The organism is Oceanobacillus bengalensis (assembly GCF_003628445.1).
GTDB classification, from domain to species: domain Bacteria; phylum Bacillota; class Bacilli; order Bacillales; family Amphibacillaceae; genus Oceanobacillus; species Oceanobacillus bengalensis.
In genome coordinates, this window is sequence record NZ_RBZO01000009.1 from 57,672 (window position 1) to 115,342 (window position 57,671).

General features: G+C 35.8%; 58 protein-coding genes (1 of these 58 only partly in view). 14 read left to right on the top strand and 44 right to left on the bottom strand.

Going from position 1 to position 57,671, the window contains the following annotated elements:
* The 8 genes from D8M05_RS07455 to D8M05_RS20900 all read right to left on the bottom strand — a co-directional run.
* Nucleotides 1–545: the 5' end (the start) of a UDP-N-acetylmuramoyl-L-alanyl-D-glutamate--2,6-diaminopimelate ligase gene (locus tag D8M05_RS07455; protein WP_121130230.1), read on the bottom strand. The gene continues 928 nt to the left of window position 1, outside the view; only the first 545 of its 1,473 coding nucleotides appear in the window; its start codon is at nucleotides 543–545; its stop codon lies off the left edge, out of view.
* Nucleotides 546–673: 128 nt separating this feature from the next.
* On the bottom strand, nucleotides 674–2,623 hold the full coding sequence (locus D8M05_RS07460; protein ID WP_121130232.1) for a stage V sporulation protein D: 1,950 nt from the start codon (nucleotides 2,621–2,623) through the stop codon (nucleotides 674–676).
* A 109-nt stretch (nucleotides 2,624–2,732) separates the two neighbouring features.
* Complete coding sequence (locus D8M05_RS07465) at nucleotides 2,733–4,946, bottom strand: penicillin-binding protein (RefSeq protein WP_121130234.1); 2,214 nt, start codon at nucleotides 4,944–4,946, stop codon at nucleotides 2,733–2,735.
* A 12-nt stretch (nucleotides 4,947–4,958) separates the two neighbouring features.
* Complete coding sequence (ftsL, locus tag D8M05_RS07470) at nucleotides 4,959–5,330, bottom strand: cell division protein FtsL (protein ID WP_121130236.1); 372 nt, start codon at nucleotides 5,328–5,330, stop codon at nucleotides 4,959–4,961.
* Nucleotides 5,330–6,307, bottom strand: a complete 978-nt coding sequence (gene rsmH, locus D8M05_RS07475; protein WP_183072731.1) for a 16S rRNA (cytosine(1402)-N(4))-methyltransferase RsmH — start codon at nucleotides 6,305–6,307, stop codon at nucleotides 5,330–5,332. The genes ftsL and rsmH overlap by 1 nt, the downstream gene beginning before the upstream one ends.
* Before the next feature lie 46 nt (nucleotides 6,308–6,353).
* Complete coding sequence (gene mraZ / locus D8M05_RS07480) at nucleotides 6,354–6,785, bottom strand: division/cell wall cluster transcriptional repressor MraZ (RefSeq protein ID WP_121130403.1); 432 nt, start codon at nucleotides 6,783–6,785, stop codon at nucleotides 6,354–6,356.
* Nucleotides 6,786–7,538: 753 nt separating this feature from the next.
* Nucleotides 7,539–9,155, bottom strand: coding sequence for a bacillithiol biosynthesis cysteine-adding enzyme BshC (gene bshC, locus D8M05_RS07485; RefSeq protein WP_121130240.1), 1,617 nt, complete (start codon nucleotides 9,153–9,155; stop codon nucleotides 7,539–7,541).
* An 87-nt stretch (nucleotides 9,156–9,242) separates the two neighbouring features.
* Complete coding sequence (locus D8M05_RS20900) at nucleotides 9,243–9,629, bottom strand: DUF3397 domain-containing protein (RefSeq protein WP_121130242.1); 387 nt, start codon at nucleotides 9,627–9,629, stop codon at nucleotides 9,243–9,245.
* Nucleotides 9,630–9,866: 237 nt separating this feature from the next.
* On the opposite strand from D8M05_RS20900, the gene D8M05_RS07495 reads away from it, so the two are divergent.
* Nucleotides 9,867–10,349: an N-acetyltransferase gene (locus D8M05_RS07495; RefSeq protein ID WP_121130244.1), complete on the top strand. Its 483-nt coding sequence runs from the start codon at nucleotides 9,867–9,869 to the stop codon at nucleotides 10,347–10,349.
* Nucleotides 10,350–10,406: 57 nt separating this feature from the next.
* Here D8M05_RS07495 and D8M05_RS07500 read toward each other — a convergent pair whose 3' ends face one another.
* The 5 genes from D8M05_RS07500 to D8M05_RS07520 all read right to left on the bottom strand — a co-directional run bounded on the left by D8M05_RS07500 (nucleotide 10,407) and on the right by D8M05_RS07520 (nucleotide 12,988).
* Nucleotides 10,407–10,883: an RsfA family transcriptional regulator gene (locus D8M05_RS07500; protein WP_121130246.1), complete on the bottom strand. Its 477-nt coding sequence runs from the start codon at nucleotides 10,881–10,883 to the stop codon at nucleotides 10,407–10,409.
* A gap of 68 nt (nucleotides 10,884–10,951) precedes the next feature.
* Nucleotides 10,952–11,704, bottom strand: coding sequence for an enoyl-CoA hydratase/isomerase family protein (locus D8M05_RS07505; protein ID WP_121130248.1), 753 nt, complete (start codon nucleotides 11,702–11,704; stop codon nucleotides 10,952–10,954).
* A gap of 26 nt (nucleotides 11,705–11,730) precedes the next feature.
* On the bottom strand, nucleotides 11,731–12,072 hold the full coding sequence (locus D8M05_RS07510; protein ID WP_121130250.1) for a hypothetical protein: 342 nt from the start codon (nucleotides 12,070–12,072) through the stop codon (nucleotides 11,731–11,733).
* A 186-nt stretch (nucleotides 12,073–12,258) separates the two neighbouring features.
* Nucleotides 12,259–12,432 carry a 50S ribosomal protein L32 gene (gene rpmF, locus D8M05_RS07515; protein WP_121130252.1) on the bottom strand — a complete coding sequence of 58 codons (174 nt, stop codon included), beginning with the start codon at nucleotides 12,430–12,432 and terminating at the stop codon, nucleotides 12,259–12,261.
* 28 nt (nucleotides 12,433–12,460) lie between these two features.
* Nucleotides 12,461–12,988, bottom strand: a complete 528-nt coding sequence (locus D8M05_RS07520; protein ID WP_121130254.1) for a YceD family protein — start codon at nucleotides 12,986–12,988, stop codon at nucleotides 12,461–12,463.
* A 205-nt stretch (nucleotides 12,989–13,193) separates the two neighbouring features.
* Here D8M05_RS07520 and D8M05_RS07525 point away from each other — a divergent pair, with 205 nt between their 5' ends.
* A complete protein-coding gene (locus tag D8M05_RS07525; RefSeq protein WP_121130256.1) occupies nucleotides 13,194–14,411 on the top strand; it encodes a nucleotidyltransferase in 1,218 nt (405 codons plus the stop codon).
* Between the two features lie 108 nt (nucleotides 14,412–14,519).
* On the opposite strand, the gene D8M05_RS07530 is transcribed toward D8M05_RS07525, so the two are convergent.
* Nucleotides 14,520–15,536, bottom strand: coding sequence for a SepM family pheromone-processing serine protease (locus D8M05_RS07530; RefSeq protein WP_121130405.1), 1,017 nt, complete (start codon nucleotides 15,534–15,536; stop codon nucleotides 14,520–14,522).
* Between the two features lie 366 nt (nucleotides 15,537–15,902).
* On the opposite strand from D8M05_RS07530, the gene ylbJ reads away from it, so the two are divergent.
* A complete protein-coding gene (gene ylbJ / locus D8M05_RS07535) occupies nucleotides 15,903–17,105 on the top strand; it encodes a sporulation integral membrane protein YlbJ (protein WP_121130258.1) in 1,203 nt (400 codons plus the stop codon).
* Between the two features lie 623 nt (nucleotides 17,106–17,728).
* Here the strand turns inward: ylbJ and coaD are convergent.
* From coaD to D8M05_RS07570, 7 genes are all read right to left on the bottom strand, one after another.
* Nucleotides 17,729–18,214: a pantetheine-phosphate adenylyltransferase gene (coaD, locus tag D8M05_RS07540; RefSeq protein ID WP_121130260.1), complete on the bottom strand. Its 486-nt coding sequence runs from the start codon at nucleotides 18,212–18,214 to the stop codon at nucleotides 17,729–17,731.
* Between the two features lie 15 nt (nucleotides 18,215–18,229).
* A complete protein-coding gene (rsmD, locus tag D8M05_RS07545) occupies nucleotides 18,230–18,784 on the bottom strand; it encodes a 16S rRNA (guanine(966)-N(2))-methyltransferase RsmD (protein WP_121130262.1) in 555 nt (184 codons plus the stop codon).
* Between the two features lie 313 nt (nucleotides 18,785–19,097).
* Nucleotides 19,098–19,373, bottom strand: coding sequence for a YlbG family protein (locus D8M05_RS07550; protein WP_121130264.1), 276 nt, complete (start codon nucleotides 19,371–19,373; stop codon nucleotides 19,098–19,100).
* Nucleotides 19,374–19,499: 126 nt separating this feature from the next.
* Nucleotides 19,500–19,937, bottom strand: coding sequence for a YlbF/YmcA family competence regulator (locus D8M05_RS07555; RefSeq protein WP_121130266.1), 438 nt, complete (start codon nucleotides 19,935–19,937; stop codon nucleotides 19,500–19,502).
* A gap of 57 nt (nucleotides 19,938–19,994) precedes the next feature.
* Nucleotides 19,995–20,228 carry a YlbE-like family protein gene (locus tag D8M05_RS07560; protein ID WP_121130268.1) on the bottom strand — a complete coding sequence of 78 codons (234 nt, stop codon included), beginning with the start codon at nucleotides 20,226–20,228 and terminating at the stop codon, nucleotides 19,995–19,997.
* Nucleotides 20,229–20,239: 11 nt separating this feature from the next.
* A complete protein-coding gene (gene ylbD / locus D8M05_RS07565) occupies nucleotides 20,240–20,635 on the bottom strand; it encodes a YlbD family protein (protein ID WP_121130270.1) in 396 nt (131 codons plus the stop codon).
* A 128-nt stretch (nucleotides 20,636–20,763) separates the two neighbouring features.
* On the bottom strand, nucleotides 20,764–21,828 hold the full coding sequence (locus D8M05_RS07570) for a CAP domain-containing protein (protein ID WP_121130272.1): 1,065 nt from the start codon (nucleotides 21,826–21,828) through the stop codon (nucleotides 20,764–20,766).
* 212 nt (nucleotides 21,829–22,040) lie between these two features.
* Here D8M05_RS07570 and D8M05_RS07575 point away from each other — a divergent pair, with 212 nt between their 5' ends.
* On the top strand, nucleotides 22,041–22,406 hold the full coding sequence (locus D8M05_RS07575) for a YugN family protein (protein ID WP_121130274.1): 366 nt from the start codon (nucleotides 22,041–22,043) through the stop codon (nucleotides 22,404–22,406).
* Between the two features lie 42 nt (nucleotides 22,407–22,448).
* Here the strand turns inward: D8M05_RS07575 and D8M05_RS07580 are convergent, their stop codons facing one another.
* The 7 genes from D8M05_RS07580 to cyoE all read right to left on the bottom strand — a co-directional run bounded on the left by D8M05_RS07580 (nucleotide 22,449) and on the right by cyoE (nucleotide 28,953).
* Nucleotides 22,449–22,904 (bottom strand): DUF420 domain-containing protein, encoded by a 456-nt coding sequence (locus D8M05_RS07580; protein ID WP_121130276.1) that lies wholly within the window; start codon nucleotides 22,902–22,904, stop codon nucleotides 22,449–22,451.
* 44 nt (nucleotides 22,905–22,948) lie between these two features.
* Nucleotides 22,949–23,854 (bottom strand): cytochrome c oxidase assembly factor CtaG, encoded by a 906-nt coding sequence (gene ctaG / locus D8M05_RS07585; RefSeq protein WP_121130278.1) that lies wholly within the window; start codon nucleotides 23,852–23,854, stop codon nucleotides 22,949–22,951.
* A 171-nt stretch (nucleotides 23,855–24,025) separates the two neighbouring features.
* Nucleotides 24,026–24,346 carry a cytochrome c oxidase subunit IVB gene (ctaF, locus tag D8M05_RS07590; RefSeq protein ID WP_121130280.1) on the bottom strand — a complete coding sequence of 107 codons (321 nt, stop codon included), beginning with the start codon at nucleotides 24,344–24,346 and terminating at the stop codon, nucleotides 24,026–24,028.
* 3 nt (nucleotides 24,347–24,349) lie between these two features.
* On the bottom strand, nucleotides 24,350–24,973 hold the full coding sequence (locus tag D8M05_RS07595; RefSeq protein WP_121130282.1) for a cytochrome (ubi)quinol oxidase subunit III: 624 nt from the start codon (nucleotides 24,971–24,973) through the stop codon (nucleotides 24,350–24,352).
* Between the two features lies 1 nt (nucleotide 24,974).
* Nucleotides 24,975–26,831 carry a cytochrome c oxidase subunit I gene (gene ctaD, locus D8M05_RS07600; RefSeq protein ID WP_121130284.1) on the bottom strand — a complete coding sequence of 619 codons (1,857 nt, stop codon included), beginning with the start codon at nucleotides 26,829–26,831 and terminating at the stop codon, nucleotides 24,975–24,977.
* A gap of 56 nt (nucleotides 26,832–26,887) precedes the next feature.
* Nucleotides 26,888–27,940, bottom strand: a complete 1,053-nt coding sequence (gene coxB, locus D8M05_RS07605) for a cytochrome c oxidase subunit II (RefSeq protein WP_121130286.1) — start codon at nucleotides 27,938–27,940, stop codon at nucleotides 26,888–26,890.
* Between the two features lie 71 nt (nucleotides 27,941–28,011).
* The gene (cyoE, locus tag D8M05_RS07610) at nucleotides 28,012–28,953 is read right to left on the bottom strand and encodes a heme o synthase (RefSeq protein ID WP_121130288.1); all 942 of its coding nucleotides are present in this window, start codon (nucleotides 28,951–28,953) and stop codon (nucleotides 28,012–28,014) included.
* 432 nt (nucleotides 28,954–29,385) lie between these two features.
* Here cyoE and D8M05_RS07615 point away from each other — a divergent pair, with 432 nt between their 5' ends.
* On the top strand, nucleotides 29,386–30,351 hold the full coding sequence (locus D8M05_RS07615) for a COX15/CtaA family protein (protein ID WP_121130290.1): 966 nt from the start codon (nucleotides 29,386–29,388) through the stop codon (nucleotides 30,349–30,351).
* Between the two features lie 44 nt (nucleotides 30,352–30,395).
* Here the strand turns inward: D8M05_RS07615 and pyc are convergent, their stop codons facing one another.
* From pyc to D8M05_RS07630, 3 genes are all read right to left on the bottom strand, one after another.
* A complete protein-coding gene (gene pyc / locus D8M05_RS07620; protein ID WP_121130292.1) occupies nucleotides 30,396–33,836 on the bottom strand; it encodes a pyruvate carboxylase in 3,441 nt (1,146 codons plus the stop codon).
* A 38-nt stretch (nucleotides 33,837–33,874) separates the two neighbouring features.
* Complete coding sequence (ftsW, locus tag D8M05_RS07625; RefSeq protein ID WP_121130294.1) at nucleotides 33,875–34,999, bottom strand: putative lipid II flippase FtsW; 1,125 nt, start codon at nucleotides 34,997–34,999, stop codon at nucleotides 33,875–33,877.
* A gap of 203 nt (nucleotides 35,000–35,202) precedes the next feature.
* Nucleotides 35,203–35,484, bottom strand: coding sequence for an Fpa/YlaN family protein (locus D8M05_RS07630; RefSeq protein WP_121130296.1), 282 nt, complete (start codon nucleotides 35,482–35,484; stop codon nucleotides 35,203–35,205).
* Nucleotides 35,485–35,694: 210 nt separating this feature from the next.
* Here D8M05_RS07630 and D8M05_RS07635 point away from each other — a divergent pair, with 210 nt between their 5' ends.
* From D8M05_RS07635 to D8M05_RS07645, 3 genes are all read left to right on the top strand, one after another.
* Nucleotides 35,695–36,189, top strand: a complete 495-nt coding sequence (locus D8M05_RS07635) for a hypothetical protein (protein WP_342772246.1) — start codon at nucleotides 35,695–35,697, stop codon at nucleotides 36,187–36,189.
* Nucleotides 36,190–36,753: 564 nt separating this feature from the next.
* The gene (locus D8M05_RS07640; RefSeq protein ID WP_121130298.1) at nucleotides 36,754–37,344 is read left to right on the top strand and encodes a YhcN/YlaJ family sporulation lipoprotein; all 591 of its coding nucleotides are present in this window, start codon (nucleotides 36,754–36,756) and stop codon (nucleotides 37,342–37,344) included.
* A 105-nt stretch (nucleotides 37,345–37,449) separates the two neighbouring features.
* Nucleotides 37,450–37,653, top strand: a complete 204-nt coding sequence (locus D8M05_RS07645) for a YlaI family protein (RefSeq protein WP_121130300.1) — start codon at nucleotides 37,450–37,452, stop codon at nucleotides 37,651–37,653.
* Nucleotides 37,654–37,696: 43 nt separating this feature from the next.
* Here the strand turns inward: D8M05_RS07645 and D8M05_RS07650 are convergent, their stop codons facing one another.
* A complete protein-coding gene (locus tag D8M05_RS07650; protein WP_121130302.1) occupies nucleotides 37,697–38,005 on the bottom strand; it encodes a YlaH-like family protein in 309 nt (102 codons plus the stop codon).
* A gap of 135 nt (nucleotides 38,006–38,140) precedes the next feature.
* Here D8M05_RS07650 and D8M05_RS07655 point away from each other — a divergent pair, with 135 nt between their 5' ends.
* Nucleotides 38,141–38,320, top strand: a complete 180-nt coding sequence (locus tag D8M05_RS07655; protein ID WP_121130304.1) for a DUF5325 family protein — start codon at nucleotides 38,141–38,143, stop codon at nucleotides 38,318–38,320.
* Here the strand turns inward: D8M05_RS07655 and D8M05_RS07660 are convergent.
* Both D8M05_RS07660 and D8M05_RS07665 read right to left on the bottom strand, forming a co-directional pair.
* The gene (locus tag D8M05_RS07660) at nucleotides 38,317–39,135 is read right to left on the bottom strand and encodes an inositol monophosphatase family protein (RefSeq protein WP_121130306.1); all 819 of its coding nucleotides are present in this window, start codon (nucleotides 39,133–39,135) and stop codon (nucleotides 38,317–38,319) included. The two genes, D8M05_RS07655 and D8M05_RS07660, sit on opposite strands and share 4 nt — an antisense overlap.
* A 227-nt stretch (nucleotides 39,136–39,362) precedes the next feature.
* Nucleotides 39,363–39,548 (bottom strand): hypothetical protein, encoded by a 186-nt coding sequence (locus tag D8M05_RS07665; protein WP_342772247.1) that lies wholly within the window; start codon nucleotides 39,546–39,548, stop codon nucleotides 39,363–39,365.
* Between the two features lie 257 nt (nucleotides 39,549–39,805).
* On the opposite strand from D8M05_RS07665, the gene D8M05_RS07670 reads away from it, so the two are divergent.
* Nucleotides 39,806–40,423 carry a YktB family protein gene (locus tag D8M05_RS07670; RefSeq protein ID WP_121130310.1) on the top strand — a complete coding sequence of 206 codons (618 nt, stop codon included), beginning with the start codon at nucleotides 39,806–39,808 and terminating at the stop codon, nucleotides 40,421–40,423.
* A 50-nt stretch (nucleotides 40,424–40,473) separates the two neighbouring features.
* Here the strand turns inward: D8M05_RS07670 and D8M05_RS07675 are convergent, their stop codons facing one another.
* On the bottom strand, nucleotides 40,474–41,430 hold the full coding sequence (locus D8M05_RS07675; RefSeq protein ID WP_121130312.1) for an NAD(P)H-dependent flavin oxidoreductase: 957 nt from the start codon (nucleotides 41,428–41,430) through the stop codon (nucleotides 40,474–40,476).
* 122 nt (nucleotides 41,431–41,552) lie between these two features.
* Nucleotides 41,553–41,657 (bottom strand): GapA-binding peptide SR1P, encoded by a 105-nt coding sequence (locus D8M05_RS07680; RefSeq protein ID WP_121130314.1) that lies wholly within the window; start codon nucleotides 41,655–41,657, stop codon nucleotides 41,553–41,555.
* A 315-nt stretch (nucleotides 41,658–41,972) separates the two neighbouring features.
* Here D8M05_RS07680 and D8M05_RS07685 point away from each other — a divergent pair, with 315 nt between their 5' ends.
* The gene (locus tag D8M05_RS07685) at nucleotides 41,973–43,499 is read left to right on the top strand and encodes a glycine betaine uptake BCCT transporter (protein WP_121130316.1); all 1,527 of its coding nucleotides are present in this window, start codon (nucleotides 41,973–41,975) and stop codon (nucleotides 43,497–43,499) included.
* A gap of 57 nt (nucleotides 43,500–43,556) precedes the next feature.
* Here the strand turns inward: D8M05_RS07685 and lpdA are convergent, their stop codons facing one another.
* From lpdA to D8M05_RS07710, 5 genes are all read right to left on the bottom strand, one after another.
* Nucleotides 43,557–44,963 (bottom strand): dihydrolipoyl dehydrogenase, encoded by a 1,407-nt coding sequence (gene lpdA / locus D8M05_RS07690; protein ID WP_121130317.1) that lies wholly within the window; start codon nucleotides 44,961–44,963, stop codon nucleotides 43,557–43,559.
* A 3-nt stretch (nucleotides 44,964–44,966) separates the two neighbouring features.
* Entirely contained in the window at nucleotides 44,967–46,226 is a 1,260-nt protein-coding gene (locus tag D8M05_RS07695; RefSeq protein WP_121130319.1) for a dihydrolipoamide acetyltransferase family protein, read from the bottom strand.
* Between the two features lie 15 nt (nucleotides 46,227–46,241).
* Entirely contained in the window at nucleotides 46,242–47,219 is a 978-nt protein-coding gene (locus D8M05_RS07700; protein WP_121130321.1) for an alpha-ketoacid dehydrogenase subunit beta, read from the bottom strand.
* Between the two features lie 3 nt (nucleotides 47,220–47,222).
* Nucleotides 47,223–48,305, bottom strand: a complete 1,083-nt coding sequence (gene pdhA / locus D8M05_RS07705; protein ID WP_121130323.1) for a pyruvate dehydrogenase (acetyl-transferring) E1 component subunit alpha — start codon at nucleotides 48,303–48,305, stop codon at nucleotides 47,223–47,225.
* A gap of 473 nt (nucleotides 48,306–48,778) precedes the next feature.
* A complete protein-coding gene (locus D8M05_RS07710; protein WP_121130325.1) occupies nucleotides 48,779–49,438 on the bottom strand; it encodes a YkyA family protein in 660 nt (219 codons plus the stop codon).
* A gap of 190 nt (nucleotides 49,439–49,628) precedes the next feature.
* On the opposite strand from D8M05_RS07710, the gene def reads away from it, so the two are divergent.
* From def to rnjA, 3 genes are all read left to right on the top strand, one after another.
* Nucleotides 49,629–50,180: a peptide deformylase gene (gene def, locus D8M05_RS07715; protein WP_121130327.1), complete on the top strand. Its 552-nt coding sequence runs from the start codon at nucleotides 49,629–49,631 to the stop codon at nucleotides 50,178–50,180.
* 469 nt (nucleotides 50,181–50,649) lie between these two features.
* A complete protein-coding gene (locus D8M05_RS07720) occupies nucleotides 50,650–50,859 on the top strand; it encodes a DNA-dependent RNA polymerase subunit epsilon (protein WP_121130329.1) in 210 nt (69 codons plus the stop codon).
* Between the two features lie 3 nt (nucleotides 50,860–50,862).
* Entirely contained in the window at nucleotides 50,863–52,530 is a 1,668-nt protein-coding gene (gene rnjA / locus D8M05_RS07725; RefSeq protein ID WP_121130331.1) for a ribonuclease J1, read from the top strand.
* Nucleotides 52,531–52,588: 58 nt separating this feature from the next.
* Here rnjA and D8M05_RS07730 read toward each other — a convergent pair whose 3' ends face one another.
* From D8M05_RS07730 to D8M05_RS07740, 3 genes are all read right to left on the bottom strand, one after another.
* Nucleotides 52,589–53,257, bottom strand: coding sequence for a potassium channel family protein (locus D8M05_RS07730; protein WP_121130333.1), 669 nt, complete (start codon nucleotides 53,255–53,257; stop codon nucleotides 52,589–52,591).
* A 664-nt stretch (nucleotides 53,258–53,921) separates the two neighbouring features.
* The gene (locus D8M05_RS07735; RefSeq protein WP_121130335.1) at nucleotides 53,922–55,760 is read right to left on the bottom strand and encodes an ABC transporter ATP-binding protein; all 1,839 of its coding nucleotides are present in this window, start codon (nucleotides 55,758–55,760) and stop codon (nucleotides 53,922–53,924) included.
* 18 nt (nucleotides 55,761–55,778) lie between these two features.
* The gene (locus D8M05_RS07740; protein ID WP_121130337.1) at nucleotides 55,779–57,527 is read right to left on the bottom strand and encodes an ABC transporter ATP-binding protein; all 1,749 of its coding nucleotides are present in this window, start codon (nucleotides 57,525–57,527) and stop codon (nucleotides 55,779–55,781) included.
* Nucleotides 57,528–57,671: the final 144 nt, after the last annotated feature.

Below are 57,671 nucleotides of genomic sequence, written 5' to 3' on the forward strand. Positions count from 1 at the left end.
AGTGCATGGGAAGAAACTTCCATCATCACTAACTCAACATCAGCATCTGCCATCTTCCTAAATGACTTTTGTAAATCAAGCGCATTTGGTGTTGTATTTTCGACTTGTTGTATTTCATCACCTATCTTCATTTGAATGGTTCCAATAACACCTGTCTTTTTACCGTATTTCCTGAAGATTTCTTCCAATAAAAAGGTTACAGTTGTTTTACCATTTGTACCTGTTACACCTATTATAGAAAGTTCCTTTGTTGGAAAGTTATAAAATCTCACTGCAAGCATTGCTAAAGCTCTCGTCGTATCCTGAACCTTAATTAAAGGAACCGTTGTCTTGATATATTTTTCAGAAATGATTGCTACTGCTCCATTTTTTTCTGCGTCCGATACATATTGATGACCATCGGTTGTGAATCCAGAAATACAAACAAACACGTCACCCTTTTTAACTTTTCTTGAGTCCATTTCTATACCACTTACCACAATATCCTGAATATTGGTCGTTACATCATGATAGGCTATGCTCATAAGTAATTCTTGTAATTTCATGTTAAAACATCCTTTATATATCTTGATGTTTAACATAATATGTAAATACGCACAATTTGGGTACCATTCAAGAAGAGGGTAAGATTACTACCCTCTTTTATAAGATGCTAATCTATTATACCAAATATTTATTCAGAGTCATTATTGTTTTCTTCATCATCATCTAAATATATTCGAATCGTGGATCCTTGTTCAATTTTCGTTCCTGGACTTGGCGCCTGATCGATAATTGTATCCCCTGAGCCACTTGCTTCAATGGATAGATTAATCATCATCTCAGCTAAATCTCCTTTCGATAGACCAACCAAATCAGGTATTTCTACTGTAGGTTGTTCTGGCCATTGAAATTCCTTATCCATGCCATCTGCACGAGGTTCTACCCCCATTGCTCGTAAGCTATCCCCAATAACAGTTCCAACAATCGGAGCTGCAACAACCCCACCAAATTGTACCGTATCTTTTGGATTGTCTACAGCAACATACACAACAATTTCCGGATCATCCGCTGGTGCAAAACCGATAAAGGAAACAATATAATTATTTTCTAAATAACCACCGTTTGGTCCAACCTTTTGTGCTGTTCCTGTTTTCCCACCAACACGGTATCCATCCACATAAGCAGGCCTACCTGATCCCTTAGCAACAACACTTTCTAACGCATGACGAATTTCCTCTGAGGTAGATTTAGAGATTACCCTTTCTTTAAGAACAGGTTCTTTTTTCTCGACAACAGTATCGGTTTGTGGGTCAATCCATTCCTCGGCTATATAAGGTTCGTATAAATATCCTCCGTTAATCGCTGCAGAAACAGCCATTACTTGTTGAATCGGTGTCACGGATACCCCTTGACCAAATGATGTCGTAGCTAATTCAACTGGACCAACATTTTCAGGTTTAAATAATATCCCACTTGCTTCTCCCTGTAAATCAATTCCTGTTTGTTCCCCAAAACCGAATGCATCAACATAGGAAAATAACTTTTCCGTGCCTAATTGTTGCCCTAGGTTAACAAAACCAGGGTTACACGAATTTTGAACTACTTCTAAATAACTTTGATGTCCATGACCTCCACTCTTCCAGCAATGGATGGTTGCACCTTCCACTTTTATCGAACCACTGTCATGAAATTCGTCTTCTTCTAAATCGACTAAATCTTCTTCTAAAGCAGCAGCTAGTGTTATGATTTTAAAGGTTGAACCAGGCTCATACGTACTCCAGATAGGCAAATTCCGATTAAAGACCGATTGATCAACTTCCTGGTAATTTTCCGGATTAAAATTCGGCCTGGAAGACATTCCTAATATTCCGCCTGTCTTCGGATTTACAGCGATTGCTAAAGCTGAATCAGGATTATATTTTGAAACGGCCAAATCTAGTTCTCTCTCAATAATGGTTTGCACCTTCAAATTAATCGTAGTTTGTAAATGTAATCCATCAGTTGGGGCACTATATACATCTGCTAGTGTCTCAAGACGTCCACCCTTCGCATCAGAAAAGAAAGATAAACTCCCTTCTTCGCCACTTAGTTTATCGTCATAATAGCTTTCAAGTCCCATTAACCCTTGATTATCAATACCAGCGAAGCCTAATACATGTGACAGGTCATCACCAAATGGATAATGACGCTTCGAATCCTTCGCGAGATATACCCCATCTAAATTAAGAGACCTAATTGCAGATTCCTGCTCTTCAGAAATCTTTATTCCTTCTGGTCGAATATTAACACTTGATGCTGATTTTGTTATAATTTCCATTACTTCCTCTGATGACATCCCTAATACTTCTGCCAATTTATTGGCCGTATCATCCGGTGACGTAATTTGTCTTGGAACGATAACAATGGATGGAGCAGTAACATTTTCCGCTAACGCTTCACCATTTGAATCAAGTATTAATCCTCTTTCAGGTTGGAACTTAATATCCCTAGTCCACAGGTCATTCGCTTGTCCAACTAACTGGTCTCCCAGAAAGAACTGCACATACCCTAATCGTGCACAGATTATCACAAAGATAATGATTGCAAAAAGAAAAACAGTAACCATTCGTTTTCTAACCGTTACAGTTGATACGCGTTTCATGTTCATCCCCTTTTCATAGGTAGGCTTGTATCAACTATATGATGATTAAAAACGTAATAGAACACTGTTATCTTTTGAAGGTTTGTTATTCTACTTTTTTAGATTTTGTTTAAGATTCCTCTTCTACCTGTTCTTCTTTTACTTCCTCTTCTAGGTTAGGGGGTTCGAGTTCTACACCTAAGTAGTCATCTGCCTGTACTGGGGTGCCTTCCGCTATACTCTGGGTCACAACAAAACCATTCCCAAATAGTTCTAACCTTAATTCCAGTAAATCACCTAAAATCGTTATATCACGCATTGACCAATTTTTAACATTTGGCATTGTTGGATCATCTGTTATTAGGATAATCCGTTCTTGAGGAATTACACGGTCTCCCCCATCTACATTCGCATTTACAATCTTTTCTCCATTACCAACCACCGTTACGATCAATCCATTTTCTTTCAGGTTATCCGCAGTTTTTGCTGAATTCTCACCAATTATTTTTGGAAGCTCGATCAATTTAGACTGTTGGTCTTCCTCTTTATCTGGATCTATATTCAAGTAATGAAGGCTGTTTTCCATTACGTTCTTAAAGATAAATGATACTGGATCAGAACCAACCTCAGAATTTTCTAGTTCTGGTTGTTTAACCGATACATACATAACGAGCTTGGGGTCATCTATCGGAGCCATCCCGATAAAAGAAAACACATAATTTTCTCTCCCTTTAAGATATCCTCCTCCATCGGGGTTAGGAATCTCCGCAGTACCTGTCTTTCCACCTACGATATAATCATCAAGCTGATATTTTTTTCCAGAACCTTTTTCACTGTTCACAACCAGATCAAGTAGTTCTAAGACCTCGGTTGCCGTTGCTTCTGATATTGGTTGTCCTGCTACTTTCGTTGAATTCTCCTCCAATACTTCACCAGTAGTAGAGTCAACAATTTTTTGGATAACATATGGCTTGACCATCTCTCCACCATTTGCTATAGCTGTTGAAGCTTTTAATAGTTGAATAGGGGTAAAGGTAGAACCTTGACCAAAGGATGCTGTAATTTTCTCTAGTGGCCAATTGTATAAGATTTTCCCTGTTACTTCACCTGGTAAATCTATTTCTGACTCCTTATCTAGGTCAAAGGCATGCAAATACTCTAAAAACTTGTCTGTCCCTAATTTCTCCCAAACAAGTTTGGCTGCAGCAACATTTGAAGAACGAGCAAAACCTTCATCGTAGGGAATAACTCCCCAACCTTCTCCAGAATTATAATCACGAATCGCTTGTAGGGCTTCATTAGCCTTGTAACTTCCAGACTGGTACCCTTCATCTCCGTTATAGACACCTTCTTCAATCGCCGCTGCCCAAGTGATTATTTTCATTGTTGATCCTAATTCAAACGGAGTAGAAATTACATCATTATACCAATTTTCAACATTTGCCGGGTTATTTGAATTATAACTAGGACGATTACCCATTGCTAAAATTTCACCCGTTTTTGGATTCATTACAACTGCTGAAATGCGTTCCGGATTATATTCTTCATCAACTTGTGTCAAAACATCTTCAACAAGGGTTTGAATTTTTTGATCGATAGTTAAATAAACATCGTCCCCATCACGTGGTTCCTTTATGATTTCATTTGGATCCAATAAGCGTTTATTATACTTATCCCGTTGATAAGAAATATAACCATCTTCCCCTTTTAGAATAGCATCCATTTCTTTTTCGATGCCTGCAATTCCAATAATGTCTTCCGTTACTTCACCATCTTCTTCCATTTCTGATTCTCTAGCAAAACCAATAATTTGTGAAGCGAACATAGCATTCGGGTAGTATCTTAAGGATTCTTCTTCAAAATTTATACCAGGGAGCTTTAGTTCAAGTATTTCATCCCTGGTTTGCTGAGAAAGATTCTTTCCAGCATTTCCAAATTCAACTTGAAATCTATTATCCTCTATTCCATTCTGAATAGAGGATAATATTTCACTAGATTCCATTTCTAAAATAGGCGCTAAGGTTTCTGCCGTTTTAACAGGGTCGACGACATGTTTTGGATTATCTGGATCTACTGTATATTCTTCGTTTAGAATTGCATATAGTCGGTAAACTGGCATATCGTATGCAAGTGTCATTCCATTGTTATCAAAAATCTTCCCACGTTCTGCATCAATCGTATACGATGCTGTACGCTTTTGTTCCGCAAATTCATTCAGCGAAACACCCTGGATTTCAGCTGTTGCCTGAATATACATAAACCTTCCAGCAAGGACAACAAATACAAGTGAAAAAACGATAATTAATATTCCAGACATCAAGTGGGTTGTCTTATTTCTTCGCATGACAATCCCCCCCTAGTTATTAAATGTTTCTGCTTGTTTTACTTCCGTATCCTGAATTTTTAATCCTTTCTCCTTAGCCACTGCTAATATTCTCTCTGGACGACTTAATTCTTTCTGCTCAAAAACGAGTTCTTCGTTAATTACTGTTTGTGTTTTCACATGTTGTTCTAACACTTGTAAATCTCTGTTTAGCGTATCTGTTGTGGAAGAATAAGAAACCAAGAATATGCCCGCAATAATAAATACGGCAATGAATATGGTGTAAACAAGTTTTTCTCCTCTCGTTATCCAACCTTTTCTTTTCACTTTTGCGTGTTGTTTTTGATCAGTCTTTGGTGATTGTTTTGGTAACTGTTGCCAACTACGGGCATGTTCTGCACTCATTATTTTTTCCACCCTTCTTTATAGATAAATTCCGCGTCCCATTGGTTAACCTTTTCTACAATTCGTAATTTCGCTGACCTTGACCTACGATTTTCTTCTAACTCATTTTCACTAGCTATAATTGGTTTTCTTGAAATTAATTTAAACGGTGCCTCAAAGCCTTTAGGTATGATTGGCAGATTTTTCGGAGTTTCCTTATCTGTGCTCCACTTCTTAAATGCTTGTTTACACAAACGATCTTCTAGTGAATGGAACGTAATTACTACCACTCTCCCATTCATACTGACAACACGGGCTGCTTGATGGAGTGCTTCATTAAATGCCTCTAATTCATCATTTACAGCAATACGTAATGCTTGAAAAATCCGTTTGGCAGGGTGCCCACCCTTTCTTCTTGCTGGGGCAGGAATTGCTTCTTTTATTATTTCTACCAATTCATGCGTTGTTTCTATTTCCTTCGTTTTCCGATATGCCTCAATTTTGCGGGCAATTTGTTTTGAAAACTTTTCTTCACCATATTTAAAGAAAATTGCAACTAAATCATTATATGGCCAATGATTAACAATTTCAAAAGCAGTTAAGTCACCGGTTTGGTCCATCCGCATATCAAGTTTCGCATCATGTTGATAACTGAAACCTCTTTCACCTCTATCTAACTGGGGCGAGGAAACACCAAGGTCAAATAGGATCCCATCAATATGGTCTATATTGTTTTCTTGCAATTTTTCTGCTAAATATCTGAAATTAGAATGAATGAATAATACATTATTCTTATATCCTTCTAATCGTTTCTTGGCTGCATCTAATGCATCAAGGTCTTGGTCAAAAGCAACTAATAATCCATCCTCATTTAATCTTGATGCAATTACTTCTGAATGACCTCCAGCCCCTAATGTACAGTCTACATACGTACCATTAGGCTTAATAGCTAGTCCATTAATTGTTTCTTCTTTTAAAACACTATAATGTTTAAACATAATAACACCCACTTCATTTATTCTAGAGCTTAGAGGACATCGTATTTTAGATATCAAAGTCCAACAGATTTTCTGCTATTTCAGCAAATGATTCTTCTGATTCCTCTACATAAGATTGCCAACTTTCATTTGCCCATATTTCAATTCTTTCTGATACCCCTATTATGACGCATTCCTTATCTAATCCGGCATAGTCCCTCAGTGGTTGGGGAATATTTATTCTTCCCTGTTTGTCCACTTCGCATTCTACTGCTCCTGAGAAAAAGAAACGTGTGAAAGCTCTAGCATCCTTTTTTGTTAGTGGGAGTTTCTTTAATTTATTTTCTAGTATTTTCCACTCTTCCTTTGGATAAGTGAATAAACATTTATCAAGTCCACGGGTAACAACAAAAGCTTCTCCCAGTTCATCACGAAACTTGGATGGGACAATAATTCTTCCTTTCGGATCAATATTGTGCTTAAATTCACCCATGAACATATAGTACGCCCCACTTTCATATTTTTTATAATACCACATCCCCCCACTATTCACCACCAAATTATCAAAAATATTCCAGACATAGACTAGCTAACGAAAAAATCGCCAGATTAAACATGTAAAAAAGGCTATCAACATAGGGTTGATAGCCTTTTTTACATTTATATTTCAAGGTGGTGGTAGAAAGTGGTGAGTATTAGTGAAACAACTTAGAAATGGGCTCTTTTAATATGTTCATTGCTATTAATAGATTGTTGATTTCTTTAATTCAGAGTTTTCCTAAATACACCGTTCCGGAAAGACACTTCGCTTTCCACGGGCGGCTGGTGAGCCTCCTCCGTGCTAGCGCACTACGCAGTCTCACCTAGGCCTATCCTTCCGTAGGAGTCTTCGTGTCTTTCCTCCACTAAGCTCCTGCTCTACTTGATTTCCACTAAAAAAACGATGCTTTGGGAGGAAAAACTGCCCAGAACGTAATTTTATGTTCGATAGCTTTAATAACATCTAGAGCACTCAATATAGCGTAGGCAGAATGCGTAGACTCCTGCGGGAACAGCACGTGTCCGAAGACCCCACAGGAAGTGTTCTTCTTCCGAGGAGGGCTGAGGCCGTGCCCTAAGGTCCGCGAAGCATTCTGCCGCAGCGAATTACAGCACATAGCATTAATAAGTGTAAGCGAGAGCTAAACAATACTGAATTAAGTTAGTCTAAACTTTACATCTATTACGCAGTAACCATCCTTGTGCATAAAGCTTAAAGACATATAATATAGTGTTCATTTTCAAACGAGAGTGATGTTTCAATTATCTCACGAATAAATTCAACACCATATTTATTCATATAAAACAACGGGTTCCACGTACGTTCCTGTAAACCATCTGGATGAAGCATGAGATGAATTGTATCTATTTCATGCAATTCCTTAGAAAACTTGTCTTCCAGCCCTTTCATTATTCGACCCTCTAAAAATTCAACATCTCTGAATAAGTATTGTAAATTCTTTTCGGCTAAAGCACCAAGATCAGAACGAATATCTGTAGCAATGTCTTTAAGTGGTTTATGCGCCATTTCAATCGACTGTTTTAACGTGTTTGCCAATTCATGAATTGGTGGATTACTTTTTGATTTTAACCAATTATCCTTATATTCATGCATACCATTATTAACAGCGTATGATTCATCGATTCCGAATTTAGCTAACAATTTTTCTAATCTACTTTCAATAAAGGTAAAAGATAACCGCGGCAATACCGGAGGCATTTTAATCCCCATCGCATGAAATGAAGATTTCAAAGTAGCCCAATAAGCGATTTCTCCTGCTCCTCCAATAAAGGTTAAAGAAGGAAATAGCATTTCCTGCATAATTGGTCTAGTAACAACATTGTTGCTAAGCTTTTCTGGTTGATGCTTCGCTATAGCAATCATTTCCTCTGTAGTAAATACCACTTCATCTTGCTTTCCTACCCAATCTCCAGACTCATTACATGTAAGCAAAATCCGTTCATTCTCTTTATGATAAAAGAGATTTCCACTGTTTATGTCAGCTTCAAGAGCAACTTGATAACCTTCTTGTCTTAATTTTTCTAGTGTATCGTATACTCCGCTACTAAGTTTTGATTGGTTCTCAATCATCTGCACAAAGTAAGGTTCTTCTATCTTTCGTACAAGTGGATGAGCTGAATCGATTAGTACTAACCCATCATCATTAAACAATTGGAAGATAATCCGGGCAAAGAAATCAGTATACGTATTTGATTTATTAAAGCAGTCCATCATCATCTCATACAAATCTTTCGTATATTCGGTTTCATGCAGTCCAGCAAAAACTCGATACATCCACTGTCTAACCTCTTCTTTATCCATTGGAAAATCAGAAACAGAATACTTCCCTTCTAGTCTTTGACCCACTTTAATTTTCTTCATTTTCGATTTATTCGGTATAAATATATGATTAATTTCGTCAAAATCATGATCTTCTCCAGCAATCCAAAAAACAGGTATAACTGGAATGCCTAATTCTTCTTCTTGTTGTTTTGCAAATTGAATAATTGATATAACCTTATTTATCGTATACATCGGACCTGTTAGCAGCCCTGCTTGTTGACCTCCGATGACTACAACACTATCGGTCTTTTTTAAACGTTTTATATTATGTAACGTTGAACTTGGAGCATCCCAATTTTCATTAATCGTGTGCAGTACATCCGTTATTAGCTCGCGAGGAAAGACACGGTCACCCAAATCGCGGACCCTTTGTTCAAAGTTTTCAAATGGAAGATAATCAAAAAAATCAACTATCCGTTTGTCATTGTTTCGATAATCGTTTATTAACTTACTTTGGTTTGTTAACTTAATAGGGTCAATCCGCATAAAATTCATGCTCCTTCTATTCATAATTGTCCATATTGTATTGTACATAAATACAACCTATATTTCATCCATTCCGACTCAGCGAGCTTAAGTAATGCTCACTATTTGTTGGATAAGCCCTATCAATAGAAGACAAATATACAAAAACAGAAAAACCAAAAAGGTAACACGCACGAGTACTTTTAGAGCTTTCGCAAGCTTGATGTCCGTATGTAATTTCCATTGTAAAAAAAGAATAATCATAAGTACTGTTAATAAGAATATAAATAAATAGCTGAAAATACCTATATCAAAGATAACCCTGAAGAGAATGACTATAGCTACAAAAAATAAAGGGTAGGTCCAATTTACCGCTACATGTACTGATTTTTGTTTTGATTTCCCCCGTTTTACAGAAAGCCAAAAAACTATGAATGTAGCTATGATTGGTATCGTAATAAAAAAAGCAAAAATATAAATAAGAACATTAACCATACAACGCTTCTTCCCATCACTTTTATTTACTTTTCACTTGTAAGACTTGGCTATACACATACAATATCTATTTTAACAGATAGAAAAGAATTTGACCCATATTACATTAATATTCCCATACTTTCTTTTATTTAAAAAACGGCATTTCTATACTATAATAGTAATATAGGTTATTTACACGAAAGAATAGTATCTATAACTTACAGTGGAGAAGTAAAAACAGAGAGGGGTTTTCAAGTGTACGGAATTAAAGTAGAAAGATTACTAATTAATTATAAGACACTCGAAATGTTTAAGCGTTTTCGGGAGTATGGACACCAAGAATTAAGCATGATGGAAGATTTGGAGAATAAGATTGTTGAGAACAATAGCAGGTCTCCATTTTATGGAATTTACTTTGGAAATAATCTAGTGGCAAGAATGAGTTTATATGAAATAAATAAATCGTATGATCATTACTTTGATCCACCACAGGACTATTTAGCATTATGGAAACTAGAAGTCTTACCTGATTATCAAGGAAAAGGCTATGGCAAAGCACTTGTTGACTTTGCCAAGAGCAAGCATTTACCGATAAAAACAAATCCAAGAATTAATTCTCAAGGCTTTTGGGAGAAAATGGGATTTCAAAAAGCACATTATGATATGGAAAGAGATTTAGGGGAGAACCCATTAATTTGGTTACCTGAAGGGGTAAATGAAAAAGAACTAGAAAAATAGAATTACAGCATAAAAGACATGAATGACTTTCTCATTCATGTCTTTTACGTTTTCATCTTATTTATTAGACTTGACCCACCCCCACAGTTTCCCCATTTCTTCCCAGGCATGGTCATAACGAACGATCTCTTCTTTTAATTTGGCATTTTCCTTTGTTAGTTGATCAATTGCCTTATTATGATCTTCCATACTTACACTATTTTCAACTTGAAATTTTTCCTTCATCTTTTCTAAAAGTATGATTGCTGATTCAATCGTATCTTTTTCCTGATAGTCAGATTTCACAATACTCCATACATCTTTCCTTGTCCCTAGTTTTCGTTCTTCTTTCGCTAATTGTATTGCATCGTGATACTGTTTACGTATCGTTGCATTCCATCTAAATCCACATGCTGCTGGTGTACGTGATAACTCGCTTGCAACCTCTTTAAAGGCCTCTAGTTGCGTTTTACCTTCTCTAATATAACGAAGTACAGTCTCAGCCAAAATAATATCTTCATCCTTTGTCCAAGCATCTTGACGTGTTTCGTTCATAACACCCCTCCTTATATCTTTGCTATAAAATGTATGCAAAAAATAGGAGTACTAGAATAATTGTTTACTTATTTACGGGATAAAAATTTTTCTACTACCATTTTGTGTTCAACCGAACCCCATATATTTGCAGTGTTTTTTACTTCTTGGGTCATTTTTTCCAACAAATCATTTCTTTTCATTTTTTTATTATATTGTTCTTTTAGTAGGAGCATTTGTTTATAAGATTTGTTCAAATATGATTTTAATAGTTTGTCCCGAACGCAGAACAAATCTTGTGGAATTACATGATGGATCCAACCTATTTCCCTTAACCTTTCCGCTTTTAACATGAAACCCTCCAATAACCACTGCAACGCAAAATCGGGATTTACCTTTTCATATAGTAACGTACCACCACCCCAACCAGGAAGGATACCAAGATTGGATTGTACAAAACCGAATGAAGTACCTTCCTTTGCAATTCGAATATCACAGGCGGTTGCAATTTCACATCCTCCACCAATTGCATCGCCATTTAACAAGCAAATTACAGGTACAGGAAACGTAGCAATTTTATAGTTTACTTGTTTCATTGGATCGAGTCTCTGAAACGCTTCAATTGGTGATAAGTTTCCATGAAGGTACGTTAAGTCCCCTCCAGCACAAAACATTTCCTCTCCAGCGGAAGTGATAATCAAAAACGTAACCCTATCTATTTTTGCCTGTTCCACATATGTATCAAGCGCTTGGATCATTTGTTTCGAAATAGCATTACGCTTCTTTGGTCTATTAATCGTAATTACCCCATAGCCCTGCTCATCTAGTTCATAATCCACCATTTCTATATCCCCCTCTTAATTTATGCTCATTTATGTTTTGTCGCTGTTGATATAAAATGCGCAGTAACAATAATTCGGGAAATTTTCTTGAGAGAGCTTATCAAGTTCATTTCATGAGAATTTTTCTCTATTTCAATCTTGAGAAGGCTTATCAAGTTCATTTCAAGAGGGTTTTGCTCTATTTCAATCTTGAGAAGGCTTATCAAGTTCATTTCAAGAGGGTTTTGCTCTATTTCAATCTTGAGAAGGCTTATCAAGTTCATTTCAAGAGGGTTTTGCTCTATTTCAATCTTGAGAAGGCTTATCAAGTTCATTTCATGAGAATCTTGCTCTATTTCATTCTTGATAGCTCCGTTGAGTATTAGCATTCATAATTCTTTATTGATCTTGAGAGTACAAGCAGATATTTTTTTTAAATTCGATGTTACCTCGCATTTTATATCTTTTACGCCACGGCTTTATCCAAGAAAAACAACAATACTCAAAAACAGGCTTGTTTTTAGATTAACATAAAAAAACAGACCACAAAATGTGATCTGTTTTTTTTTGCATTATTAGTTGTTAACAACTGCTTTTCCATCATAATGTCCGCAAGATTTACAAACGTGATGTGGTTTAGCTAATTCTCCACAATTTGAACATTCTACCATGCCAGGTACGTGTAATTTTTTATGAGTACGACGTTGATTTTTCACTTTTTTAGAAGTTCTTCTTTTAGGTACTGCCATGACTTACACCTCCTTCAAATGAAAGCAATTATTCATTGTCTTCCGTTTTTTTATTTAGTAATGATTCCAGCTTTTGAAGACGTGGATCGACCGTACTTTTCTTATCAGATTCTGAAAGAAATTCCCATCCTTCTCCATTTTCAATACCATCGGACTTTACATCCTCGGAAAATACCCGATATGGTTTTTCCAATAATATATTTTCCAATATGTAAGGGGTTATGTCAATAACATCCCCAGATACTGGATGGATTTCATTTTGCTCATCTTCTTCACCGAAATATGACGATGTGGAGAATATCTCAGTCGCTTTTATTACAAAAGGATAAGGTACATCCACTAATGTACGTGCACACGGCAAAATCATTACGCCTTTAATAGAAAAGGAGAAGATAATTTGATTTCCTCTCAGTGTACAATCTCCTGACACTCGCACAGAATCAATTTCACGTATATCATTGTTCATCTTTTCAAGTTCAGAAACATCCACTAAATCATCAAATTTGTACGGTTCATTATTTGCGTTTTTTCTAATTTGGCCTAATGTAAACTTCATTTTTTTCACCTCAAGGCAACAAGAGTTATTTTAAAAGAAAAAAGGACTTTTGTCAATATGTTTTTCTTTACACCATTATACATCATTCCCTCTCTACTTTCACCTAAACGATGATTTGAATAATTTATTAATGATTTGGCTAAAGCGTGCACGGTAAGTCCATATTTGATAAAATAGTTAGCAAATTACGACAGGAGCTGAAGTGATGAAAGCATGTGGTCTAATCGTAGAATACAATCCCTTTCACAATGGTCATCGGTATCATATCGAGAAAGCTAAAGAAGCATCAAAAGCCGATTGTATGATTGCCATTATGAGTGGGTCTTTTCTGCAAAGAGGCGAACCAGCAATTATTGATAAATTCCACCGAGCAAAAGCTGCCCTAGAAGCAGGAGTTGATATTGTTCTTGAACTTCCCTTCGTATATGCAGTACAAAATAGTGACATCTTTGCAAATGGTGCTGTAAAAAGCCTACATGAAATAGGTGTTAATAGTATTTGCTTTGGTAGCGAATCTGGTAATATATCCTTTTTTCTACATGCCTATGAAAAATACAAGGAAAAAGAACCATTCTACAAAGAAACCTTAAGAAAGATGTTAGATCAAGGACTCTCCTTCCCAGAAGCAAGTCGATATGCATACGAAAGCATTGGTTTAACCGCAAATGAAATAGACTTATCACAGCCTAATAATATTTTAGGATATAGTTACGTAAAAACAATATTAGATAATCAATTTCAGGTAGAACCCTTAACGATTAAACGAACAAAAAATAATTATCATGATGAAGAGATAACAAATCCAATCGCAAGCGCGACCAGTATTAGAAAGGAAATCTTTACAAATAGAAGAATAACCGAGAAAGTATCGATTACCATGCCAGAAGGTACCAATCAACAACTTAAGACGTATAAAGAAAAATCTACAACCCTTCACGAATGGGAAGGCTATTTTCCACTTCTACACTACAGGGTAATGACCATGTCACACGAAGAGTTAGCTGGAATTCACGGTATTAATGAAGGACTTGAGTACCGAATTAAGAAAACGGCAAAACAAGCTACATCTATCAACGAATGGATCGAAATGATAAAAACAAAGCGCTATACAAGGACGCGTTTACAACGCATATTTGTACATATCTTAACAAATACCAAAAAAAATGATATAGAAAAGTTGATTAACAAAACACCTGTCCCTTATATAAGAATTCTAGGTATAACAAAAACGGGACAAAACTATTTAAATATGAATAAGAAAACAATTGATGTACCATTACTCTTTCGTTTCAATCGTAATCCTCATCCAATGATGGAGCTAGAAGAGAATGCTTCAAATGCTTATTATAGTATACTTCCACCCCATTCAAGGAAGATGCTTTTTAAACAGGAGTTGGGTTCACCAATTATAGTAAAAGAATAAGAGACCACACAAGACAAGTGGCCTCTTATTCTTTAATTAGCTGTTTCTAAAAAGTTACTTATCTTACAAAAGATGTAAACTGAGAAAAAACAAAACTCGGAAAAAAACCTATTTTAGGTTCTCTAAGTATTCTAATGCATCATAAAAAGTGTCTACTGGAACAACTTCCATTTCTGTGCCTATTTCTTCCGCTGTTTGTTTAGCCACTTGGTAGTTGGAATCCTCTCTTCCATCTTCATTCGGAGCGAAGAAGATATCTATGCCCTCTCTATCTGCAGCAACAATCTTTTTATCAATTCCACCTATTCGATGAACATTGCCATCATAATCGATTTCTCCGGTACCAGCTATTTCATATCCTTTTGTTAAATCTTCTTCAGTCAACTGGTCATAAATTTCCAAAGAGAACATTAGTCCAGCACTCGGTCCTCCAATATTCCCACTTGAAAATTCTACTTCTGGACTTACTTGCACACTGCGATCTGTTACTAAACTTATCCCTATTCCTACTTTCCCTTCTAAATCATCAAAGACTTCCAAAGTGATATCCTTCATCAAGGTCTCATCATCACGAATAATTTCTAGAGTAATTGTATCATTTGCCTGTTTACTTTCAACGAAGCGAATAAGATCATTCGCATCATCTATTGTTACACCATCAATTGTAATAATACGATCTCCAGTTTGAAGTTTCCCATCTGCCGGCATTTCTTCTACAACACTTACAACATAGACACCATTATAATCTATCGTAATGTCCGCGTCTGCTGCTGTATACGCCACAACTGTAGCCGCTTCTTGAGAACTTTCCATCACTTGTAACTGCGCTTCCATGTATTCATTTTGTGTAATTCCATGTGGAAATACGTCTTCTATTGGCATTATTTCGTTATGCGGAAAGATTTTAGCTATTGCATATTGAACAGGCGTCGCTTGAAGTCCACTTACCGTGACAAGATGCATATCCCCACCACTAGTAAATCCACTTTCAACTTCTACAATCGGATTTAAAGCATCTGCACCACCTGGTCTTTGAATGTAATAAGGAAGCTGATATGAAGCCAAAAAATATGCAATGATAATAACAATAATTAAATAAATAATATTACGCTTTGTAAATTTCATCCTAACAATAATAGCCCCTTCCATATCTTTATATATGTACCCTTCTATACCTGAAAACATTATGAATTCCATCTTTTATCAAAGTGTATGGCATAAATATGGTGTGTATGCGCGTATATTGATATAGACTTGTACCAATTATTTTCATCAAAATTATCTTTTTTTATTTCGGGCACAACCACTTGTTTTATGCTTTCGCTTTCTTTTAGATAGTTAGAATAATTCTACTACTATCAGAAAAAGAAGTACAGAATTGACGTAGTACGCTTCACCAAATAAAGGTAGATTATTAAAGATTTCACCATTCATAAAATACATTTATCTTAGGTTATCTGATTGTACCATACTTACTAGGAGGACAACTACTTGAAACAAATCATACAAACTTTACTATTTTCAAGTGTAACTATTTTTATTACCATCTCATTAATCAAGTTTCCCGATGAAACATTAGAAGCGAGTATCAGAGGATTAAATTTATGGTGGGAGGTTGTTTTTCCATCTTTACTTCCCTTTTTTATCGTGGCAGAACTATTAATTGCCTTTGGAGTAGTAAAATTTCTTGGTGTATTATTCGAGCCAATTATGAGGCCACTATTTAATATTCCAGGTGTTGGTAGCTTCGGCTGGATCATGGGCATGGCTAGTGGTTATCCAACAGGAGCAAAAATTGCCTCACGTCTACGCGAAGAAAAGCAGTTAACAAGAATAGAAGCTGAAAGGCTCGTATCTTTTACGAATAATTCGAGTCCTTTATTTATTTTTGGAGCAATCTCTGCTGGCTTCTTTCATGATGCGAAATTAGGCATATTATTAGCCGTCTGTCATTACGGCGGGAATGCCTTGGTAGGAATTTGCATGCGGTTTTATGGAAGAAAAGAAGAAGGAAGCAAAGTGGACAAGAAGAAAAATGCTTCACTGAAAAGAGCATTTTCAGAAATGCATGAAACAAGATTAAAGGATAATCGGCCTTTTGGAGAAGTATTAGGAGATGCGGTTATTAATTCTATCAAGACATTAGTCATGGTTGGTGGATTTATTGTTCTGTTTTCAGTCTTAATTAAGCTATTATTCTTAGTTGGTATTTCTTCAATTATTGCAGTATTTTTTGAAGTGATATTATTAATCCTTTCACTACCAGTTGATTATGCAATTCCTTTCTTTTCGGGGTTATTTGAAATTACGATTGGGGCAAATATGATATCACAGATTTCCTCAGATTCATTACTACAACAAGCAATTATTATAAGCTTTATTTTAGGATTTAATGGTTTATCGATACAGGCTCAAGTAGCTAGTATATTAGCAAAAACAGATATTCGTTTTACACCATACCTTTTTTCAAGATTTTTACATGGTACCATTGCTAGTCTCTTAACGGTTATCCTGTATAAACCGCTGTACCTGGATAGGCAAGTCCTTGATATGGAGGATATTCCGGTTAACGGGGTTACAAGTGAAAGTGTCTGGCTTGATGTTTTTGATATATTAAATAGATTCGGACCAATATTTACACTACTCTTCCTAGGATTAGCAGCAATCCTGCTTTATCGGAGAACGACAAAGTAAAAACAAGAATTTTTGTATTGTTTGCTGCGCCATTGAAATAAAGAGTTGATATATTTAATTCAGTATTGTGTGAAGCACGTCGTTCCGGAAACACACTTCGCTTTCCACGGGCGGCTGGTGAGCCTACTACGTGCTATCGCACTCCATAGTCTCACCTAGGCCTGTCCTCCCGTAGGAGTCTTCGTGTGTTTCCTCCACTGAGGTATCTGCTCTACTTTTATAAAACTAGAAATATGCTAATTTTACAGAAAACAACTATCCGTAACATGATTATATGGTCTATAACCTCAAAATAATTAGAACAACTATCATAGCGGAGGCAGAATACGTAGACTCCTGCGGGAAAAGCACGTGTCCGAAGACCCCGCAGCGGCGATCTTTCCGCGAGGAGGCTGAGGCCGTGCCCGCGGAAAGCGAAGTATTCTGCTGAAGCGAGTCCAAGCACAAAGCAATCATTAGGGTGAGCGAGGGCTTCACTAAATGACTTTAATTAGAACACAATTCATACATTTTTCACAGTACCTCCTTTCTTCGAATAGAACAATCTTTTAAAAAAGACTACATCAAAAGATGGTGCACCCTAGGGGATACACCATCTTAATATTTTAATAACTCACTTTTTCCTAAAGGAAATTAAATTTTTTCTTTAGAGCTTGTTCAACGAATTCTGGTACTAAACCTGAAATATCACCGTTGTATTTTGCTGCTTCCTTTATCATACTAGAACTTAAAAAAGAATATTGATTATTCGTCATCATAAAAATTGTTTCAATTTCCGGGTTTAGTTTTCTATTCATCGAAGTAATTTGCATTTCATATTCAAAATCACTTATTGCTCTTAATCCTCTTACCACTGCACTTGCATTTTTTTCTTTTGCATAATCCATTAGCAAATGATCGGAAGAATCAATTGTTATATTAGGTAAATCTTTCGTTGCCTCTTTAAGTAAGCGCATTCTTTCCTCAACAGTGAACAAAGGCGACTTTGCTTGGTTATTAAATACTGCAACAATCACATTATCAAATATATTAGACGCCCTAGTTATAATATCAAGGTGGCCGTTCGTTATCGGGTCAAAACTACCTGGACAAATTGCCAATGTTCCCATATCACTATCTCCCTTTTAGTTCATTTGGTAAATGCTTATACCAATCGTTCCTCCATAGTTTTCTTGCTTTAATAATTGTAACCGATCATCACCCATCGATAATTGTTCTGATGGATCGTGTTCACAATAGATTATTCCATCTTTCTTTATTAGGTTTAATGCCAAAATACTTTCTATTACTTTTAAATAATCGAATTTACTGTATGGAGGATCAAGTAAAATCAATTCAAATTGCAAACCTCGTTTGGCAGATGCCTTTAAAGCTCTATATGCATCCGCACGAAACACCTCTGCTTGTCCTGTTAACTTTAATGTTTCTAGATTATGCTTTATTGTATGTATGGCCTGTGGATGTTTATCTACAAATATTGCAGACTCCATTCCTCTGCTTAACGCTTCAATTCCTAATGAGCCACTCCCAGCAAATAAATCAAGTACGCTCCCTCCATCAAAATAAGGTCCAATACGTTGAAATACAGCTTCCTTTACTTTATCTGTTGTAGGTCTTGTTGATGTTCCAGGAACAGCCTTTAATTGCCTTCCCTTATGATTACCTGATATGACACGCATCTAGTCCACCTCTTACTTAAGAGTATTCGATTTTTATCCTACCATAAAAGTCGAAATCTGCAAACTCGCGAAAAAGAAAATAGAATCACATATGTATATAATATTAATCTTTGTCCATAATACGTAATGTTACAACTAGTTAGCTGGTTGTTTCAAAACACGGAGAAGACTTAAACTTCCCCATAAGTTCTTCCTCCGGTTTCTCCTCTCCCTTTGCCTATTTGTTTTTCTTTTGAAAAAACAAAGGGACCTGCAGAATTTATGTCTGCAGGTTTTTTCTTTTTTTATAAATCAACAGCATTGATACACTACTTCAGATACCCATTTTATAATCATATTGTTTTGCTTTATCTGGTACAGCATTCTCAAAATCAGTCCGAATATAAGGTTTATAAGATTTCTCAACTCTCGACACAAATGGGAGTCTATTTAATTTGTTTTCAATGCTCTCCAGGTCACTCTGATTAGCATAAATAACTGCATATTTTAGTCTCTTCGATGCATAAATCAGATTACCATAACGCTTTATTTGCTTCAGGTTTTTCATGTGTTGGAACCAAACAATGATTCCCTGACGATTAGTTTTCATCGTATAAGCCTCTCTAATTCAAGATATATTCCGTAGCGTAAGAACTACAGTACATTTTTCATTATAAATTATGTACATGAATTTATCCAACTAACCTTCAGAAAAAACTGAAAGCTAGCTGGATAATTAAGACGCGCAGCCGCAAGCTCCACCACTACCACAGCCACAACCACTATCAGTTAGTGCCGCACCGTCTTTAGGTGCTTTAATCTGTTGACTTACACTTAATGCTACATATTGACTAATTTCATCAAGTAAGTTTTGTAGATTACGCTCTGCAAGCTTGAATGATGCAACTTTTTCGTGCATATCCATCTCACGCTTTGTAAATCTCACCTTTCTCATAATTTCATTATAATCTGGATGATATCTTCCAAAACGCTGAATATCTTCATAATGGTCCTTCATATCTATAAAAGCTTTTATAAGCTTTGTTGCTTCTTGATCTGAATCTAGTGCAATTCGGGAATTTCTATAGGCTTCCATGACATCCGATTCCATCACCATTTTCCCTAACCTCTCAGAACGGTCTAGAATCTCTACGTATTCTATAGTGCCTATCATTTCAACACCTCCATTCTCATTTTATCATGTATTTATTAACATGAAAATGGAAAGGCATTAATCCTTCATCACATCAGCAAATTGAATGAGCATATTTAACATTTGAACATTGTTATTCATCTTCTCTAAACGTTGTGGAAACGTCTTTCCATAAAATACTTTCGCTTCTTTCTCCATCATCTTTAAAACACTAGGATCTCTTGATAAATAACGATACCACTTTGGATTATAACGGACAAAATCTCTTAACTTAGGATTTTTTGATAAATAGTGATACACATCTGTATCCATTTTTTACACTCCTAATCTCTAAACCAGTTGAATGGATCATTAACAGGTTTTTTGTCCTTCTTTGTATGTTGGAATTGATTAATTAGTTCTTGAACCGTTCCAATCGTTTTACTTAAATTATTAACTTGACCTTGCACTTTATTTATATCAATATTTTCTGTTGCTTTCATTAACTGCCCTAACAACTCAAAATTCTTTTCATCTGCCTTTTTATTCCCAGTCTTCTCTTCTATTTTTTCTTCCTTATATGCGTCCCAAAAAGTATCTTCTTCTCCAAGTAATATCCACTTTTCATAATACTCCTGCCAGGATCTCCCTGTTTTTCTTATTTCCCTGAGTAGCAAAGGATGGTTATTAATAAAACGTTTAAATTCAACTACGGTTGGATGCAGTTTTTCGTTATCCACTTTCTCACCCCCGAGAATAGTCTTATTTACTATTAAAATATGCTTAAATCACCTATGCGTGCTTCATTTAAAGGAAAGGGCCCTAACAAAGTAAAAACGTACTCAGGGGGGGCTAAAGTGCGTATTAGCTATTCATTTGTCTTTGCAAGGAAGTTTTGTGTGTAATATAACCGATACACACCTACCCCGATATGGGAATAGGTATCACTTAATAAAGCTTCCCTGTGACCTTCACTATTTAACCAACCCTCTATTGCAGCTGGAGCGTCCGTATATTGTGCAGCAATATTCTCCCCAGCAGCTACATAGTATACTTCTCGTGCCGCCAATCGCTCTTTTAACCCATCTCCATTTAAGCCAAAATGTGAAAAATAATCGTTTTCAGCCATATCCCTACTGTGCAAAAAAGCTACCTCCCCTACGGAATTGTCCCATTGTAGTGCTGCTTTTTCATATCTGTTGCGAATAATATTCGTTATAGTAAAAACCTGTTTCTCCATACCTAATCCTACTTCTTCCCATTCTTCATCGGTTAATTTAGGCTCAGCAGGTAAGTCTCCACGATACACAATTTCATATATCCGATGTCTCAATAATACATCACCGGTCAATACTCGAATAGATGAAACTTTGTTTGTAACTGTATCAAAATAAACCTGTAAAAACATATTTTCTTTTAGTTTAATTAATGGTCTCATTATCATATCCTCTTCTGAAAGGTGAAAAGTATAAGAAGCAATTCCCTCCTTATATGTAACTTCATTAGAAAAGTCGAAAATATCATTAACATCCCCGTAGGCTTGCCCAATTTGTATCGGATTACTGTCTAAATTGTCCCCCGTACCATATATAGTTATAATTTCGTTATTTAAGATACCAAATTGGATATATTCCGTACGTTCATCCGTGTATATCCACCACTCATATTCATATGCACTTTGGTCTTTCCTAACTGGTTCACCTAAAGCTTTAACTAATTCTTCTTGTGATTTACCAATCCACTGAAATACCTCACCATTAACGAGGGAAGGTACTTCTGGAACTTCTTTTAGCTCCAATTGACTTCTTTTCTCTACTATATTGTCAATATTTCCAATCGTTCCTTCTTTTGTCATATCATTCTCCTGAATAAAATAAAAAACGACAAGTACGATGATTGATAGTAATACCAAACTACTTTGAATAAACCGCATCTTTTAGCCTCCTTCATTACTAGAATACGCCTATGATTCATTCTATGAGACATTATGATGATTCATTCTTTTTCACTATTACTTTTAAAAGGAAAAATAGAAAATATTCTATTAAATATAGGAAACAATGCTAGATAAGATAGTTTTAATTGCATCTTAAGCGTTTTCGTACTATTATAAATTAATGAGGACAAATATGCGAGGTGAAAAAGATGAGAATAGAGAACACTGGAATTGATGATGTAGTTGTAGACTTAAAACCGCTTGACCACATAACAGGGAAGAATGCATTTATTCGTGCTGGTCAATGGGATTACGAGCGAGTAACCTATGATTACAAGATCGAATCGGATGAGAAAAACATTACATATTATGTTCGTATTCAAGGATATGCACTCGAAGGCGATGTTGATAAGGGTAACGCCGTATTGAAATTATTGACGCCTTTATTAGGTAAACATTACTACCCACATGGGATTGAGTACGGGGAAGAAGAAAGTTTCCCTAAAAATGTTGTAGAGCGTGCAAAAACGTTGCTTACAAAAGTTGGAGAAGAACTCAATCCGCACCATAAATAATTTTAAAAGAGGGGTAAAAGCCATTGCTTTTACCCCTCTTTATTAGAATCCCCAAATTGCTCGGAACAAGTTGGTGGTCTCTCCTACATCAAATAAGATGTATAAGAAAAGATAGACCATAATACCTGTTATTGCAGTGAAAAACCATATAATAGCCGTCAAAGGACCAATTTTACGATGCTTTTTAATCTTACGTTTAAATGCTAGGATTAAAGTCACAATTCCAAAGATAGCTCCTGTAGTAGCGAGTACAATATGGAAAATTAAAAATATCGTATAATAAATTTCTAAATCAGCTGGGCCACCGAAGCTCGTGTTTCCAACAAATATCGTTCTTGACATATAAATAATGAAGAACAATATTGCACTAATTGCAGCTGCTATCATAACTTTCTTATGTTCTTTTGCTTTCCCTTTACTAATGAACATCCAACCAATAGCAACTAATATTGCACTTAATAAAATGAAAAAAGTACTTAATGTAGGTAAAAAAGGCAACTTAAACACAATTCCTTTCTAAAGTAAATTTATTGGTAACCAATTTAATGAGATTCAATTGGGGTACTTGGTAAGGGGTCAATTTTGCTTCCTTCTCCCCTAAACCACTGAAAAAGAATACTTGCCAGTACCGCACCATAAGTTAATTCCTGAACAACCTTCATAATAATACCACCTACCTGCTGGTCAAGCATTACACTTAACGGTGAAAATAGCTCTGGACCTGTAAGCATGGATGACAACCCACTCATTACATCTGACGGAACACATAAACTTAGCGCAGTTAACCATGCTCCATCCTGTGTATATGCAGCATAAAGTGGGGCTGAAGCAAAAATAATCAATACACAAGCCGGAGTAATTAAAACACTATTCACAAATATATATCCCATCTTCAATATAGGTGATAATTTGTCCATTTCTTTCACTGGTGTTAGTAATGGTAACCACATAATAAATGCTGCAAATAATAGAAGCAAATGAATGGCAGTATGTGCTACAGGTGAAGACTTAGAAAAATTAAAAACTACAGGAAGATGATAAACACTAAACAGTCCATTAAAAAACAATAACGAAATAAGTGGCCTTGTTAATGTGTTCAATATCGTTTTAATAACTGGAGTATTGAAAATCCTTCGCCATATCCATACTGGTAGTCCTTTTATAATGAGAATTGGTGCGATAATTAGATAAATTGCCATTTGTGTCATATGTGCTGTTAACATAATATGAGAAAGAAGGTCTACAGGAGAGCCTTTTGAGAAATATATCAATATTAAACCCAGGTAAAAATAAAATTGTTGCTTTACACTAGGTTTTTCATTCTCACCAAAATGATGACGGTAACGACCAGTAATTAATGAATAGACAACCGCCATTAAGCCTAAGAATATTAAATAATATGGACTCCACATGGCACGAAATCCAAAAATTTGTAGTTCTAACCACATATGTAATCACTCCAATTAGATATACCTTTCATTATACCTCAACTTATAGTTAATGATTAGTATCCAATGTGACGATATTTCAAAAAAACTTCTAAAACAGAATAAGCGAGAAATTTTTGTTCATTTCTTTCCTGAAAAAAAGACCGGGCACTACACCCGATCTTTCTTTTTTTACCACCAAATTATCGTTGTAAAAGTCAAGATTGCTACTGCTGCAATCCAAATACCACTAAAAATTAAAGTAGAAATAATCTCATGACCTTTATCTTTCATGTGCATAAAGTAGTAAAATTGAAACCCTACTTGCACAACAGCTAGAATTAAGATCAATGGAATAACAAAAATTTTATCCAAATCAGATGCAACTGCTAAAAATGCAATTAGTGTAAATACAATCATTAATACAAAAGTGATTACCTGATGTTTCATTTCTTGTTTTTGCTCTTGCTTTTGGAAAGAATTAATTTTGTCTATATTTGTATTGTTAGTCATAAATTAACTCACCATCCCCATCAAGTATACTACAGTAAAGATAAATACCCATACAACATCAATAAAGTGCCAGTATAATGCCCAAGTATTAAATTTAGGTGCATTTTGTAGTGTAAGTCCACGTTTTGCATTTCGTACCATAATAGCAATTAACCAGCTAAGTCCAAACACAACGTGCCCACCATGGAAACCAACTAAAGTATAAAATGCTGAACCAAACGCAGAAGATCTAAAGGTAAATCCATAGTCCGTAATGTAATGATAGAACTCATAAATTTCAAAACCTAAAAATCCAAGTCCAAGAATAGCGGTTATACCAAACCATAACTGCATTTTCTTGAAGTTATAATTCTTCATTTGATAGATAGCATATACACTTGTCAATGAACTTGTTAACAAAAGAATTGTCATGATGAAAACGAGTTCTAATCCAAATAAATCTTGTGAAGAAGGCCCACCAGCAGTTGAATTTCTTAATGCTAAATACGTTGCAAATAAACTAGCAAAAAGAACGGTTTCACCACCTAGGAAGAACCATAATCCTAAAAATTTATTTCTCCCCTCAAGTGTAGCTTTCGCTGGATCCTTTGGTAAATTTTCAGGATTCAAGGAATGTTCTTGACTCATATTAGTCAACCTCCTTTTCTAGGTCTTCTTTATGAATGTGATAACCATCATCGTCTTTCAATGAACGTGCAAGCATTGTACCAAGAGCGATTGCCATACCACCAAATACTGCAATTAACCATGCACTATGATCTACTTGGTAGATAAATCCAAATGAAGCAATCGTAAAGCCAATCGTCATAATAAATGGAAGAATTGATCCATTTGGCATATGAATATCATCTAATGGTTCAGCAGGTGTCATTTTATTGTTACCTTCCATTTTCTCAATCCATAATGGATCAAGTCCACGTACCAATGGTAACTGTTTAAAATTATACTCAGGTGGTGGTGATGGAATTGACCACTCAAGCGTACGACCGTCACCCCATGGATCTGCTGGAGCTTTTTCACCCTTAATGGATGTGATAATTACATTATAAACAAATACAACAGAACCAATCGCCATTAAGAAAGCACCAATTGTACTGATTAGGTTACCAGTATCCAATCCTTGACCTTCTAAAAATACCCAGTAACGACGAGGCATACCCATTAAACCTAAGAAATGTTGGATAAAGAATGTTAAATGGAAACCAATGAAGAAGAGCCAAAAAGCAATTTTACCAAGGGTTTCATTTAAAACTTTACCAAATAATTTCGGCCACCAGTATGTTAAACCAGCTAATATACCGAATACTACACCACCAACAATAACATAGTGGAAGTGAGCAATAACGAAGTAAGTATCATGATATTGATAGTCAGCTGTTGAGATTGCAACCATTACCCCTGTCATCCCACCAATTGTAAATGAAGGAATAAACGCTAATGTCCACAACATTGCTGAATTTATCTTAATACTTCCACCCCACATTGTTGCTAACCAGTTGAAAATTTTAATACCTGTTGGGACAGCAATGGCCATTGTAGCCACAGAGAAAATTGCATTCGCAGTAGGTCCTAGACCAACAGTGAACATGTGGTGAGCCCAAACCATAAATCCTAAGAAAGCAATTAATATTGTTGCAAACACCATGGAAGTGTAACCAAACAAACGTTTTTTAGAAAACACTGGAAGTATTTCACTAAACATACCAAAAGCAGGTAAAATTAATATATATACCTCTGGGTGTCCAAAGATCCAGAATAAATGCTGCCAAATGATGGAGTTACCACCTAAGGCAATATCAAAAAACGCAGAACCAAACATGCGATCAAACATTAATAAGAATAAACCTACTGTTAATGCTGGGAAAGCAAATAAGATTAAAACACTTGCAATAAAAGTAGTCCATGTAAATAATGGCATACGCATGTAAGTCATACCTGGCGCTCTCATTGTTACGATGGTAACAAGAAAGTTAATACCACCCATTAATGTCCCCGCACCAGATAATTGTAGCCCCATTACATAAAAGTCTGTACCATGCCCAGGTGAAACAACCGATAATGGTGCATACGCTGTCCAACCAGCATCAGGTGCTCCTCCTAAAAACCAACTACAGTTCATTAATAGACCACCAGCTAAAAACAACCAAAAACCTAATGAATTTAGAAACGGAAATGCAACATCACGTGCCCCAATTTGAAGTGGCATAATGGCATTCATCAAACCAATTAGCAATGGTGTTGCCGCAAAGAAAATCATTGTTGTTCCGTGCATGGTAATCATTTCATTGTACAAACCTGCACTGATAAAATCATTTTCAGGTTTCACCAATTGAATACGAATAATAAGTGCTTCTAAGCCACCAAGAATAAAGAAAAATGCACCTGCAGCGATATACATATTCCCTATCTTCTTATGGTCAACTGTTGTTAAGTAGTCCCATAAAATGGCTCCAAAACCTCTTTTTTGAGTAGATGCAATACTCAAGATTTAAACCTCCCTTTTGTGTCTTTCATCCCTTTAAGACTTATCATTATCTCTTTTTAGTTACTTGCACTTTCAGGTGTAATGTCAGAATGACTTAATTGCATTAAATACTCTGCAATACTACCAGCTTCATCTTCTGTAAGTTCAGGATAATTACCAGTCATTTTATTTCCTGGTTTCATTGCTTCTGGGTCCAGTAACCAACTTACAATATTCTCTTTAGTAAGGTCTTCAACCCCAGCTAAAGTAGTACGATTCGCAAAGTTTGTTAAATTCGGCCCTACTGCAACAGGTGAAGAACCAATCGCATGACAACCCATACAGTTATTTGCTTCAAATAACTCCTGTCCTTCTTGTGCAACTGCGTCTTCTACTTGAACTTCAGGATCGACATTCTGCATATCTTCTACCCACTGATCATATTCTTCTTGACTTACAACTACAATTTTAAAATCCATCAATGAATGTGATGGACCACAAAATTCAGCACATTTCCCCCAATAAACACCCTCTTCATATGCTTCAATAAACATGGTGTTTGTATTCTCTGGGTTTGCATCCATTTTACCAGATATCGTTGGTACCCAGAATGAATGAATTACATCAGTTGAATTAATGTCTAAATAGACTTTCTCATTTACTGGTATATACAAATCCTGACTTGTTTGTATTTCCTCACCAGCATAATCAAAATGCCACCAATATTGATTACCAGTTACTTCAATGTTTATAGAACTGCTTGCATCTGCTTCATCAGCTAAATCAAATACTGACATAACTGTGGGAACAGCAAGAATAAACACTAAAATAATCGGTATAGCTGTCCAAACAATTTCAAGGGTATGATTCCCTTCAACTTGTTTTGGAATGAAGTCCTCTTGTCCTTTCTTTCTACGGAAACGGATAATTACAACTGTGAAGATTAACATTACTACAATAAATACTGCAGCCATAATAACAGTTGATAATATCATTAAGTCCATCGACTTCTCTGCACCGTAACCTTTCGGGTCAAGAGCAGTTAAGTTTTCTTTTCCACAGGCGGTCAGAACCAGTGTAACTATACCCAACATGATTAAAGCTTTAAATTTTCCCATCCATCGTAACATGTATTTATACCTCTCTTTCTCCTTTTGTTTTTTATCTATATATGAAGAATTAAAGCTAACAAGAATAAAAATCAACTAAAAATTGGAAGTGTTACAACAATCATTAATAGGAAAATGATTGTTAAATAATTGAGTGAATAGATGAAAATAATATTCGCCCATTTTATATCATCTTTCACATAAAAGCCTTTAAAACCTAAAATAAGCCAGCCTATGTTTAGTATTGTGGCGATTACGACAAAAGTTGTCCCTAATGATGTTAGAAAGAACGGCAATGGCAATAAGCAAATAATATATATTACAATTTGTCGTTTAGTCATCTCAAAACCATAAACAACTGGCAACATTGGAACGCCAGCACTTCTGTAATCCTCGGTTTTCTTCATTGCTAATGATAGGAAGTGAGGTGTTTGCCATATAAACATGATTAAAAACATGATAATAGGGACAATATGATATGTTGGACTAATTGCAGCCCATCCGATCAACGGTGGCATTGCTCCAGAAATGCTCCCAACTGCCGTATTTAGAGTAGTTTTCCTTTTCGACCACATGGTATACAGCACAACGTAAACAAACCATCCAATAAACCCGAAAATGGCTGCTTCTACTGTAGTTAGTAATAATAGAATTAAACCAATTACTGTTGTGATAATACCCATAGTTAATACAGCTTTAAGCGAAAAGAAACCTGTGACAGTCGGACGTTTCTTCGTCCTGGCCATTTTAGGATCAATATCAACATCATACCAATTATTAAAAATACATCCACCAGCTATTACTAAAGCGCTTCCTAACATCGTAAGTATAAATTTATCCCAATTCGATGTAATACTTGCACCTGAAAAATAAATCGCTAACCAAAACCCAGCAAATGTAGTAATTAAATTTGAATGGATAATACCAATTTTAATAAGTGCCTTAACTTCAGACATCATTGTCTTTATTTTTTGCCATCCAGAGACTGTCGTATCATTTAACATTTCAGTATAAGGCGTACCCATTTTATCCATTTTATCCCCCCTTTAATTCAGTAGTTGACATGTTATTATTAAGTAAAAACACATTAAAAGGACAGCTATAAACAAGTTACATTGTAGCATGGAAAGATAATATTATCTATTCCTCCACATCGTATACTATCTTATCATGGTGTACGCCTTCGAATTGTGACAAAAAAACGAACAAAATCTGTTATGAAACGCTCACTTAAATTATGTATTTCTTTACAATCGATTAGGGGTTAGCATTTTATCTCCTATATTATTTCTAGCAAACTCCTACAAATATTGCAAGGAGTTTTTACTTTTTCTATAGTGAAAATATAATTAAAGCATGATAAACTTATTTATGCGTGTGTTTTATTGGATAGTTTACCAAAGTCATATTATTATAATAGATAATATGGTACATTTTATTTATACATCAAAAAGCGAGGCTGACAAATGATTAAACATTTAAAATGGTTATCAGTACTGGCAACCATAGGTATGCTACTTATTTTATTAGGAGGAGCACTAGTTACAAAAACAGGATCCGAAGATGGTTGTGGAGAAAGTTGGCCATTATGTGAGGGACAGGTCATACCATCGGAATTCACTTTTGAAATGGTTGTTGAATTAAGCCATAGGGCCGTAACTGGAGTAGTTGGGATAGCAGTGTTAGCTTTATCTATTTTAGCTTGGCGGAAAATTGGTCATATTCGTGAAGTGAAATTTCTATCATTCTTGTCTGTTTTCTTCCTTGTCTTACAAGCATTAATTGGAGCCGCTGCTGTAATGTGGGGGCAGTCAGATTTTGTTTTGGCTGCGCATTTCGGTATTTCGTTAATTTCTTTTGCATCCGTATTCTTATTAATGTTACTTATATTTGAAATCGACAGAAAGTGGGACACGAAAACTTTATTTATCCAGAAAAAGCATCGGATTGAAATTTATGCATTAAGTCTTTATACATTAATTGTTGTATACACTGGGGCACTAGTTCGCCATACTGAATCACATTTGGTTTGTGGTGACTGGCCATTCTGTACAAATACCTCTCCTTTTGCTTTTTCAGATTATAGCCCCGAGCAGTGGATACAGATGGGCCATCGATTAGCAGCTGGGATACTATTTATTTGGACGATTGTATTATTTATAAAGATGGTGAAAAATTACAAGACTAGCAAAGTAATGTATTGGAGTTGGATTATCACAGTCTCCCTAATCTCTCTTCAAGTATTCTTTGGGGCAATGATAATCTTTACTGTATTAAATATGGGAGTAGCATTAATGCATGCACTAGTTATCTCTTGTTATTTTGGAATGTTAAGCTTTTTTATCTTACTGTGTTCAAGATCGGAAAGAAAACAAAAGATGAATTTGCCAATTGACTCAGACGAAAGTAATACAAATACAGCAAGTAATTAAGAAAGAAGGAGGAAGCAGTTACAACTGCTCCCTCCTTACTTTTTTTATTCAAATTCAATTAACAAATCATCTACTTCAATTGAATCTCCATTTTTTATATGGATTTCTTTTATAACTCCTACAAATGGTGCTTGGATAGTAGTTTCCATCTTCATTGCCTCTGTCGTAACGAGGTAATCACCCTTTTCAACTCTATCACCTTTTTTACAAGTAACTTCCAATACAGTACCAGGCATTGTCGCACCAATCTGTTTTTCATTTCCTTTAGTTACTTTTGGTCTTACAGCTTGGCTTGATTTTATACTTTCATCTTTTACAGTTACTTCACGGGGTTGACCATTTAATTCGAAATAAATAGTACGTGTACCATTCGGTTTTGGTTCAGAAATTGATACTAATCTAACAAATAAGGTTTTTCCCATTTCAATTTCAACTTCAATCTCTTCTCCTAATCTCATTCCATAGAAGAATGTTGCCGTGTCTAATACCGACACATCACCGTATTGATCGCAGAATGTTTCATAGTCCAAAAATACTTTTGGATAAAGCGCATAAGAAATACAGTCGAAGCTCGTAACTTGTCGATTTAATGACTTAAAGAGGGAATTTCTTATTTCAGTGAAATTAACAGGTTCTAATAACTCACCAGGGCGAACATTAATTGATTCCCTCCCTTTTAATATAATACGCTGCAATTCCTTAGGGAATCCCTGATACGGCTGACCGATATATCCACTGGCAAACTCAATGACTGAATCAGGGAAATCAATCGTTTCACCACGATTATATATATCATCCTCTGTTAAGTTATTTTGGACCATAAATAATGCCATATCCCCTATAACTTTAGATGAAGGTGTTACTTTCACAATATCACCAAACATATCATTTACTTTGCGATACATTACTTTCACTTCTTCAAAGCGGCCGCCTAGCCCTACTGCCTTTGCTTGTTGCTGCAGGTTACTATATTGACCACCAGGCATTTCATGAAAATAAATTTCTGAATGCGGTGCTTTCATACCACTTTCAAATTCAGTATAATACTCGCGAACACCTTCCCAATACGTTGATATTTTCTCGTAATTTTCTATATCAACAAGTGGCTTCCGTTCCTTTCCACTAAGGGCATGATATAAGGTTTGCGCACTTGGCTGGGATGTGAATCCTGCCAACGATCCAGTGGCAACATCGACTACATCAACTCCCGCATCAATTGCTCTAGAATAAGTAAAGATACCATTCCCGCTGGTGTCATGTGTATGCAAATGAATTGGAATATCCACTGTTTCTTTCAATGTTGATACGAGTTGATAGGCTGCTTCTGGTTTCAGTAATCCAGCCATATCTTTAATTCCAAGTATATGTGCACCAGATGATTCAAGCTCTTTCGCCATATTTTTATAATAAGCTATATCATACTTCGTGCGACCCTTATCTAATATATCACCAGTATAACAAATAGAAGCTTCTGCCACTTTATCATTTTCTCTTACCGCTTCAATTGCTAACCTCATGCCAGGAGTCCAATTGAGACTATCGAATATACGGAAAACATCAATACCCGCATTGGAACTTTTCTCAACAAATTCACGAATTAAATTATCTGGATAATTTTTATAGCCCACTGCATTGCTTGCACGAAGCAACATTTGGAATAATACATTTGGTATCTTTTCTCTAAGTTTTATTAATCTAGTCCATGGGCTTTCTTTAAGAAAACGGTAAGCTACATCAAATGTTGCTCCACCCCACATTTCTACAGAGAAAAGGTTTGGCAGGAGATGAGCTGTCGGTTCGGCTATCTGCAGTATGTCTTTTGTACGAATTCTTGTAGCTAACAATGATTGATGTGCATCCCTGAATGTTGTATCGGTAAGTAAAACTTCTTTTTGTTCCTTTACCCAATTCGCTAAGCCATCGGGACCGCGCTCATCAAGTATTTGCTTCGTTCCAATCGGTAGTTCTTTCGTACTATCTATCTTAGGGATTTTCACATCAGAAAATGCTGGTTTTTCCTTTCCTAACATTCCTTCGCCACCATTTACAGTCGTATGTCCAATATAGCTAAGCATTTTTGTACCACGATCTTTTCGTTTAGGAAACACAAATAGCTCAGGCGTTTTATCAATAAATGTTGTGTCATACAAACCAGAAAGAAAATCCTTATGCTTCATGACATTCTCTAAAAACGGGATATTCGTTTTTATTCCGCGGATTCGGAATTCCTTTAAGTTTCTGACCATTTTATGTGCAGCTTGTTCAAAGCTGAGTGCATGTGTTGAAACTTTAACAAGCAAAGAATCATAGTGTGGTGAAATAACAGCACCTTGGTATGCATTACCAGCATCTAATCTTACACCGAATCCCCCACCTGAACGGTAAGCCATAATCTTTCCTGTATCAGGCATAAAGTTATTCAATGGATCTTCCGTCGTAATACGCGACTGAATGGCATAACCCATTGTATAAATTTTGCTTTGCTTAGGAATTCCAATAGCATTTTTGTGTAATTCATGACCCTCAGCTATTTTAATTTGAGTTTGAACAATATCAATTCCGGTAATCATTTCCGTTATCGTATGTTCCACTTGAACACGTGGATTCACCTCGATAAAATAAAATTCATTATCGGTAACTAAAAATTCCACGGTACCAGCATTTATGTAATTTATATTTTTCATTAACCGTACTGCTGCATCACATATTTCTGTCCGCAGTTCTTGTGTTAGTGAAATACTTGGTGCTACTTCTATTAACTTTTGATGGCGCCGTTGCACAGAGCAGTCTCTTTCAAAGAGGTGAACAATATTCCCATGCTTATCACCAATGATTTGAACTTCAATATGTTTCGGGTTTTCGATTAACTTTTCTACGTAGATTTCATCATTTCCAAAAGCAGCCTTTGCTTCTGATTTCGCCCGATCGTATGCTTCTATAACACTACTTTCATCACGAACAATACGCATACCACGGCCACCCCCACCTAAGGACGCTTTAATGATGATTGGATACCCGTATTGTCTACCAAAAGCCTGTACATCTTCAACCGTTTCCACTGGCCCATTACTACCTGGAATAATTGGTAATCCAGCCAAAGAGGCTTGTTCTCTTGCTTTCACTTTATCCCCAAACATATTTAAATGCTCGCTGTTCGGACCAATAAAGATAATTCCTTCTTCTTCACATCGCTTTGCAAATTGGATGTTTTCTGATAAGAAACCATAACCAGGATGAATCGCATCAACATTCACTTTTTTTGCTAAATTAATGATACCTTCAATATCCAAGTAAGCATCAATTGGTTTCTTTCCCTCTCCAATTAAATACGTTTCATCTGCTTTAAAACGATGATATGATCCTGTATCCTCTTTAGAGTAAATTGCTACAGTACGGATATTAAGCTCTGTACATGCTCTAAATACTCGAATTGCAATCTCTCCACGATTTGCTACTAACACTTTTCTAATTGGCTTTACTTCCATTGCCATTCCTCCTTTAAGAAATTTTATGTTTCATATTTTCATAGAGTCATATTCTCATGTTCGTTCTTATGAACATGCATTGCTATATTATTAAGGATTCCCATCGAAATTAGCATTACTAACAAAGATGAGCCTCCATAACTAATAAACGGCAAAGGTACACCTGTTATTGGTAAGATTCCACTTATTGCACCTAGATTTATAAATGCTTGCATTCCTACCATAGAAGCTATACCAATTGCAAGTAATGCACCGAAACTATCTGTACATTTCCTCGCAATAAATATTCCCCGAAGGACAATAACTGCAAAGAGCCCAATCACAATGATTACACCGATAAATCCTAGTTCTTCAGCAATTACCGCCATTATAAAATCTGTATGCGCCTGGGTTAGGTAGCCTAACTTTTGCACACTTTGACCAAGCCCTTCCCCAGTTAATCCACCAACACCAATCGCTAAATAGGATTGAATTAGCTGATAACCATCTGAATCTGGTGTTTCAAATGGCTGATATGCTCCTGTAAATCTTGAAAGTCTTTCCTCTGTTATAAGGTAAGGAAACGCAAGTATTATAAGCATAACACCAATTGCTATTAACAAAGTCAAGTGTTTCATTCGAATCCCCGAACTAAATATGACCGAACAAGCAATTAAAAATATGATTGCCGCTGTTCCAAAGTCTGGTTGTAGTACAATCAGTCCCAAGATAATGCCTGTCATAATAAGTGGTGGTAATACACCTTTCGTAAAATCATCTAAATAAGATTGCTTTTTAGAATAAACAGAGGCAAGGTACATAATCAAAGCCAGTTTTGCAAACTCTGATGGCTGAAAACTCGCAGGACCAAAAATATACCAGGATTTAGCATTATTTACCTCGGTCCCAAAAATGAACAAACCTGTTAATAGTAAAATGATAAAAAGGATAATGATTTTCATTAACTTTTGATAATACTTATATGGAAATACAGATGTAAATATAAATCCTACCATTCCAACTCCAAACCATAAAGCTTGTCTACCTAAATAGTGTGTACTTTCTAATCCTTCTACAACTGCAGTGACCATACTTGCACTGTAAATCATAACAAGTCCAAATGCAGTTAAAACAATCGGTGTGATGATTAATGTGTAATCATAATCCTTCAATTTCTGAATCATCTTACTTCTCCCAACTAATTATAGTATATAAATGGATATATGAGTTAGAATTTTTTAATAGTTTACCATATTTTCAATAAAAAGTGGCAAACGATGTATTAACTGACCCTCATCTATGCTTTTAGTAAACAAAAAAACCTTGCCATCTTTAAACTACAGGCAAAGTTTTTGCACACTCTTACATTACGCATGAACATAATAGATTATAAAGCGTTTTGCGTGGCTTCGTGAAGTATATTTAGCTTCTTCTCCAGATTCCCAAGAATTGCTTTTCCTTCACTCTCACTGATTAAGTCCAAACGTATAGCAAAATCAATTTCCCTTGAGAGGCCGAACATCTGTGTATCCAGTACATCTTCATACACTGGGCACTGTGGCATCATTAAATTTTCTATTTGAACTTCGATTAGTCGCAAAATTTTATCAGCATCAGCCTTAAGAAGGGCGTGGGCTTTTTCACGATGATTAACAGTCACCTCAGGCATTAATATATCCCCTCCACTAAAAGACTTTCTTTATATTATATTATCGTTAGGTACATAAAAATGCAAATATATTATAGATATATTATATAATTTATTTCATCTTATGCATCGTTAGTATATTTCTAACACTTTCCTAGTGAACTTTTCTATTAAGTCTGATATTCTTATGTTTAGGCCTGGACTTTTATACATACTTAGGGGGATTAAGAAATGATGATTGTACCAATTGTTGGAAACGTTTCCTATTCGATTACATTAGATCCAACTGTTTGGATTTTTGATGACAGAAAAGTTTTATTAGAAGAAGCTTTTACGATAAAGGCTAACACCACGGATAAAGACGACGTAGTGAAGGCTGCTGAGCGATGGGATAGAGAGGTTTCTACTCAGTTTAGCAAGCCACCGGTAAATAGAAGTATTTCTAGACGAGAAGGAGAAACGTTTTTAGAGAATTCCTATGTTATGCCAATTTATGATTTTATTCATAATGCAGAAATAAATACGGATGCAAAGAACGCTACCTTAGTTACCTGGAATGACGAAAGCGATGTAACATTAACAATTGATGAACTAGAAAGTGGATATTTTCTTTTTGCAATGGATGGCAAGCCACTAAAAGAAGACGGTCCCGTTCATTTTCTTTATGGGGATGGATCCAATAAAGATAATCCCATTAAGCACGTAAAAAAAATTCATATTCATTAACTTCATGAGAGGCTGGGACATAACTAAAACTTCTCGCTCTATAGACAAATGATTATAGGATAGAAACGTAGAATGTTTACTTTCCGTCCGGGAACGCTCCGGGCGGATGTTTTCTCTACGGGCACGGCCTGAGCCTCCTCGTGACATATAGAACGCTAATCCAGGGTCTTCGGACACGTGCTGTTTCCGCAGGACAAGGAAGAGTCGTTAGCATTACATCTTCGTAAGAAAATCACTCTTTATTTTCAAGGAGTCTCACCAGCCGCCCTAAGGTGCTTGAAGTGTGTTTCTGGAACGATGTGCTTCATACAATATTGAAAAATAAGTCCACGATCTATATCAAATCCGAAGTAAGCTGAATTATAGGAAGATTTTAAAACACAATTTGGATTTGCTATAATAAATTACTTTTGTCCCAGCATCTTTTTTATCTACCTTCAGCAACTAGCAATACTTCCCTCTACAACTTTTTTAATATCCAATAACAATTTATAATTTAATTTGTATAATTTAGTTGATTCTATCCAAAATAAGCATACTAGCAATTGTAGGAGGAATGCTTTTATGCGATTACGAATTGGTTTATTATTAATTCCGTTATTGATAATTGTTGGGTGTGCAGAAGAAGAGAATTCAATGCGATCCGAACAGGCAGAGAATCAATATATACAAGTCAAAAACTCTGACCCTAATGAATTACAAGAACTTACGAATAGTGAAATCGCCACACATTTAGCAAACATCGCAAGCGATATACCAGAAGTTAATGACGCTACTGCTGTTGTTGCTGGTCCGTACGCTGTAGTTGGTATAGATGTTGATAAAGATCTAGACAGGTCTCGCGTTGGTACAATCAAATATACTGTACTTGAAGCTTTATATCACGATCCATACGGGAAGACGGCAGTTGTTGTGGCTGATGCAGATGCCACGGAAAGACTTAAAGGTATGGGAGAAAAGATAAGACAAGGACACCCAGTACAAGGTTTTGTCGATGAACTCTCAGCAATCGTTGCCAGGTACATGCCTGATTTACCTATTACCGATAATGCTCCTGGAAACATTGACCAGAACAAGGATTCCATGCCTAAAGGTGACGAAGAAGAGTTAGAAAATATTCAAGAAGAGCAATCAAACCACAATTATAAAGAATAAACATATCGGTGGTATCTACAGGATGCCACCTTCTTTCTTTTTCTATCATAAAACATGGTGACATTATGGTATAATTATTTCATAAGTTTTTTTAGAGGTGAGAAAATGCAGGTTAAATGTACATTATGTGATCAAATTCATACTTTAGTTGATAACTCACTTCAAGCGAAGCGATTAAGAAATCGCCGAATTTATATGTACCTATGTGATTCCTGCTATGAACGTATTGAAAATAGAACAAAGGAAAGACATGCTACTGGGAAGTTTCGCTTGTTTGAGGAAAAGAAGAAGGAAGATGACTACATTTAAGTAGTTACCTATAGGACCTAACAACATAAGAAAACGACCAATTTCAGGTCGTTTTCTTATGTTTTCGTTGAAAATGAAGACGTATTCGATAAATTGCTAATACGGCATTAATAACTAATAAACTTTCAACGGTTGGCATCCTCATAACAGTACTAAATATCGTTAACAGGAATACCCCGATAAGCAATAAAATATATACAACTATTTTTTGACCTATAGGTAATTTTTTCGCAAAACCCAATTCATAGGCAATGATAGCAAGAATAAGATTCATCACATAAAAAATCCAAAAAACATTATCCGTTCCATTTAATTCGATAACGGTATCAAAAACCAGTCTGAAATTATCCATTTGTATCCCCCATTAATAAAATAAACTCCTATACTATCATACTAAATCTTTACTATTCTTGCTAGAGATTAGCCGAATCCACTTTATATACGCTAATTTTTGTTATATACTGTGTAATGACAGCGAGGTGTTTATATGAAAAATATCGATGTTCCAATGCTCTTACTAGCTCTACTTGTTATAATTATGTTTTCTGGAGTAAGTTTTGCAATCGCTTTACGCAGTATCTGGTTCATTCTATTATTCTTAATTCTTGGATTTGGAACGATGGGATACGGATTGTCATTGAAAAGGAAAAGAAAGAGTGATGCTTAAATTGCATCACTCTTTCTTCCTTCTTTAACTGTTGATAAGATCTCATCCTGTAAAACCAAATTACATGCTAAAATTGTATTTTTTTCTAACATATTTATTGGTGTTCCATCAATCGTTGTTGTTACACCGCCGACTTCGTTAAAAATAATAATTCCCGCTGCAATATCCCAAGGTGAAAGTCCCATACTTATGTATCCGTTAATAATCCCCTCCGCAGCAAAGGCAAATTCTAAAGCCGCAGAACCGTATACTCTGGTTCCTCTAATCGTCCGAACAAAATGCTGCATTACCTCTTCATCCACTAGCTTATTAGGACATAACCAAAAATGATTCATAGCTATAATTGCTTCTGTAATGTTTGTATCAGTCTTTAGTGATGGTAGCTTCACATTATCCTTATAAGCACCTTCATTTCTTTTGGCATGATACAAAATGTCAGACATTACATCGTAAATAAACCCAATTTCACCGATTCCATCTTGATATATTCCTACAGATATAGCGAAATTCCTTTTTTGATGAACAAAATTCATTGTTCCATCAATCGGATCTATTACCCAGACAGTCCCATCCATTGAACTTAGTTTATCTCCATACCCTTCTTCACCTACGATAGCATGTTCAGGATATGTTTCCTTTATTTTCGTTACAAAAAAAGATTCTGTTTCTCTGTCCATTGTTGTTACAAGATCATTCGGATTTGATTTTGTATCAACGACTAATGGATTGTTAATCTTAGTTCTAATATTTTCTCCTGCTTGTTTTATCCACTGCAAGCCTTTGGTATATATTTCATTACGAAGATTGCTATCCATTAATAACTCCTCCATTACAAACGGTATAACTTATATTGTATCAAAAGAATACAACTCATTACATAGCGAAAGCTCATTTACTTATTTTAAAATTTGAATGTTGCTACTAATACGCAACAGCTTTATATGTTGAAAAAAACAATCATGTAGAAAACAGCCTAATAAACCATTTTGACCCCAGCAAGTATACTTCGGATATAACGTAAGTACTTATTGGGGCCAAATTTTTATTTATCATTATTAATTTCATTCATCTGTTGCCGTAAAAACTCAAGTCGTTCTTTTGATTTAATCATTTGAACATGATCATCCGCCTGCATGGCATCATAGAGTGTTAAAAGTTCATAATCAATCTCCAACTTAATTACCGGTAACCTCTCAATCGCCTCTTTGCGTTTCATTGTTTCCATCACAAATTTCAAATGAGCATCTCCTTCCCGAGTTTATCGTAACCAATTCAGGTAGTACTTCTTTTAATATTTTATGACTGTTACCACAATTGGTTCATTCAATTTTCTGAAAATGGTTGATATATACTATAATACCCATTTCTTATCCATTTAAAACTGGGTACGTTTCTCAATTTATGTGGTATCACTTGACTTCATTTAATAGATACTTAATAATAATTATTATAATGTAGTTGGCTTTTTAGGAAGGATGAATATAGATGACTTTTTCAGGTTTTCATGATAGTGATTTTGAAACATTTACTATTGATGGGTTAGATGAGCGAATGGAAGCTATCCAAACAAGGATACAACCAAAATTTCAAGAAATAGGTAGTGAATTGGTTAATTTCTTATCTGCACATTTAGGAAATGAAGTATTCCTACATATTGCGAGGCATGCAAGAAGAACGGTGAATCCACCTAAGGATACATGGCTAGCCATCGCAGACAACAAGCGAGGGTACAAAAAACATCCGCATTTCCAAATCGGACTTTTTGATGATCATGTTTTTATATGGCTTGCATTTATTTATGAACTACCAAGTAAAAAGGAAATCGGTCAAATGCTCATGGACAGCTTTCCAGAAATTAAATCATTACCTAATGATTTTGTTGTATCACTTGATCATATGAATAAAGATTCCATAGCACTTCAAGAATTAGAAATAAAACATTTAGAACGATTTCGTGATGTTAAAAAAGGTGAATTCCTTGTAGGCAGACATCTTCCTTTTGATGATGGACGTGTGAAGGACGGGGAAATCTTTACAAATATTGCTAAGGATACCTTTCAAACGCTCATACCACTCTATCAGAAGGCTTTACAAGCTAGATAACGGTTATTCCCACGAAGAGGTGGCAAATCCATGATTTGCCACCTCTTGTATTATCTCCATTTAGCTGCTATTTCTTCCGCTTCCCTTAACATTGAATCAAATAATTCTTTAACAGTCGGAATATCATTAATTCTTACCGATGCCTGTGAAGCCCATCCAAATCCGCTTTCGGCATTGCCTTCATAAATAAACTGCTTGTTCGCTTCTCCACTAATATAATTTTTCAAAGATTCATAGCCTTGTCCTAACTTTTCTATTTCCAATATTTTTTCTGTCCAACTATTTTTTAAAACTCTCGCCGGAGCACCTAGTGAACGTTTAATTACAACTGTACTATTTTCATCTGCATCTAAAATGGCTTGTTTATAGTTCTCGTGTGCATCCACACATTCTTTCGTACAAATAAATCTTGTACCCATTTCTATTCCATCTGCTCCTAAACTTAAAGCTGCCATGAGTCCACTTCCGTCTACAATTCCACCAGAAGAAATAACAGGAATAGAAACGCTATCAACTACTTCTGGTGTAAGCACAAAGGTTCCAGAATCATTCCGGCCTAGATGCCCCCCTCCTTCTTGTCCTACCACCATGACAGCATCTGCCCCTAATTCCTCTGCTTTTATTGCTTGTCTTTTTGCGGCAACAAGTACAAGTGTTTTAATATCATGCCCCTTGAGTCTATCTAAAACATCTTTAGGATTACCACCTGTTACAGATATAACTGGAACCATTTCATCAATTGCAACTTGCAGCATATGTTCATAACTCCTACCATGTTGACCAATTGCAAAGTTTACTCCAAAGGGTTTATTTGTTAAACTTCTTACACGTTTTATTTCCCTTCTTAAATCTTCCGGTGCTTTTAATGTCATTGCTGTTAACTGACCCAATCCCCCAGCATTAGAAACTGCTGCAGCTAAGTCTGAATAAGCCAAATAGGCAAGTCCTCCTTGAATAATTGGATATTCAATATTTAATAGATCCGTTACTCTTGTCTTAACATTCATGAAATCAATTCTCCTTTTCATGGATTTTATTAAATTCTATCATTTTTCACTACATGAAGGCCAATACGATGATAATAAAAAAATGGAGCCGCATCTACTTATGCAAGCTCCATTTTGATGGATTATTTATTATTACAAGTAGGACATGTACTATAAAGCGTTGTTACTTTCTCTTCCTCGTAAGTTTCAATTACTTTCTCACAGTCCCCACAAACGATTGTACCCACTTAGTCCATCTCCCTATAATTTTATTAAGTTAACTTAATTTCATTATAATATGACATATTGAAAGAGTCAACAGTTAAATAGTATAACACTTTTGGTTAAATACGTTCATCGTAATGATAATATTTATGTATTAATAATACAATTAGGTGTATAAATCTAAATAAATACTTACAAATAGTATACAGAACATTTATCTCCAAACGGTTTATGCTGTTTTTTTTAGGCATTTTGTTTTCCAGTTGCTTCCATGGAATGATAAACTCGTAAAGTGGGAAAAGTAATCCATAAAGTATAGATAAGAAAGGAATTTGACGTTGAAGAAAAGCATAACAAACGTATTTTATACATCTGTCATCATCGTTGTATTATTTATCATTTGGGGCATCATTCCTGAAAGTGTACTACCAAACGGAAACCTAAATGATGTTACCACAACCATTCAAGGTTTTATCGTTGATCAGTTCGGTTGGTTCTACTTAATCAGTGCAACAGGATTTTTAATTTTTTCCATCTATTTGATATTCTCTCGATATGGAAAAATCAAGTTAGGTAGACCAGATGATAAACCAGAATTCTCTTATATATCATGGTTTGCGATGTTATTTAGTGCAGGAATGGGAATTGGATTAGTATTTTGGGGGGCAGCAGAACCATTATCTCATTTTTATGATCCTCCATATGGTGATAGTGCTACAGCCGAGTCTGCAAAAACAGCAATGAAATATAGTTTTTTACATTGGGGTTTACATCCGTGGGCCATTTATGCCACTGTAGCCCTCGCTCTTGCATATTTTAAATTTAGAAAACAAGCACCTGGGGTTGTCAGTTCCATCCTAGAACCTATCTTTGGAAACAAGGTCAAAGGCCCACTCGGAACAGTAGTGGATACCATTGTTGTTTTTGCCACTGTATTCGGGGTAGCAACTTCCTTAGGGTTTGGAGCAATCCAAATAAGTGGTGGTTTATCTTACGTATTTGGAATCAATCAGTCCATATCTCTCCAACTAATTATAATCGCGATCGTTACCGTATTATTTCTAGCGTCAGCGCTGTCTGGATTAGGGAGAGGGATTAAGTACCTAAGTAATGCAAATCTCATATTAGCACTACTTCTTATGATATTTGTATTGATACTAGGACCAACAGGGTTTATCCTTAACTTTTTTACAACTACACTTGGTTCCTATATTCAAGAATTACCAAGTATGAGTTTACGAATGGCACCATTTAACGAAGAAAGTACATCATGGATTAATAACTGGACAATCTTCTATTGGGCTTGGTGGATAGCCTGGGCTCCTTTTGTTGGGACATTTATTGCTCGTGTGTCTCGCGGGAGAACCGTACGAGAGTTTGTGAGTGGTGTCTTGTTAGTTCCAACTATCATTGGTGCACTTTGGTTTACCGTATTCGGAGGTACAGCAATAAATCTGGACTTAAATCAAGGAACAAACATTATCGGTGAAGTAAACGATATCGGTGAAGAAGTGGCCTTGTTTGCAATGTTAGAACAGCTTCCATTAGAAACATTCGTTTCAATTATTGCAATTTTGCTCATCAGCACCTTTTTTATCACTTCTGCCGACTCTGCTACCCTTGTATTGGGTATGCAAACAACTGGAGGTAACTTAGATCCAAATAATCGTGTGAAATTCACATGGGGAATCATTCAATCTGCAACTGCAGCAGTACTTTTATGGCAAGGCGGATTAGGTGCATTACAAACTGCATCAATAATCGCAGCCTTCCCATTTAGCATTATAATGATATTGATTGTAATATCACTTATGAAATCATTTAAAGAAGAAGCAATGGCATTTGAGAAGAGAAAAAAATTATAAAATGAAAAAAAGAAGGTAACCTATTTATAAAATAGGTACCTTCTTTTTTATAACAAATTACATAACATGTATTGGCGAACCTAGAGCAACCTCAGCTGCTTCCATAGTAATTTCTCCTAATGTTGGATGTGCATGGATTGTAAGTGCAATATCCTCAGCAGTCATACCTGCTTCTACAGCTAATCCAATCTCAGAAATCATATCACTAGCGTTAGGTCCAGCGATTTGACCACCTAAAATTAATCCATCTTCTTTGCGAGTGATTAATTTTAAGAAACCATCAGTATCATCTAATGATAGTGCGCGGCCATTAGCTGCAAATGGGAACTTACCAACTTTTACATCATAGCCTTGTTCTTTCGCTTCTGCTTCAGTAAGACCAACAGTAGCAAGCTCAGGCTCAACAAATGCAACAGCAGGAATTCCAATGTAATCTACTTCAGACTTTTCTCCACTAATTGCTTCTGCAGCAATTTTACCTTCATAAGATGCTTTATGAGCTAACGGTGCACCAGGAACGATATCACCAATTGCATAGATGTTAGATACATTTGTGCGACATTGTTTATCAACCTTGATTAGACCTCTTTCAGTCATTTCAATACCAACTTGTTCAAGACCAAGTTCACTTGTATTCGGACGACGGCCAACAGTTACTAATACATAATCAGCTTCAATTGTTTCCTCTTTACCTTTCGCTTCATACGTAACTTTCACACCATCTTTCGTTTCTTCAACGCCTTTAGCCATTGCTTCTGTAATAATAGTAGCGCCTTTTTTCTTCAAGCGTTTCTTGAATACTTGTGTCATTTGTTTTTCGAAACCGCCTAATACATCTTTCGCACCTTCTAAGAAAGTAACTTCTGTACCAAAGTTAGCATAAGCAGTTCCTAATTCACTACCAACATAACCTGCACCAATAACTACTAATTTCTTCGGTACTTCTTTTAAGTTTAAAGCACCGGTAGAATCTAGAACACGGTCAGAGAATTTGAATGTTGGAATTTCAATTGGTGTTGAACCAGTTGCGATAATACAATTATTAAATTTATAAGTTTGAGAACTTTTCTCATCCATAATTTTTGCTGTATTTTGGTCAACAAAGTATGCTTCACCTTTAACGATGTCCACTTTATTTCCTTTTAAAAGTCCTTGGACACCAGATGTAAGTTTATTTACTACTTGACCTTTCCATTCTTGAACTTTAGTAAAGTCAACAGAAACACCTTTGGTTTCGATACCGATATCACCGTAGCCATGAGCTGCTTCTACTCTGTGTCCAGCTTGGATTAGTGCTTTAGAAGGTATACAACCTACATTTAAACAAACACCACCAAGTTCACCTTTTTCCACGATTGTTACTTTTTGTCCTAATTGTGCAGCTCGAATAGCAGCAACATAGCCACCAGGACCTGCTCCAACGACTAGAGTATCTACTTCAATTGGAAAATCTCCTACTACCATTTACTACGCCTCCATCATGATAAGTTGTGGATCATTTAATAAACGTTTGATTTGATTTAGTGCATTTTGAGCTGTAGCACCGTCAATTAAGCGATGGTCGAAACTCAATGAAACTGCAAGTACTGGAGCAATAACTACTTCTCCATCTCTAACAATTGGTTTTTCAGCAATTCGGCCAATACCAAGAATTGCAGCTTCTGGATAGTTAATTACAGGTGTAAACCATTGTCCACCAGCAGAACCAATGTTCGAAATTGTACATGAAGCACCTTTCATCTCATCAGGTGTTAGTTTACCACTTCTTGCCTTTTCTGCCAATTCATTAATTTCAGCAGAGATTGCAAAAATCGACTTACGATCAGCGTTTTTCACAACAGGAACTAACAATCCTTTTTCCGTATCTGCAGCAATACCGACATTATAGTAATGTTTTTGAACAATTTCATCTGTTGCATCGTCAATAGATGCATTTAAAATTGGGAATTGTTTCAATGCAGAAACAAGTGCTTTTACAACGTACGGTAAATAGGTTAGTTTAATTCCTTGGTCAATTCCAACTTGTTTAAATTTCTTACGATGTGCTACTAATGCTGTAACATCAACTTCATCCATTAATGTAACGTGAGGCGCTTTAGACTTAGAGTTAACCATTGCTTTAGCAATTGATTTACGGATTGGAGTCATCTTCTCACGTGTTTCTGGATAGTTACCTTCAGGAACAACCGTTTTCTGAGGTTTAGCTTCTTCTTTAGCTGGTTTTGCTTCTGTAGTTTCTGGAGCTGGTTGTCCACCATTCAAGAAACCATCAATATCCTCTTTAAGAACACGTCCGTTTTTACCAGTTCCTGTTACAGATTGAATGCTCACATTGTTATCACGTGCATATTTTCTAACAGATGGCATTGCAATTACACGTTTACCATTGTCAACCGTTTCTTCCGAAGCAGTATTTGTAGCTGCAGGTTTTTCGTTTTCTGTAGCTTCTGCTGGTGCTTCAGTTGCCTCCGATTCTTCAGACTCATAGCCTTCAGCATCAAATGTAATAAAGATGTTACCAACTGTTGCAACTTCACCTTCTGCTACATGTATCTTTTTAACCGTTCCATCAACTGGTGAAGGAATTTCAACAACTGCTTTATCGTTTTGAACTTCGCATAAAACGTCGTCTTCTTTTACTTCGTCACCATCTTTAAAGAACCATTTAACGATTTCGCCTTCTGCAATTCCTTCACCGATGTCTGGGAATTTAAATTCAAATGCCATTATTGTGCCTCCTAATTAGAAATTCATTACAGTGCTTACTTTTTCTACGATGTCTTTATGACTTGGTAGCCATACTTCTTCTGCGTCTGAGAATGCATATACAGTATCTGGTGCTGCAACACGTAATACTGGAGCTTCTAAATGTAAGATTGCTCTTTCTTGAATTTCTGTTACAACTGTAGCCGCTACACCAGCTTGTTTTTGAGCTTCTTGTACTACTACTGCACGACCTGTCTTTTTAACTGAGTCAATAATTGTATCTATATCTAGTGGTGCAACTGTACGAAGGTCAATTACTTCAGCTGAGATACCGTCTTTTTCTAATTCCTCTGCAGCTTTTAGACAAGAATGCACCATTGCTCCGTAAGAAACAAGTGTTACATCTTTACCTTCACGTTTCACGTCAGCTTTTCCAAGTTCAATTGTATATTCCTCTTCAGGAACTTCTTCTCTGAATGAACGATAAAGTTTCATGTGCTCTAAGAAAATGACAGGATCATTATCACGAATTGCAGAGATTAATAATCCCTTTGCTTCATACGGAGTTGATGGGATAACAACTTTTAGACCAGGTTGTTGTGCCATTAATCCTTCGAGAGAATCCGCATGTAGTTCTGGTGTATGTACACCACCACCAAATGGTGCACGAACTGTAACTGGCATATGCCATCTTCCACCTGAACGATATCTTGTACGAGCCATTTGACCACTAATCGAATCAATTACTTCAAAAACAAAGCCGAAGAACTGAATTTCTGGTACTGGACGGTATCCTTGCGTAGAAAGACCTATAGCTAATCCACCTATTCCAGATTCCGCTAACGGTGTATCAAATACACGATCTTCACCAAATTCAGATTGAAGTCCTTCAGTAGCACGGAATACACCACCGTTTTTACCAACATCTTCACCAAACACTAGCACATTTTCATCATTTTTTAATTCTGTGCGCATTGCATCAGTGATTGCTTGAATCATTGTCATCTGTGCCATGATTTACTTCGACTCCTTTGCTTTGTACTCTTCCATTTGTTCTACTAAGTTAGATGGAAGTTCTTCATACATATTTCCGATTAAATCTGTTACTTTTTGTTTCGGATATTTTTCAGCTTTTTTAATTGCTTCTTTAATGTCCGCTTTTGCTTCTTCAATTACTTTATTTTCTTCTTCTTCAGACCATAATTTCTTGCTTTCTAAGAAAGTACGGAAGCGAACAAGTGGATCTTTCTTCGCCCACTCATTATCTAATTCTTCAGAACGATAACGCGTCGGATCATCACCAGACATTGTGTGTGGACCATATCTGTATGTTAATGTTTCAATAAGTGTAGGGCCTTCACCATTGATTGCACGCTCGCGGGCATGTTTTGTTGCTGCATAAACCGCAAGAACATCCATACCGTCAACTTGAATTCCTTCAATACCTGCTGCAACAGCTTTTTGAGCTAATGTTCTTGCACTTGTTTGTAATTCTCTTGGTACAGAAATCGCAAATCCGTTATTTTGAACAACAAATATTGCTGGGGCCTTGTATGCACCTGCAAAGTTGATTCCTTCATAGAAGTCACCTTGTGAAGTACCACCATCACCCGTGTAAGTTATTGCAACTGTTTTTGCTCCTCGTTTTTTCATACCAAGTGCAACACCAGCTGTTTGTACATATTGCGCACCAATAATAATTTGTGGACTTAATGCTTGTAGGTCTTCAGGCATTTGATTTCCGTGGAAATGTCCTTTAGAAAATAAGAATGCTTGATATAACGGAAGTCCTTGCCAAATAAGTTGTGGAACATCACGATATCCAGGTAATACGAAATCATCTTTTTCAAGTGCAAATTGACTACCCAATTGGGAAGCTTCTTGTCCAGCAGTTGGCGCGTAAAAACCTAAGCGACCTTGGCGATTTAATGCGATTGAACGTTGATCCAAGATACGAGTATAAACCATGCGACGCATAAGTTCTTTTAACTCATCATCAGACAAATCAGGCATATCATCTTTACCTACAATCTTTCCATCCTCATTAAGAATCTGGAATGTTTCGAACTGACTTTCAACACTTTCTAATACGTGTTTCAAAATAGTTCACCTCTTCCTTTCTTTTAAAACAAAATTTTATTATTTTCATTTCTAGCCTTTCCAAAAAAACGGAAAAACTGTACTTATTTTTATTATTCTTGTACCCATAATCTTCTAAGCATAATCCTTTACATTTTCATTTATGTAAATCTGTTACAAAAAACATTTGAAAATTAATGGTACAACAATGAACTGTTTTAAATATAGCGCATTAAAACATACAGGTCAATTACTTTGACTTATTAATTTAAATTATATCAGGATTCATTCTAATCATCTAAACAAAGAAAAAGCAACAAACTGTTATAGCAATAAACATAATCTGTATCATAAAAAAGCAATAAAAAAAGAAAGGCATTATTAGATTCCTAATTTTGCCCTTCTTTAATTATAAATGACGTTTAAGAAGTCTGATTAAAATGACACATGATGTTTCTAGCCGGCCATATCTTGTCGTTTTTAAACGCGTAATATTATTCTTCAGCATAAGTTATATTAATATCCGCTTCTTGGTAAAATGCTTCTTTCAAGTTATTATATTCTACGGTGTAGCCATTAAATTCTTCATTCGCATCTAAAACCTGTTGATAACTATCATTTATGCGATTAATATGCTCCGTCAGTTCCTCTTGTTCTAAATCTTCCCTTTGCAACATGTTATAGAGCTCTTCCTCTAATTCTAGAGACAATGTATATGCTTCATATAAGTTGTCATAGGAATTATACCTGCTTCCCATTACATCAACTAACTTTCGGGCACTTTCCTTTGTCTCTTTATCTAGTTCAGGGATGAGATCTTCCACCTTATTAAATTCATTCTTGGATGCCTCAACACTTTCCTTCTCCTTACTAATTAACGCAGACCGCTCATCTATTATTTCAATGGCTTTTTTAGAAAGTTCAATTATTTGGTTAATATCTTCCGTCCCTAGTTCTATAATTTGACCATAGATTTCCTGTTCCTCTAATTCTAATTGTGTTATCTCACTTTGCTTATTCTCAAAGTCTTCTTCTAATTTAACCGCTTCTTCTAAATGTGTATGTATTTGTTCTTCCGTAGTCTCCCCACTACATGCAACTAAAAACATAAGTAACCATATACTTAATAAAACACTAATTTTCTTAATTGACATTACGAACGCCTCCTATCCTTCTTTTCGACAAAATATATGTTAAATATACCATAAAACAATTCTATTTCATTTACGAACGATAAATTGTGCTTGTCCTAAATATATGATTTATTATAATAGGATATGATAAACTTGATACATACCCCATTTAGTGTTTAAGTATTTTTTTAATAAAAAAGGAGCAGGAATCATGATTACAATGAAAGACATCGTACGTGAAGGTCATCCTTCTTTACAGAAAGTTGCCAAGGAAGTGTCACTTCCAATTACAGATGAAGAAAAACAATTATTAAATGACATGTTAATCTTTTTACAAAATAGTCAAGATGAAGAAATTGCACAAAAATATAAATTAAGAGCTGGTGTTGGCTTAGCTGCTCCACAACTAGGTATCGAAAAACGTTTCATTGCAGTTCACTTTGAAGATGTGGATGGTAAATTATATAGCTACGGATTAGTAAACCCTAAAATAATCAGTCATTCCGTTGAGGGTTGTTACATTGCGGGTGGTGAAGGCTGTTTATCCGTTGATCGAGTTGTTGAAGGATATGTACCTAGATATAGGCGCATTACTGTTAAAGCTACGGATATAGATGGTAACCCAGTAAAACTCAGACTAAAAGGGTACCCTGCTATCGTCTTCCAGCATGAAATCGACCATTTAAACGGTGTTATGTTCTATGACCATATCGATAAGGAAAACCCATTTAAAACTCCAGACAATGCTGTACCAATTGAATAATCCCTGTACAAAGAGTGTCTAACAATAATAGGCACTCTTTTTTTATGAATAAAAAAAATGATTCGTAGCAACATAAAAATGTGAAAAACTCTAATATATTTGCAATAATTTATCATAAATAATGGATTTTTATTTCAATATTTTCCATTTCGTACTATACTGTAAATTAGAGGGATTGGAACGGTAGATGTTTTTAGGCGCTTTTCTTAAATAGTCTGAAAGGAGAATGCACCGTGTTAAAACGCCTTAAAGAAAAGCTTAAGAAACGCTGGAAAGAATTATTAGGAAAAGAAGGACGTGTACCTACGACTTTTGAGAAAGACTACCATTAATTATACCAATCAATTGTAAAGAGTTTGTTAGCTGGTACACTGCTAAAATTGTTACGGAACGGATTTATAACATCTAATATTAACCATTTTTTTGTTCAATACAAAGAATATTTATATTAATAATTAGGAGAGATGAAATGATATTTAAAGTTTTATACCAGGAATTATCTGGTGAAATACCAGTTCGTGAACGTACGAAAAGTATGTACATCGAAGCTGATTCAGTAAGAGAAGTACGAGACATATTAGCTGATCGCAAGGTTAATATTGAGTTAATTCAGCAATTAGACGAGAAGCACTTAGAGTACGAGAAACAATCCGAAGACTTTAAGGTTGAGAATAGATAGCATATGAAATTTGTCAAGAATGACCAAACAGCCATTTATGCCCTAGGTGGGTTAGGTGAAATTGGAAAAAACATGTATGCAGTTCAATTTCAAGATGAGATTATCATTATCGATGCAGGAATCAAGTTCCCTGAAGATGAGCTACTAGGAATTGATTATGTTATTCCAGACTACACCTATTTAGTACAAAACCAAGATAAAATCAAAGGATTATTCGTTACTCATGGACATGAAGATCACATTGGAGGTATTCCTTACTTCTTACGTGAAATCAATGTTCCAATCTATGCTGGAAAACTTGCGATAGGATTAATTAGAAATAAATTAGAAGAGCATGGCTTATTAAGAAATGCTAAACTAACAACCATTCAAGAAGATGATGTTATTAAATTCCGTAAAACCTCTGTAGCATTTTTTAGAACAACTCACAGTATTCCAGATGCATTTGGGATTGTCGTTAAAACCCCACCTGGAAATATTGTACATACTGGTGACTTCAAATTTGATTTTACACCAGTTGGTGAACCAGCTAACCTGACCAAAATGGCCGAAATTGGAAAAGAAGGTGTTTTATGTCTTCTTTCAGATAGTACAAACAGTGAAGTCCCTGGTTTTACCATGTCTGAAAGAATCGTTGGTGATAGTATCAATGACATATTCACCCGTGTTGATGGTAGACTAATTTTTGCTACCTTTGCATCAAATATCTACCGCTTACAGCAGGTTGTAGAATCTGCTGTTAAACATAACCGAAAAGTGGCAGTATTTGGTCGTAGCATGGAATCAGCTATTAACTTAGGTCAAGAACTTGGTTATATCCAAGCACCTAAGGAAACTTTTATTGACGCTAATCAACTCAATCGATTGCCAGCAAATGAAGTAACAATTCTATGCACAGGCTCTCAAGGTGAATCAATGGCAGCATTATCAAGAATAGCAAATGGTACACACCGACAGATACAACTCATTCCTGGCGACACTGTTGTATTTTCTTCCTCTCCAATCCCTGGAAATACAGTAAGTGTGTCCAGAATAATCAATAAATTATATCGTGCTGGTGCTGATGTTATTCATGGAAAATTAAATAACATTCACACATCTGGTCATGGTAGTCAAGAAGAACAAAAATTAATGTTACGCCTGATGAAACCTAAATTCTTCCTACCTATACACGGTGAATATCGTATGCTTAAAGAGCATATAAAACTTGCCGTAGCTTGTGATGTCGATCCAGATAATTGTTTCGTTATGGACAATGGTGACGTATTGGCTTTAGGAAAAGATAAAGCTGCCATATCTGGAAAAGTTCCATCTGGTTCTGTCTATGTTGACGGAAGTGGTATCGGGGACATCGGAAATATCGTTCTACGCGATCGTAGAATCCTTTCGGAAGAAGGACTGGTTATTGTTGTAGTGAGCATTAATATGAAGGAATTTAAGATAGCGGCTGGTCCAGATATCATTTCTCGTGGTTTTGTTTACATGAGAGAATCCGAGGACCTAATTAAAGATGCACAAAAATTAGTTTCCAGTCACTTGGATAAAGTGATGGAACGAAGAACAACACAATGGTCAGAAATAAAAAATGAAATTACAGATACGATTGCACCTTTCCTTTATGAAAAAACAAAGAGAAGACCAATGGTATTGCCAATTATTATGGAAGTGTAAAGAAAAATAAAAGCTGCCTCGTAAGAATTTCTTACGAGGCAGCTTTTATTTTCGTATATTAATCATCAATCACGAGGTGTTTTTCGAAACGAGAAAGATCAATATCAGCACCAATAACAATTAATACATCATCTTCTTTCAATAACGCATCTGCTCGGGGTGATACATTAATATCTCTCCCCTGTTTAATTGCAACAACGTTACACCCGTATCTTGCACGTATGTCCAAGTCAATTAAAGATTTACCAACCATTTTCATTCCGGCTTTTACTTCAGCAATACTATGATCATCAGATAATTCAAGATAATCTAAAATATTACTCGAGATAAAATTATGCGCTAAACGCTTTCCCATATCTCTTTCTGGATGTACGATTTTATCTGCACCTATTTTAGTTAGTATTTTCTCATGGTAATCATTTTGTGCTTTTACCGTTACTTTTCTCACACCCAAGTCTTTCAATATTACTGTTGTTAGGATGCTTGCTTGAATATTTTCACCAATTGCGACAATTACATGCTCAAAGTTAGATATTCCAATTTCTTTTAATGCATCTTCATCTGTTGAATCGAGAATGACAGCATGTGAAGCGATGTTTTTATATCCGTTTACCCTATCTTCATCTTTATCAATTGCTAGCACTTGCATGCCTTCTTCACTTAATTCTTTGCAAATACTACCACCAAAACGTCCTAAGCCTATTACTGCAAATTCTTTCTTATTCATCACAATTCCTCCGAATAACACAATCTCTTCATATAATTTCTACCTATTTTATCATAAGTAAAAAGAAAAGGCTCTTTTCGTTCGTTTTATTGTTTTAATCGGAGTTGATATAAACTCCAAACTAACTTAATTCAGATTATCTTAAATCGAAGCACATCTCGCCGTCTGGGATCGCTCCGGGCGGATGCGGACCTTAGGGCACGGCCTCAGCCTCCTCAGAAGCACAGAACGCTTCTTCGGGGGTCTTCGGACACGTGCTATTCCCGCAGGACAAGGAAAGCTTCGTCAGCGTTACATCGCACGAAGAAAATGGCTCTTTATTTTCGAGGAGTCACCGCCCTACACTCACCCAGACTAGTGAAGTAGTACGATGCTTTTTGACTTTCCGTATCAAAGGAGATAATGGTTAGTAACTTAAGCTCAGTGGAGGAAACACACGAAGACTCCTACGGGAGGACAGGCCTAGGTGAGACTATGGAGTGCGATAGCACGTAGTAGGCTCACCAGCCGCCCGTGGAAAGCGAAGTGTGTTTCCGGAACGATGTGCTTCACACAATACTGAATTAAATATATCAACTCTTTACATCGACTATGACAAAAACTACAATTTTAAAAACAACCAATGAAAAAGAGCAATTTAACGTAAATTGCTCTTTTTCTTATTCTACATTGCATCCAACATCTGATATTGCGATTTAACCAATCCATAATACTTTCCTTGTTGTCCCATCAGTTCATCATGGTTTCCACTCTCTAACACTCTTCCGTTTTCTAATACAAAGATTGTATCAGATTCACGAATGGTTGATAATCGGTGGGCAATGATAATAGATGTTCTTCCCTTCAATAATTTACGTAGGGCTTTTTGAATTTTCACTTCAGATTCTGTATCAATACTTGCTGTTGCTTCGTCTAAGATTATAATTCTCGGATTAGCAAGTAATGCTCTTGCAAAGGATAATAATTGTCTCTCTCCAGCTGATAAAATATTCCCTCTTTCTTCCACTTCCGTATGATAACCGTGAGAAAGACGTTGAATGAAATCATCTGCCCCTACAACTTTTGCTGCTTTAATTACCTCTTCATCGGTTGCATTTGGTCTACCAAAACGAATATTTTCCAATATGTTTCCTGAGAAAATAAAGGTGTCCTGTAATACAACACTAATCCTGCTACGCAAACTATCTAGGTTGACGTCCAATAAATCATGTCCGTCTATTTTCACAGAACCTTTCGTTGGATCATAGAATCTACTGATTAAATTAGCAATTGTTGATTTCCCACTTCCAGTATGGCCGACTAATGCAATTGTTTGCCCTTCCCGAATATCTAGAGATATTTCATGTAATGCAATTCGATCATTATCATAAGAGAATTCAACATGATCAAATTCAATATGCCCTTTCATATCCGTAAATTCAACTGCATTTTCTTTTTCTTTTACATTTGGTTGTTCGTCAAGAAATTCAAAAATCCGTTCAGAGGATGCCATTGCCATTAATAATTGATTGTACATTTGACCGAGTCTAGAAATTGGTTCCCAGAACATTCCTAAGAAGAAGGCAAAGGATACAAATGTACCAATCGCAATCCCACCATTCTCTTCCCCTAATAAAATTAAATATGCACCAAAGGCAATCAGTATGATGGTCCCGACCGCATCACTAATATCAACGAGCGGTCGAAACATCGCACTCTTCTTCGCAGCTATCCTGAAGCTTGTAAAATAACCTTCGTTTACACCAGAGAAAAATTCAGCATTTTCTTTTTCCTGTGAGAAAGATTGCGTAATGCGCATTCCTTGTAAACTCTCATTCAGATGTGAATTTAATCTAGATTGATGGATACGAACCTCTTGCCAAGACCGCCTTATATTTCTCCTTAGCTTTGTTGAAATATAGAACATAAGCGGAATAACCACCACTACTGCTAACGCTAGTTGTGGACTTAGCACAAATAATATAACGATAATACCAATAAGTGTAACCATATCCATTAATAGATTAATAATTCCGTTCGTAAAAAGTTCCTGCAGGGAATTTACATCGTTTAATATTCGAACCAAAATAGACCCAGCCGAACGTGTGTCGAAAAAGCGATGACTTAAACGTTGTACATGTGAAAATAAATGCTGCCGCAGGTCATAAATTACATTTTGCCCCAGTAAATTTACCCACTTAATTCGAAATACGTTAGCTATATAACTTAGTAAGTATAAAACACCTATTCCTATTACTAAATAAGTTAGAAGTGTCATATCCTTCTCATAAATCGCTATATCGATTGCCACTTTTCCTACAAGTATTGGTACGGTAAGACGGACAATGGTTGAAATGAGCATTGCGATAATTGCCCCTGGTAAATATGTTTTAGAATAAGGTTTTAAATAGTGAAATAAACGCCATATCTGCTTCCAGTTAAATGGCTTTTCTATTACTGTATCTACCGTATAATGAAATCGTTTCAAATGCCGACTTTCTTTCTGTTTCTGTTTAATAGCCATTCATAGACACCTCCTTTATTAATTTGCTGTTTGCATGATTTCTTCTTGATCCTGATATTGGATATCATAGATACGTTTATATTGTCCATCATTGTTTAGCAATTCGTCATGGGTTCCACGTTCCACAATTTGTCCTTCATCTAGAACAAGTATTTCATCGGCATGCTTCAGGGAAGATATACGATGTGCAATGATAAATGATGTTCTTCCTTGCATGACTTCCTTCAATGCCTTTTGTATCTTAAATTCTGTTTCCATATCAACAGCGGATGTAGCATCATCCAGCACTAAAATACTTGGATTAATACAAATCGCACGTGCGATGGCTATCCGTTGCTTTTGACCACCAGACAACCCCATTCCTCTTTCACCAAGCATCGTCTCGTAGCCATTTGGGAGATTCATAATGAATTCATGTGCCTGTGCCCTCTTTGCAGCATCCATAATTTGATGATCAGTCACATCTGGATTACCGTAAGCAATATTTTCCTTAATCGTAGTTGAAAATAAAAACGGTTCTTGTAGAACGAATCCAATATGCTTTCTAAGTGTCTTTATGTTGTAATCTTTAACAGAACGATTATCTACAAGTACTTCCCCGATTTCAGGTTCATAAAATCTTGTAATTAACTGTGTAATACTCGTTTTGCCCGCCCCAGTTGATCCGATTAAGCCAATTACTTTTCCTGGTGGAGCATCAAAACAAATATCTTTTAATGCAGAATCATCATCTTTCGTATAGGTTAAGGTTACATGATTGAATGTTACATGACCTTTTATCGGTTCATCGATTGACTCTTCCTTTTCAACGATATCTTCGTTCGCATCCAATATTTCAATAAGTCTTTCACCAGATGCTTTCGCTTGCGAGAATTGATTTACTACGAAGCCGAGATTCATTAAAGGGCCCAAAATGTACCAAACCAAACTAAAAAATGCAACTAACTCCCCTAGCCCAAGCCTTTCATTAATTACAAGATAACCACCAAAAGAAAGTAATGCTACGACGCAAATATTTCCGATAAACTCCATCAACGGAAAATATTTTGACCAGAGTAAAGATGTATTTAAGTATTTATCCTTGTAATCTGCATTACTACCTGAAAATCGTCCAATTTCAAAATCTTCTCTGGATAGGGATTTAACCGTATTGATTCCACTGACATTCTCTTGGATTCTTGTGTTCAGTTGTCCCATTGATTTTCTTATTTTTCTAAATGCAGGATGTACTCTCCTGTCAAACTGATACACAACAACAATTAAAAACGGCATAGCTGCCATCGTTACCAATGCAAGCGGAATGGAATAAAAAAACATAACACCTAAACTTATCGTTATTAATAAAAAGATACGAATAAGCTCAGCAAAACCTGCAGACAAGAAGAAGCGAAACCCTTCTACATCCGATGTTAAGCGCGACATAATATCACCTGTTTTTGCGTTATCGTAATATCTAAATGCAAGCCTTTGGAGTTTATCATAAAGCGCTTCACGTAATTTATATACTGAAGTCATTCCAAAATAATCTCCTAAGTATTGAAACGCAAAGGTGGATATCCCTTTGATAATCATTAATCCAAGAAATACAGCGCATATATACGGTATTAAGTTATAACGATCCTGAAGTACTACCTCGTCAATTGTTACCTGCAAAATAATTGGATAAACGACGGTAATTGCAGTAACAAATAATAAAAAGAAATTTGACCAAAGGAAATATTTCTTATATGGCAGATAAAATCCCTTCAGCTTTTTAAATGTATTCAAACGCTTCCCCTCCTCTTGATGCTTTCAGTAATTATTAATATAACGGTTTTCGAAATAAATTGCTATACATTTTATCTAATTTTATAAAAAATTTTTACTAATATAAAAACAAAAAGAACTCCCAACATAATTGCGGGAGTTCAG

Coding starts and splice junctions, on each gene's coding strand:
- D8M05_RS07630 (WP_121130296.1), bottom strand. CDS start 35,484: ATGCCTGAGGTGACTGTTAATCATCGTGAAAAAGCCCACGCCCTTCTT.
- bshC (WP_121130240.1), bottom strand. CDS start 9,155: ATGCGGATTGACCCTATTAAGTTAACAAACCAAAGTAAGTTAATAAAC.
- lpdA (WP_121130317.1), bottom strand. CDS start 44,963: ATGGTAGTAGGAGATTTTCCAATTGAAGTAGATACTCTAGTCGTTGGA.
- rsmD (WP_121130262.1), bottom strand. CDS start 18,784: ATGCGTGTCATATCAGGTAATCATAAGGGAAGGCAATTAAAGGCTGTT.
- D8M05_RS07560 (WP_121130268.1), bottom strand. CDS start 20,228: ATGGATACAGATGTGTATCACTATTTATCAAAAAATCCTAAGTTAAGA.
- D8M05_RS07670 (WP_121130310.1), top strand. CDS start 39,806: ATGACTTTTTCAGGTTTTCATGATAGTGATTTTGAAACATTTACTATT.
- cyoE (WP_121130288.1), bottom strand. CDS start 28,953: ATGGATAAAATGGGTACGCCTTATACTGAAATGTTAAATGATACGACA.
- rnjA (WP_121130331.1), top strand. CDS start 50,863: ATGAAATTTGTCAAGAATGACCAAACAGCCATTTATGCCCTAGGTGGG.
- D8M05_RS07465 (WP_121130234.1), bottom strand. CDS start 4,946: ATGCGAAGAAATAAGACAACCCACTTGATGTCTGGAATATTAATTATC.
- ftsL (WP_121130236.1), bottom strand. CDS start 5,330: ATGAGTGCAGAACATGCCCGTAGTTGGCAACAGTTACCAAAACAATCA.
- D8M05_RS07730 (WP_121130333.1), bottom strand. CDS start 53,257: ATGAATAAGAAAGAATTTGCAGTAATAGGCTTAGGACGTTTTGGTGGT.
- D8M05_RS07735 (WP_121130335.1), bottom strand. CDS start 55,760: ATGGCTATTAAACAGAAACAGAAAGAAAGTCGGCATTTGAAACGATTT.
- D8M05_RS07655 (WP_121130304.1), top strand. CDS start 38,141: ATGAAAAATATCGATGTTCCAATGCTCTTACTAGCTCTACTTGTTATA.
- D8M05_RS07500 (WP_121130246.1), bottom strand. CDS start 10,883: ATGAACGAAACACGTCAAGATGCTTGGACAAAGGATGAAGATATTATT.
- D8M05_RS07635 (WP_342772246.1), top strand. CDS start 35,695: ATGATGATTGTACCAATTGTTGGAAACGTTTCCTATTCGATTACATTA.
- rsmH (WP_183072731.1), bottom strand. CDS start 6,307: ATGTTTAAACATTATAGTGTTTTAAAAGAAGAAACAATTAATGGACTA.
- mraZ (WP_121130403.1), bottom strand. CDS start 6,785: ATGTTCATGGGTGAATTTAAGCACAATATTGATCCGAAAGGAAGAATT.
- D8M05_RS07570 (WP_121130272.1), bottom strand. CDS start 21,828: ATGCGGTTTATTCAAAGTAGTTTGGTATTACTATCAATCATCGTACTT.
- def (WP_121130327.1), top strand. CDS start 49,629: ATGATTACAATGAAAGACATCGTACGTGAAGGTCATCCTTCTTTACAG.
- D8M05_RS07695 (WP_121130319.1), bottom strand. CDS start 46,226: ATGGCATTTGAATTTAAATTCCCAGACATCGGTGAAGGAATTGCAGAA.
- D8M05_RS07595 (WP_121130282.1), bottom strand. CDS start 24,973: ATGAGTCAAGAACATTCCTTGAATCCTGAAAATTTACCAAAGGATCCA.
- coaD (WP_121130260.1), bottom strand. CDS start 18,214: ATGGGAACATTGGCAATTTGTCCAGGTAGTTTTGACCCGATAACGAAC.
- D8M05_RS07530 (WP_121130405.1), bottom strand. CDS start 15,536: ATGAAATTTACAAAGCGTAATATTATTTATTTAATTATTGTTATTATC.
- D8M05_RS07710 (WP_121130325.1), bottom strand. CDS start 49,438: ATGTCAATTAAGAAAATTAGTGTTTTATTAAGTATATGGTTACTTATG.
- D8M05_RS07615 (WP_121130290.1), top strand. CDS start 29,386: ATGATTAAACATTTAAAATGGTTATCAGTACTGGCAACCATAGGTATG.
- D8M05_RS07640 (WP_121130298.1), top strand. CDS start 36,754: ATGCGATTACGAATTGGTTTATTATTAATTCCGTTATTGATAATTGTT.
- D8M05_RS07720 (WP_121130329.1), top strand. CDS start 50,650: ATGATATTTAAAGTTTTATACCAGGAATTATCTGGTGAAATACCAGTT.
- D8M05_RS07505 (WP_121130248.1), bottom strand. CDS start 11,704: ATGGTGGATTATGAACTAGATGAGCAGGGCTATGGGGTAATTACGATT.
- D8M05_RS07525 (WP_121130256.1), top strand. CDS start 13,194: ATGAAAGCATGTGGTCTAATCGTAGAATACAATCCCTTTCACAATGGT.
- D8M05_RS07460 (WP_121130232.1), bottom strand. CDS start 2,623: ATGAAACGCGTATCAACTGTAACGGTTAGAAAACGAATGGTTACTGTT.
- D8M05_RS07700 (WP_121130321.1), bottom strand. CDS start 47,219: ATGGCACAGATGACAATGATTCAAGCAATCACTGATGCAATGCGCACA.
- D8M05_RS07520 (WP_121130254.1), bottom strand. CDS start 12,988: ATGAAGTTTACATTAGGCCAAATTAGAAAAAACGCAAATAATGAACCG.
- coxB (WP_121130286.1), bottom strand. CDS start 27,940: ATGTTACGATGGATGGGAAAATTTAAAGCTTTAATCATGTTGGGTATA.
- pyc (WP_121130292.1), bottom strand. CDS start 33,836: ATGGAAGTAAAGCCAATTAGAAAAGTGTTAGTAGCAAATCGTGGAGAG.
- D8M05_RS07660 (WP_121130306.1), bottom strand. CDS start 39,135: ATGGATAGCAATCTTCGTAATGAAATATATACCAAAGGCTTGCAGTGG.
- D8M05_RS07650 (WP_121130302.1), bottom strand. CDS start 38,005: ATGGATAATTTCAGACTGGTTTTTGATACCGTTATCGAATTAAATGGA.
- ctaF (WP_121130280.1), bottom strand. CDS start 24,346: ATGACTAACAATACAAATATAGACAAAATTAATTCTTTCCAAAAGCAA.
- D8M05_RS07555 (WP_121130266.1), bottom strand. CDS start 19,937: ATGATAGGCACTATAGAATACGTAGAGATTCTAGACCGTTCTGAGAGG.
- ctaG (WP_121130278.1), bottom strand. CDS start 23,854: ATGTGGTTAGAACTACAAATTTTTGGATTTCGTGCCATGTGGAGTCCA.
- ftsW (WP_121130294.1), bottom strand. CDS start 34,999: ATGATTCAGAAATTGAAGGATTATGATTACACATTAATCATCACACCG.
- D8M05_RS07645 (WP_121130300.1), top strand. CDS start 37,450: ATGCAGGTTAAATGTACATTATGTGATCAAATTCATACTTTAGTTGAT.
- D8M05_RS07675 (WP_121130312.1), bottom strand. CDS start 41,430: ATGAATGTTAAGACAAGAGTAACGGATCTATTAAATATTGAATATCCA.
- D8M05_RS07575 (WP_121130274.1), top strand. CDS start 22,041: ATGAGAATAGAGAACACTGGAATTGATGATGTAGTTGTAGACTTAAAA.
- D8M05_RS20900 (WP_121130242.1), bottom strand. CDS start 9,629: ATGGTTAATGTTCTTATTTATATTTTTGCTTTTTTTATTACGATACCA.
- rpmF (WP_121130252.1), bottom strand. CDS start 12,432: ATGGCAGTACCTAAAAGAAGAACTTCTAAAAAAGTGAAAAATCAACGT.
- D8M05_RS07510 (WP_121130250.1), bottom strand. CDS start 12,072: ATGCTAATACTCAACGGAGCTATCAAGAATGAAATAGAGCAAGATTCT.
- D8M05_RS07550 (WP_121130264.1), bottom strand. CDS start 19,373: ATGAAAACTAATCGTCAGGGAATCATTGTTTGGTTCCAACACATGAAA.